Genomic DNA, 46,741 nt, shown 5'->3' with positions numbered 1-46,741 from the left:
GCCCGCCAGCGCCGGAAACCATCATCCCGATGGATCACAGGCCGATGATGCACTAACAATCAAATTGGACCAGTCAGATGAGGCTGCTCAGCGGGTGCTATCAGCCATCGACTTTTTTTGGCCAGTGGGATTTGGACAAGCCAAACGCCCCTGGCCGTCAGGGTGAGGGCGCCGCCCTCCCCCTCGGGCAACCCTATTAGACAGGGCCGTGTCCTCGGCTGCGCCTGCGGGCCGCACCACCCCTGTCGAATAGCATTGCCTCGCCCCCTCCCGCGTTCGCCACGTGGCAGATCAGCAGGAACAGGCGGCTTCGCCGTCTGATCTACAAATCAGCCCTGATTTCCTGAAGGAAAGTCAGATCAAACGAAGCAGTCTGCGGGAGTACGAAAAGGGGAAGTTGGGTCAGTTTATGACGCAAAAGTCAAATTCGTCTGACGTCCAACAGAAACCAAAGTGGCGGACCGAGGAGGATTCGAACCCCCGACCCCTTGATTCGTAGTCAAGTACTCTATCCAGCTGAGCTATCGGTCCGCGTTGGTGAGGCGCTATTTAGACCTGAGGCAGAGGGGGCGCAAGCCGATTCTTCAAAAAAACTTCAAAAATTCATTTCACCACGCGCGAGCCTTATTTCAAAGGTGGTTCCCTCAGGGCCGGTCTCTTTCAAGAAGAGGTCTCCTCCGTGACCGCGTACCAGTTCTTGTGAAATTGCAAGCCCGAGACCAGAACCTCCTTTGCGTACCCCGCCTTGAAACGGGGTAAACAGATTCTCTTGAGCTTTGGGTGGTAGGCCCGGGCCTGTGTCGCTTATTTCAATACACCAATCTGAAGCTTGCTCGGATGCCGTGACGCTGACGCGACCTGGCTTGCCCGAGGCCAAAAGCGCCTGTCTGGCGTTGCGCACGAGGTTCATGATGACCCTGAAGATCTGTTCGGGATCAGCACGGACGATCAGTTCCTCAGGAACGTCGTTCACGATTTCGACGCAAGCATCGGCGATAGCGAGGCGTTCGCTGGACACGACGTCAGCGGCGATGTCTCGCAACCGAACCATCGTGAGCGTCGGAGCGGGCTCCTCCGCCCGCCCGAAGGCCAATGTGCTTTCACATAATGAAACGGCCCGGGTGATCGAATTCACCAGTTTTGGTGCCATGCGTGCAACCAGTGGATCATCGCTCGATTCAATGCGATCGGTGAACAATTGCGCCGACGTCAGAATGTTGCGCAAGTCGTGGCTAACCTTGGCGACTGCTCCGCCCAATTGCGCCAGACGTTCGCGTTGTTTCAGGGCCTGCGTCAAATCGGTTTGCAACATCTGCAAGGCTTCTTCAGCTTCGCGTAATTCCGTGACCCGCGAGTTGGGGGAAATAATACCGCGCGCATCTTCGGGCGCACTGGCGTAGCGCTGCATGTATCCGACGACACCTTTGATCGGGCGCACCAATACAATGCGCACAGCAAGAAAGAGCAAAGACGCAGTGATGATTGAAATGAAGAAAGATAAGCCCAAAATGCGCAGACCGTAATCTGTCATCGCCATGCGTAACGGGTCACTGTCCATTGTGACTTCGATCAATAGGCCTGCATCCTTTACCGGGGCACCTATGACGCGGATGACCTCGTTCTCAGGCGTAAAGAAGCGCCGGGTGGCGTCGCGGATCAGAACCCAGGCGCTGGCATTGCGCAGGTCATAGGTCTTGGTAATCTGGTCAGGGATCGGCGAGGACAGCATCAACTGGCGTACCTCGTCACGGCGTAGCACGACGTTATAGACACCAGCATTCGCCAGCAGCTCAGCCTCAAGCTCGTCGGCCAGCATGTCATCTGCCAGCAATGCGAGTGAGGCGATCTGCGCGCGCTCTAACCGATTCAGCAAAAAGTCTTCGCGAAACCGCGCGATCGAAGGCACAAAGATCAATATCTCGGCCAACATTACGAAGACCGTCGTCAGGATCAGAAATCGGCCCGACAGCGAATTCACTTTGCGCTCCTTCTTGCGTCAGGGGATCCAGCGTTGGACGAACCTGACCACTCGTTTAACCGTTTGATTCTCAAACAGCCTTGGCGAGAAATAAGCGCCCGCCACGCGTTTGTTAAGCTCTCCGATCGTCGGATAGGGCGAAACCATCGCGGCGATCTGACCCATTTTAAGGTTATTGGCCAAGGCCAGCGACCACAAGTTGATCAATTCTCCGGCCTGATGCCCTACGATTGTCACGCCAACCGGTCGGCCTTTTACGACCATCACCTTAATGAAACCCTTCGTCTTCCGTTCGGAAATAGCGCGGTCATTGTGGTGGTAGTCGAACCGGGCGATTTCCATCGCGTCACCATGCTGATTACGCGCCTGCGCCTCGGTCAGTCCGACCTGCGCCAGTTCGGGATCGGTGTAAGTGGCCCAGGGAATATGCGCCGTTTTCGCTTTGGAAGGCAGTCCAAACAGAGCGGAACGGATAATGACTCCGGCGTGATACCCCGCCACGTGGGTGAATTGCAGCCCGCCTGCCGCATCCCCTATTGCGTAAACCCTGCGGTTAGATGTCCGAAGCGACTGATCGACATTGATGCCAGTAGGCGTACGCTTGATCCCTGCTGCCTCAAGGTTCAGACGCTCGACATTGGCCTTTCGCCCAACCGCTAACAAAAGATGTGATCCCGCGTAGATTTCCCCATTCTCGGTGACCACCTCAACAGCACCCCCGTTGTCACGGATCTGGGCCACCATCGCGTTTTCATGGATCGCTACGCCTTCAGCCTTCAAACTCTCCAGCACGAGCGAGGCAGCTTCGGGGTCGTCCTTGCCCAGCGCCTTCATCCCCTCGATTACAGTAACCTTACAGCCCAAACGGATGTGCGCCTGCGCCATCTCCATGCCAATCGGGCCACCGCCGATGATTAGAAGATGCGCAGGCTTGTCGCGCAGATCGAATATGGTCTCGTTGGTGTAATACGGCACCTGATCCAGACCCGACAATGGCGGTACCAGTGGGGATGAGCCGGTCGCAATCACCACACGCCGTGCGGTGATCAGATGATCGCCTGCCTGCACCTGCGTAGGCGAGGCAAAGCTGCCGTATTCGCGGATGACCCTGACGCCGAAACCTTCGAAGCGCTCCTGACTGTCCATCGGCTCGATCTGAGAGATCACATCGTGAACGTGATCCTTAGCGGCGGCGTAATCGATCTGAGGCGCGACATCCGTGACGCCAAAGGCAGAACTGTGGGCCTGTCCATAGGCTGCCTTGCCACTGGCGATCAGAGCCTTCGAAGGAACGCAACCGAAGTTCAGACAGTCGCCGCCCATCTTATGGCCTTCAAGCAAGACGACATCCGCCCCCATCTGGCTCGCTCCGGCCGCGACAGACAGCCCACCCGACCCGGCGCCGATCACCAGGATATCGGTTTTCAGTTCTTGCATGTATCAGGTGTCCTTTCGGCCACGAATGGAATTTATGACAATCGGCAATGCAGCCAGAACACACAAGCCAATGATGGGCCCGATGACAAATGGCTCCCACAGCAATGACACTTCCGGCGTTTCGCCCCGGTCAAATACACCACCCAGCCCGACGCCTATCCACGTGTAGACAATACCACCCGGAATGATTCCCAGCGCCGTGGTGATCAGGAAGTTTCGGAACTTTACGCCAACCAACGCAGGCACCAGATTTGCCACGAAGAATGGCACAACAGGGACAAGGCGCAAAAGGAACAGCACCGAGATTTCATTCTCGCGCAGCGCGTTCTTTAGCTTTTTGACCGTCCCTTCCGACGATTCCAGCCGCGCCGTCAGCGATTCTCCTAATCCCCAGCGTGCCGCCAGAAAGATGGCCGAGGCCCCTATTGTGGCTGCAAACACGTTAAAAACTGTTCCGGCGACGAGGCCGAACAAAAACCCTCCTGTCATCGAAGCCACAGCGGCACCCGGCAACGAAAAGGCAACGATCACGATGTATATGCCAATGAACGCAGCCGCCATCGCCCAGTAGTTTCCGTCCCGCCACGCCAAAAGCGCCTCGCGGTTGTCGCGCAGGGTCTCAAATGTCAGGTAGTCGCCCAAGGTAAAGAAACCCAATGCGGCAACGGCGAGGATCACCAGCAGAGGTATGTGGCGCGCAAGGCCGTTGCGCGAGGTCTGAGTCGTATCACTCATCAAACTGTCCGGTTTGGTGCGTTTCATTCTGCCTACAACATGCGACGCCAAAGGCCCGCACAACAGGTACCTCACGGGGCGTTGATGTCTGCAACCGGGAATGTGAGAAATTGGGGGCCAAAACCTTTAATTTGAAACCTTTTGCTGGTGGCGGTTACAGAATTGTTGCAAAAGGCGTCGAAACCCCCACCTAGGGGTTTGACTTAGCACCCGTGACCCAGTAGAGGACGGGCTTCGAACACTCGGGCCAGGCGAATCCGCGCCGCACCCACCGCTATAGATTGGAGACGGAGCGATGAAACGCACCTATCAGCCTTCGAACCTGGTTCGCAAACGCCGCCACGGTTTCCGCGCGCGCATGGCTACTAAAGCCGGCCGCAAAATCCTGAACGCGCGCCGCGCACGTGGCCGTAAGTCGCTGAGCGCATAAACCGCCTCACTGATCAGGTTATGAACATGATGCCGCCGGAGGCCCCTGAGGATGGTAACAACCAGCCGAGGGTCAAGCCCCCGGCGGTGTCCGTTTGCGCGCGTGAAACATTGATTGTTCTGCGGAAACGCTCAGACTTTCTGAAAGCTGCGCGGGCAAAGCGACAGGGCACTGCCTCGATGATGGTGCAGGCTCGGAAGCGCGCGCCCGACGAAGCGGCGGGTGTTCGCGTAGGCTTCACCTGCTCAAAAAAAGTTGGCAATGCCGTGGCCCGCAATCGCGCCAAGCGTCGCTTGCGTGAGGCTGCGCGTGCCGTTTTGCCCAGTCAGGGTCAAGTCGGTTGGGATTACGTGCTGATTGGTCGCGCCGAAGTGACGGCTGCGCGGCCCTTTGATGTCTTGAAAGACGACCTGCGCTACGCCCTGCGCAAGTTGCATGGTAGCAAATGACCCTATTCGCAAATCTCATCGCTCTGCCGATCAGAGCTTATCGGCTGATATTCAGCCCTTGGGTCGGGTTCAATTGCCGTTACCAACCCACCTGTTCGGCTTACGCGCTGGAGGCGCTGGAAAAGCATGGCCCGATCAAGGGCACGTGGCTGGCCGCCAGACGCATCGGACGCTGCCATCCATGGGGTGGCGACGGATATGATCCCGTACCGGACGATAAATCCTGACCCTTGCCCGGTTAACCCATCTGCGATAGGCCCCGCCCATGTTTGATGAAGCCGACGATATCCATCCTCTCTTTGCCGGTGCACCTTCGACCACCGAGTTCAAGAAGCTGCGCAAACGCATTGTGCGCCATACGCGCGAGGCAATTGAGCAATATGGGATGGTCGACCGCTCTGGCGACACACCACGATGGCTGGTCTGCCTGTCGGGCGGAAAAGACAGCTATACTCTGCTGGCCGTGCTGTACGAATTGAAATGGCGTGGTTTGCTGCCTGTCGATCTTTTGGCCTGCAATCTGGATCAGGGGCAACCTGGGTTTCCCGCGACGGTCCTGCCTGAATTTCTAGAGCGTATGGGTGTTCCCCACCGTATCGAATATCAGGACACCTATTCCGTTGTGATGGACAAAGTCCCGCAAGGCCGCACCTATTGCGCGCTGTGTTCACGCCTGCGCCGGGGCAACCTCTATCGCATCGCGCGCGAGGAAGGGTGCTCAGCGGTAGTGCTGGGTCATCACCGGGATGATATTCTTGAGACCTTTTTCATGAACCTATTCCATGGCGGACGTCTGGCGACGATGCCACCGAAGCTGGTGAATGAAGAAGGCGATTTGTTCGTTTTCCGCCCCCTCGCCCACGTCGCCGAAGTGGATTGTGAGAAATTCGCCAACGCGATGAACTATCCCATCATTCCTTGTGACCTTTGCGGCAGTCAGGACGGCCTGCAACGCCAGCAGGTGAAGCAGATCCTTGATCAATGGGAAAGAAATGCGCCGGGGCGACGGCAGGTGATGTTCCGGGCGCTGACCAACGCACGGCCTTCGCATCTTTTGGACCCGAAACTCTTTGATTTTGCAAATCTCTCCATTGATCCGATTCAAAAAGACGAAAATTCAGAAGAAATTCCCAAGTTACGTTAACGCCTGACTCAGATTGGTTTCTTACGGTTGGCTTGCGCGATCCTAGCTCAAGTCAAAGGCCGTAAATCCGATGCGGAAAATTCTCTCTGTTAACCGAAGCCTCGATGCCCTGCGTGTTCTTATTTCAGGACCGCAAATTCTGGCTTTTGTACCAGCTGCCTGTTTGGCCGCCTTCTGGTTGGGCGGTGAACGCGCCTTGGTCGCCACCGCCTTTGGCTTGCCGCTCGCGTTCGCTGCGACCGGCCTCTGGGGCGGTCGGTCATATACAGCGCGCAGCTCAGGAATGCGCCCCAGCGGCGCGGTTCCTTATGACGTGTTCCAAACCGAAATGCAGATGTTGAATGACGTGGTTCAAAAATCCAATGAAAACGCCGCCTGCGTCGCCGTTGCGCTGGATGATTATCTCGACCTTCTGGATCTGCACGGCCAGGCCGCCGCAAATCATGTGAATCGACAGGTCAGCGATCGCATCCTTTCGGTCATTCGCAGCCAGGATATTTTTGCGCAGATCGACCAGAACCGGTTTCTCATCGGCCTTCACCCATCCCCGCATCTTGACCTCGAAGCATGCATCCAGATGTCAGGTCGCATTCAAAGCGCCATCGAAGAACCCCTTATGGTGAATGGTACAAGTGTCTATCAATCCTGCTCCATTGGTTTCTGTCTGCATTCTGACCTGCGCGAACCCGAAGCGATTGGGTGGGTCGGCGCTGCCACCGCAGCTCTTTCCGAGGCGCAAAGAAGTGGGCCGTCAACTATACGCGCCTATTCAGCAGCGACCCAAAGGCGATCATTGGTCCGTGCCAACCTCAGGAAAGAGTTCGAGGCTGCGTTGGACAATGGGGATCTCCGGCCGTGGTTTCAGCCCCAGATATCGACCGACAATGGCAACATAACCGGATTTGAGGCGCTGGCGCGTTGGGAGCATCCGGTCAAAGGCGTTCTTGGTCCACAGGTATTCCTGCCTTTTGCCGAGCAGGCCGACCTGTTGGAACGATTGGGGCAGGTCATGCGCCATCATGCATTCGACGCGATGCGGGCCTGGGATCGCGCGGCATTGATTGTTCCAAGGATCGGGATCAATTTCTCATCCGATGAACTGCGCAACCCGAGCCTGATAGACAGCTTGAAATGGGAATTGGATCAATTCGATCTGACCCCTGACAGGCTGGCGGTCGAAATCCTGGAAACGGTGTTCTCGCGGCGGCCCGACGATGTGATCACGCGGAACGTAACCGGTATGGCAGCCCTTGGGTGCTGTATTGATCTGGACGACTTTGGCACTGGGCATGCGTCGATTGCATCGATCAAGCGATTTGATGTTTCGCGCATCAAGATCGACCGGACTTTCGTCGCAAAATCCGATCAAGACCCCAGTCAGCAACAATTGGTCAGTGCCATTCTGACTATGGCAGAGCGGCTGAACCTCGAAACGCTTGCAGAAGGTGTTGAGACGCCGGGCGAACATGCGTTGATGGCGCAATTGGGCAGCAATCACGTCCAAGGCTTCGGTGTTGCCCGGCCGATGCCGTTCGACCAAACATTGGATTGGATCACAGCGCATCGTGCCAAGCTTGCGGGCGCGCCCAAGATCGGTCGCAAAATGGGATGAAATCGGCAGTTTCGGTGCGCCAAATCCAGCGCTGCGGTGATTTGACGGGCGATTCCGCTTGACCTTTGGGGCTGCACTCTGTTGAACCCACCGGGTGTGTTTCACTGCTCAAGGTGGCTGTCCCCGATGGACGATCAGAATAAGAATCTTATCCTCGCAACCGCGCTCAGCTTTCTGGTGATCCTGGTCTGGTTTGTGCTGTTCCCTCCGCCGGAACCAACCACGACACAGGAACAGGCAGAAATTGCAGCCCTGGAAGGTGACGAGGTGCAAACACCCAGCGCCACCAGCACCGTGGGTGAGGCAACAGCAACCACCGAAGAAACACTGCCTGAAGAGCAAGCACCCCGGGTGAACATCGATACCCCCCGCCTTGAGGGAAGCTTGTCCCTGTCAGGTGGTCGGATCGATGAGCTGTTTTTGAAAGACTATAAAGTTTCGATCGAAGAAGGCGCACCGATTGTCGAGCTGCTGTCTCCGGTTGGGTCTGAATCTGCCTACTATGCGCTTTATGGTTGGGCTCCGGGTACCGGGCTAGCAGGAGCCGATGTTCCTGGTCCCAACACACTCTGGACACTGGAAGAGGGCGAAACGCTTGGCGTAGACAACCCGATCACTCTGGCCTGGGACAATGGCAACGGTCTTACCTTCCGTCGCATCATCTCGGTTGATCAGGACTATATGTTCACCGTGACCCAATCTGTTGAGAACGGGACCCAAGCCGAGGTGGGTATGGCCCCCTATGGCATCCTCGCCCGTCACGGCATCGGAGAGGACGGAGATCTGCCTGGCCTGAAAAACTTCTTCATCCTGCATGAAGGTGTGATCGGAATGGCCGACGGGACACTGTCCGAAGTCGATTATGGCGATGTCCGCGATTTCGATATCGATCCGAATGAGCGTGCACAGGCCGAGGTGTATCAGGTTAAGGAAGATGGCTGGATCGGCTTCACCGACCACTACTGGATGACCACGCTTATTCCTGAGCCCGGCTCGACGTTCAAAGCGGCCGCAAAATATGACTCGCGTCGCAAGATCTACCAAACCGAGACGGTGCTGCCGACGGTTACGGTTGCTCCGGGCGAGACCGCTGAAGTGACCACACGCCTGTTCGCTGGTGCCAAAGAATGGGAAGCCATTCGTGAATATCAGGCGGAAGGCGTCCAGAAATTCATCGACAGCATCGACTGGGGCTGGTTCTTCTTCCTCACCAAGCCGATCTTCTGGTTGCTGCACAACATCAACCTGCTGATTGGGAACATGGGCTGGTCCATCATTGGCCTGACCCTGATCATTAAGGCAATCCTGTTCCCGCTGGCCTTCAAATCTTATGTCTCAATGGCGAAGATGAAGGAGCTGCAACCGCAGATGGAAGCCCTGAAAGAGGCCGCAGGTGATGACCGCCAGAAGATGCAGCAAGGCATGATGGAGCTGTACAAGAAGGAAAAAGTAAACCCAGCCGCCGGCTGTTTGCCAATCTTGATGCAGATCCCGATCTTCTTCTCGTTGTACAAAGTGATCTTTGTCACCATCGAACTGCGTCAGGCCCCTTGGTTTGGCCCGTTCCAGGACCTCAGTGCTCCGGACCCAACCTCGATCTTCAACTTCTTTGGCTTGTTGCCCTGGGCCGCACCTGCACCCGAGAGCTTTATGGCACTGATCTTCATCGGTATCCTGCCGCTGCTATTGGGTATCTCGATGTGGCTGCAGCAAAAACTGAACCCGGCACCAACCGATGCGACTCAGGCGATGATCTTTGCCTGGATGCCGTGGGTGTTCATGTTCATGCTGGGCGGGTTTGCCAGCGGTCTGGTTGTATACTGGATTGCGAACAACACGATCACATTCACCCAGCAATACCTGATCATGCGTAGCCAGGGCTACACGCCTGACGTATTCGGCAACATTAAGTCCGGCTTCAAGAAAACGCCAAAGACGGATGACAAATGACCGGCACAGTGAGCGCCCTGTGGCGGCACCCGATCAAAAGCCACGGGCGTGAAAGCCTTGATCAGATTACCATGACCCCCGGGCAGACTATGCCCGGGGATCGTGTTTGGGCAGTTGCGCATGAGGCATCCAAGGCCGATGGCTCGGAGTGGATGCCATGTAACAATTTCAGCCGCGGGGCAAAGGCCCCTCAGTTGATGGCAATCTCGGCGCAATTGCATGGTGACGCGGTCACGCTACGCCATCCTGACCGCCCTGACCTGAGCTTTGAGCCCGACACGCAGCAGAACGCCTTTCTGGACTGGGTCAAGCCGTTGATGCCGGCTGATCGCGCCGAGTCCGCTCGCATAATCCGCGTGCCCGGGCGTGGTATGACAGATAGCGATTTTCCATCGATCAGCCTGTGCAACATGGCCTCGCACCGTGCAGTTGAGCAAGAGCTAAACCGTGATCTGTCGACCATCCGCTGGCGCGGCAATATCTGGTTCGACGGTCTGCCGCTGTGGGAAGAGTTCGACTGGATCGGCCGCGATATCCGCATTGGTGAGGCAACCCTGCGCGTCCGCGAGCGTATCACGCGCTGCCTGGCGACGACCGCCAACCCTGAGACGGGCGAACGCGACGCGGACACTCTGGGCGCTCTGAACAGCTGGGACCACCAGGATTTTGGGGTTTACGCCGAAGTGCTGGACGGGGGCACCATTCGCACTGGCGACAAGGTTCAGATACTATGACCACGCTTCCCTTTCCTTTGGCTGAGACACCAGACGCGTTCGCTGCAGAGACCGGGCGCAAACTGTTTGCCGGACCATCAGAGTTTGTCAAAGGCGTCGTCGCCATGGACGGCCTGCCCGCCCCGGACCGGTTGGAGGTCTGTTTCGCGGGTCGCTCAAACGTGGGCAAATCCAGCCTGATCAACGCGCTGACCGGCACCAAGGGTCTGGCGCGCGCATCCAATACGCCGGGCCGCACGCAAGAGATCAACTTTTTCACGCAAGGGCCAGAGCTCTATCTGGTCGACCTGCCAGGCTATGGCTATGCCAACGCGCCGGTAAAGATCGTGGAGAAATGGCAGCGTCTGCTCAAAAAATACCTGAGCGGTCGCCAGACGCTGCGCCGCGCCTTCGTGTTGATCGACTCGCGACATGGGGTGAAATCCGTGGACGCCGAGATCATGAAACTGCTGGACACCAGCGCCGTGACCTTTCAATGCGTTCTGACAAAGGCCGACAAGGTCAAGGCCAAAGACCGCGAGAAAGTGCTAGATCAAGTGCGCAACGCCCTGTCCAAACACCCTGCTGCTTTCCCCGAAATCGTGCTGACTTCGTCCGAGAAAGGCGATGGCATTCCAACGTTGCGCTCGATCATCGCACATCTGGAATAGCTTCGCCCTTGGCAGCACCGCACAAAGGCCCTAACACGGTGTGCCAGAGGGACCTAAGCCATGAAGACACGAGATATGAACCGGGACTGGATCGCCACCGCAGCCACACTCAACAGCGCCCTGCCCTATCTGCAGCGATATGACGGTGCAATCGTCGTCATCAAGCTGGGCGGGCACGCCATGGGCAGCGACGAAGCCATGGAGAGCTTTGCGCGCGACGTCGTTCTGATGCGTCAGGTTGGCGTCAATCCTGTGATCGTGCATGGCGGCGGACCAATGATCAACGCAATGCTGGACAAGCTAGATATTCAGTCCGAATTTGTCGGCGGTAAGCGTGTCACCGACAAGGCCACTGTCGAAGTGGTTGAAATGGTCCTTTCGGGGCTTGTGAACAAGCGCATCGTACAGGCCATAAACGGACAAGGCGGCTCAGCCGTGGGCCTGTCGGGCAAAGATGCCAACCTCATGATCTGCGACCAGACGGACCCGTCACTTGGATTTGTCGGCTCTCCGTCCGAGATGAACCCCAAGGTTCTGCATGATCTGTTTTCGCATGACGTGATCCCGGTGATTGCACCCTTGGGCGCTGGCCGTGCAGGTGAGACGTTCAACGTCAACGGTGACACCGCAGCAGGCGCGATTGCTTCCGCTCTAAAAGCTGATCGCCTATTGCTTCTGACTGATGTCTCAGGCGTCAAAAATGCTGCTGGTGATGTGGTGACCGAGCTGAAAGCCGGGCAAATCCGCGAGATGACGTTGGAAGGCACTATTGCAGGTGGCATGATCCCAAAGACTGAGACGGCTCTGGATGCGCTTCACAGTGGCGTTCGGGCTGTCGTAATCCTTGACGGTCGTGCGCCCAACGCGGTTTTGTTAGAGCTGTTCACCGAACATGGCGCGGGCTCGCTGATCAGGCCTGACTGATTGATGCGGTGGGGGGCTTCGATGACGAACCAATCAGACGACACCTCAAACGCCTTCCCAGAATTCACACGTGTTGAGCAAGTCGCCGAGGCTGCGGGCCTCATCATCATGGGCGCACTGCACCCCCGAATAGCTGAGGCCAAACAGCTTGAGACCGGCACCTTGATCTTACTTGGAACAGCTGGTGCGTTCTGGCCAGCACTCAAAGCTGCCCCAGAGTGGAATGAGGCAAATCCGGTAGACCGTTGGTCGACGCGCGTTATCAGCCATATGGCGCAGACGCTCGGTGCCGAGGCGCATTTTCCCTTCGGTGGCCCGCCATATACGCCCTTTATCGATTGGGCTCTCAAGTCCGGCCGGACATTCAGCAGCCCGGTCGGAGCTCTGGTGCATGACACTGTTGGGATGATGATCTCATACCGGGGGGCACTTCATTTTGAAGAAGAGTTCGCGATCCGGAATATCGACAATGCGTCGCCTTGCACAAATTGCCCCGCCCCTTGCACCACGACCTGCCCGGTTGGAGCGCTCAACGCTCAAACTTTCTATGATGTGGCGGCCTGCCATGATCATCTAAACACGGAAGAAGGGCAAAGCTGCATGACGGGCGGGTGCCTCGCACGGCTGGCCTGCCCTCTCAGCGCAGGGGCCGAGCGTGACCCCGAACAATCAGCGCACCATATGCGCGCGTTTCATCCGTCATGAGCCGTCTGCTGATCCTGACGCGCCACGCAAAATCCAGTTGGGATGACCCAACGGCCAGCGATCATAACCGCCCTTTGAACAAACGCGGGCGCCAATCGGCCCCGGCGATGGCCAATTGGTTGAAACAGCACGGGTGGCTGCCTGACGAAGTGATCAGTTCAACCGCATTCCGGACCCGCGAAACATGGGAGAGAATGGGACTTACCGCCGAGACGGTTAAATTCTACCACCCGCTTTATCTGGGCAGTGCTGACACTTTGCTACGGCATTTGTCTAAGGCTTCGGGCAAGGCCGTACTGATGCTGGGACATAACCCCGGCATCGCCAATTTTGCCAACCGTATTGTCGCGCAAGCCCCTGATCATCCCCGGTTTCTGGATTATCCAACCTGCGCCACAACGGTCATCCGCTTCGATTTCGACAACTGGTCTGAATTTCAATGGCACAGCGGAGAAGTTCTGGGCTTCGCCATCCCACGCGAACTGCTGGAATAGAAAAAGGCGGGGTCAGAACCCCGCCTTTTCGTTGATTTGCGAAGGATCAGTGCCCCAAGATTTGGCTCAGGAACAGCTTGGTGCGTTCGCTCTGCGGGTTGTTAAAGAACTCTTCTGGTTCATTCTGCTCCACGATCTGACCCGCGTCCATAAAGATCACGCGGTTGGCGACCTGACGGGCAAAGCCCATCTCGTGGGTCACACACAGCATGGTCATGCCTTCCTCGGCCAGTTCGATCATGGTGTCGAGCACCTCTTTGATCATCTCGGGGTCCAGCGCCGATGTCGGTTCATCGAACAACATGATCCGCGGCATCATGCACAGCGAGCGGGCAATCGCCACACGCTGCTGCTGACCACCCGACAACTGACCGGGATATTTCAGCGCTTGGTCCGGGATTTTCACCTTTTCCAGGAAATGCATCGCGCGCTCTTCGGCCTCTTTCTTGGGCGTCTTGCGCACCCAGATCGGGGCCAGCGTGCAGTTCTCCAGAATGGTCAGATGCGGGAACAGGTTGAAGTGCTGGAACACCATGCCAACCTCGGACCGGATCTTGTCGATGTTTTTTAGGTCATTCGACAGCTCGGTTCCGTCCACAACGATCGTGCCTTGCTGGTGTTCCTCCAGCGCGTTCAGGCAACGGATCAGGGTGGATTTACCCGAGCCCGACGGACCCGCAATAACAATCCGCTCGCCCTGATTGACGGTCAGATTGATGTCGCGCAGCACGTGGAAAGACCCGTACCACTTGTTCATGCCGTTGATTTCGATGGCGACCTCGTCGCTCACCTGCATCTTCGAGCGATCGATTTCGCGTTCTACTGCAAGTTCAGACATGTGTTGAACTCCTTAACGATGGTCCGTGGCAAGGCGACGCTCGAGCCACTGGGAATATTGAGAAATGCCGTAGCAGACGACAAAGAACAGGAGCGCGGCAAAGCCAAAAAGCTCCCAGTAAATGCCTTGCCATTCGGTCGACGCCAGGATCGGCCCCCGGATCATACCCACCAGATCGAACATCGAAATGACCGAAACCAGTGTAGTATCCTTGAACAGGCCAACGGCCACGTTCACGATACCAGGGATCGAGATCTTCAGGGCCTGCGGCAGGATGATCAGACGCATCGCCTGAGGGTAATCCAAGCCAAGACTATCTGCAGCCTCGTACTGTCCACGGGGCAGAGCAGCCAGACCACCACGGATAACCTCGGCAATGTAAGCGGCCGAGAACATGGTGATCATGATCACAACGCGCAGGAACAGATCGACCGTGCTGTCAGGCGGGAAGAAGTAGGACAGCATCACCGAAGCCACAAACAGTAGCGTGATCAGAGGCACGCCACGGATGAATTCGATGAAGATGACACAGACCCATTTGATCAGCGGCATGTCCGACTGACGGCCTAGTGCCAGTGCAATCCCAAGCGGAACCGACAGCGACACACAGGTCACACCCAGCATCATGTTTAGCATGAAGCCACCCAAGTCTCGGCTGGGAACATAAGTCAACAATGCGTTTTCTGACGCCCCTTCAGGGATCAGAAGCGCGCCGACGTTCCAGACGATCAGTGCAACGATGATGGCACCAAAGAATCCGGCGGCAAAGCTGTTCTTACCCAATTTCTGGAACACTGCACCGGCAGCGATACAACCTACCAGCGCCACCAATGGCGCAAGTATCGTGCCACCCCAGATCAGCCAGAAGGCAACAAAAGGGTAAAGTCCCGTAAAGATCAGCATCTTGCGCGGCAGATCGAAGAACAGAACCGGAGCAAATGCGACCAGCATCAGTACGAAGGCCAGATTGGGTCGCCAATAGGCGTCGGTTGGATATTTGAACCCATAGATAAGCTGCGGCCAACGCTCGGTCAGAACCGCGAAACAGGCCCCGGTTTTCCCCGCCAGTATCTCGCGGCATTCTGCCAGCGAGTTCGCATTCCAAACCCCATTCAGAATCCACGGCAGCGTGTTCTTCAAAATGAGGTAGATCAGGATCAGCGAGATCACCGTCAAGATCGTGTTGGCAACGCCCGAGAACAAGTTCTCGCGCATCCACTTGACCACGCCAACCTCATTTGCAGGGGGCGGTGAAGGAGGGATTGTGCCTTCTGCCACGAAGGCGATCGAATTCGTCGTTTGATCACTCATGGCTCAGCGCTCCTTCAACTTGACGGATGCGTTGTAGATGTTCATCACCATCGAAATCAGCAGCGAAGCCGTGAGGTAGAACAGCATCAGCAGCAGAACACACTCGATCGCGCGACCAGTCTGGTTCAGCGTAATACCACCTAGCGTTGCAGTGATATCCGCGTAGCCTACTGCAATCGCCAGCGACGAGTTCTTGGTGATGTTCAGATATTGCGAGATCAACGGCGGGATGATCACCCTAAGAGCCTGCGGCAAGACCACAAGGTTCATGACCCGACCCGGGCGCAAACCCAGCGCCGACGCAGCCTCGGTCTGACCTTTTGAGATCGCCTGAATACCCGCCCGGACGTTCTCCGCGATAAAGGCACCTGTGTAGATCGACAGTGCGAACCACAATGCGATTAGTGGTGCACCGATTTGAAGACCTCCACGCAAATTGAAACGGTTCGCCAAAGGATCAGGCAGATCCCATGACAGTCCTAGCAAAAATAGAACAACGATCAGCGGCACGAACCAAATCGCCGCGTTCAAAAGCAGCGTATTTGGTCTGATGCCCGTCTTCTCTTGTTTGATCTGTGCGTTCTTATTCACAAACCGCGTAGAGAAATAGGACGCGACCAACACTGCAACTACAAGCAACCAGTTCGCAACACCGCCAAAACCACCGGTAAAGTATGGAAGCGGTACGTAAATTCCCCGGTTGGTAAACGCAAAAAGCCCGAGCACCATTCCACGCTCGGCATCCTCACCCAGATAGGCTCTTGGTGCGGGCATCGCAGCGGTAATGATGAAGAAGATGATAAGGATCCAGATCAGAACCGGAATGTTCCGGAAGATCTCGACATAAAACGCCATCAGCTTTGAGATAAGCCAGTTGTTCGACAGGCGCAGAACACCGGCGATTACACCGAACACTGTTGCCGTGATACAGGCCAGAAAGGCCACCAGCAGAGTGTTCAGAATGCCGACAACAGCCGCACGCCCATGTGAAGACTGGCTGTCATATTCAATGAGGCGTTGGTTAATATCGTACCCAGACGGATCGCCAAGGAATGAATAGGAAATGTTAAGGCCAGCGGCCCTAAGGTTCTGGATCAGGTTGTTACCTAGATACCAGATGCTAAGCGCAATAACGATCGCCGCGATCACCTGAAACGTCAGTGAGCGATAGCGGGTATCGTTTATGAGCATAGACAACCGAAAGTCAGCTTTCGGCGGGTCAGTCATAGTCGACATATTTTGGAATCCCCGTGCATTTCGGACGCTTCATACACCGGCAGGGTTTTCCCCGCTCTTGAGCCGCCCGTAGCATTTTGATGGAAAAGAGGGCGCAGGTTGCCCTGCGCCCTCTTCTCTGTGGGTTTTAGCGGAACGGCGGCGAGTACAGCAGACCACCTTCGGTCCACTGTGCGTTCAGGCCGCGTGCCAGACCAATCGGGGTTTCTTCACCGATGTTCTTGGCAAACACTTCGCCATAGTTACCACCAGCTTTGATAGCTTTGGCGGCCCAGTCAGCGTCCAGACCCAGCATCTCACCCAGAGTACCTTCGGTACCCAGCAGGCGGTTGACTTCTGGGTTGTCCGTGCCAGCTGCCATCTCATCGATGTTCGCCGAGGTCACGCCCAGCTCTTCAGCCGAGACCAATGCGTTCAAGGTCCAGCGGACCACATCGCCCCACTCGTGATCGCCGTGACGGACCAGCGGGCCCAGCGGCTCTTTCGAGATGATTTCAGGCAGCAGAACGTGATCACCTGGATTTTCGAACGTGGCGCGAGTTGCAGCCAGGCCCGATGCGTCGGTGGTGTAAACGTCACATGCACCAGCAAGGTACTGCTGTTGTGCTTCGGCGTTGGTTTCGATCGGAACCGGCTCGTAGCTGATGTTGTTCGAACGGAAGAAATCCGCCAGGTTCAGCTCGGTGGTGGTGCCGGTTTGGATGCAAACGGTCGCGCCGTCCAGTTCTTTGGCCGAGCTTACGCCCAGTGCCTTGGGAACCATGAAGCCTTGGCCGTCATAGTAGTTAACGCCGACGAATTCGAACTTCAGGTCGACATCGCGGCTGAAGGTCCAAGTGGTGTTACGTGCCAGCATGTCGATCTCGCCGGACGCCAGCGCGGTAAAGCGTGTCTTACCGGTGGTCGGAACGAATTCTACTGCGTTCGCGTCACCCAAAACAGCTGCAGCAACAGCACGGCATAGGGAAACATCAAAGCCCTGCCATTCGCCATTCGCGTCGGGCGCCGCAAAACCAACCAGACCGGTGGTCACACCGCAGTTTAGCTTGCCGCGTGCTTTGACGTCGTCAACGGTCGCAGCCGCAGCCGCACCAGCAGCCAGGCCGGCAATTGTTGCCATGCCCAAGATTACGGATTTTTTCATTTTTACCTCTTCCTGATTTTCCGCCCCTAGTTGAGACGGTTCGACCCAGCGCTGCCGCGCCGGAAAGGTTACCCAAAAGGTCTCTCCCCTTTAGTGGCACGAGTTTGGGCGTATTCATCAACAAACGTCAAGGGCCGGATCAGCGAAAACGATAGGTGAATTTACGTATTATTTGGGCTGAAATCACAATTTGACGCCAAAAAGTCTCAAGTAGAGAGGTCATAGAAGCGCTTTGCATGCAGGAAGGCGGCTTCTTTCACTTCGGCGGCGGCGTACGCCTCGTCGTCATGGCCCCATTGCTCAATCTGCCAAAGCTCATCCAGCCGCGAAATGCGCCATATCTCGTCCGGTTTGCGCCAATTCTGTGCAGCCGCAAAACCAAGAATCAATGACCCGGACAGGCTGACGAGGTCGTGAAACGCGGCCAGTTGGAACGCGCTTAGCTCGTGCACCCGACCACGCAATCGCTGTAACGCGTCAGCGGCCTGCGGTTGGTGCACCACACCCACGATCGGAAAGAGCCGTACGTTCAGTGTGTCAGCCGCCCAATCCAAGGCCGGGTCCCACGCGTCAGATTGTCGTTTTTGCAGGGTCCCGGGATGGGTCGCCCGATAACACAGCAGATCCGAGTCGCCGTAATCCGCAAGCATATCGGCGACTTCGCCATGCTGTTGCTGAACCTTGTCGATTGCGGCATTGGCAGAACGGGTAAACGGCATCGTGGCCGGGTCAACTTCTTTTTCCTGTGCGTCCCATTCTTGGGCAACCGCCTCGGCCATAGCACGCTTCGGCAGGATCAACGCAGCTTTTGCTGGCGTTTTGACCCGGCGACCGTCCAGTTCAACGGTATACCCCCCGTCCGCCTCGACAACAGCGCTTGTGGTCCAGAACCGCTTTGGCTTCCAGTCGCTCATTTCATTAGCCCCAGATATTAGCCAGTGCTGCTGGCAGTTGCTCAAATGTCTCGATTACGTGCCGCGCTGCGCACAGGGCTGCGCGATCATGATATCCCCAGCTGACACCGACCCCGGCAATTTGTGCAGCGGTGGCCATGTCCATGTCAAAGCTGGTATCGCCGACCATGACAGCATGCTCGGCAGGTACTCCTGTTTCAGCCAAAGCCGTTTCGATCATCGAGGGATGAGGCTTGGATGGGTGATGGTCCGCGACTTGCCTGGTCACGAAATACCGCTCCAACCCATGCGCCTCAAGCAATGCATCAAGCCCGCGCTTAGATTTGCCTGTGGCAACGCCCAAAAGCACCTCGGGCTGTGCGTGGAGCTGTTCAATCACCTCGCGCGCGCCCGGAAAAAGCGGTGAGCTTGCAGCCCCCTGCTCTAACCGTTGCGCATGATAGGCCTGTTTGTAACCTTCGACCAACAAGCCCTGCACCTGTTCTGACCGTTCAGGTGCCAGCCGCGCCATTGCGTGCGGCAGAGACAGGCCAACGATGGACAAGACCGCCTCGCGATCCGGAATTGGCAGCGATTGTGCCTGAAAGCACGCGGTCATCGCAGAGACAATAGCACCCTGACTGTCAACCAGCGTGCCATCTACATCAAACAGGACAAGCCGCAAAGGGGCGTTCATCGCAGTTCCTCAAATGGATCATCCGAGGCCAAATCCTCAGTCCAGCCCAATGTCTCCCAACTATGCTTCATATGCTCGGGCAAGGGCGCCGTGATCGAGATAGGTTTTCGGCTCGAAGGGTGTTCGAACGAAAGGCTGCGCGCATGCAGATGAAGCTTCTTGCTGATAATCCCGCCCAATTGCGCGCCCCAACCGTCACCAAGGTTCTCTTGCCCCGACCCGCCATATTTTCCATCGCCGATGATTGGATGGCCAATCGCCGCCATGTGTGCACGCAACTGATGGGTTCGCCCGGTCACAGGCTCCATTGCGACCCAAGCCGCCCTACCCGCGACCCGATAGAGCGTCGCATAGAGCGTATGCGCGCGCTTTGCCCCAGGCGTATCGTTCACTTCGCTGGGGTGCACGGCGATCATCTTCTCGCCCTCGCCCTGTTTGCCATGCCCTGACGCTTTGACCAGACCCGTCTTGATCTCGCCCAGATAAGGCGTTGGCACACCAGCCACGAGGGCCCAGTAGATCTTGCGCGTATTGCGATGCCGGAACGCTGCGGTCAGCCCTTTGGCGGCCTCGCGCGTGCGGGCCATCAAAAGAACGCCGGATGTGTCTTTGTCCAACCGATGCACAAGGCGCGGGTTCTCGTCATGGCCAAAGCGCAAGGCCTCGGACAGACTATCCACATGGCGGGTCTGACCGCTGCCACCCTGAACCGGCAGGCCATGCGGTTTGTTCAACGCCAGAACATCGTCATCCTTGTAGATCACACAGGACTGGATCATCTTCGCGTCCGCATCCGAGACACGATGCTTCACGACTGCGGGCTTGTGATCCGCATCTGGCAGCGGCGGCACACGTACAGACTGCCCGACCTCAAGCCGTGTCGAAGCTTTGACCCGACTGCCATCTACGCGCAGTTCACCCTTGCGGCACATCTTCTCGATCCGGCCCTGGCTGACATGCGGAAACAGGCGGCGCAGCCAGCGATCCAGCCGCTGGTCGCCATCGCCCTCTGCTACGGTGATCACCTGTACGCCGCTCATGTCATTGCCCCTTGTTCCGCACGGCTGATCCGCCCGGATTGTGCTTGTTTCAGTGCCTTAGAGAATCATGCGCGTCTGTCGCGCGCATCGGGTGCAGAGTCAAGCCTAGCTCGAATTGCGCTGGGATCTCAGCTTGGCGAAATACTCCAGCCGTTTTTTCAGCTCCCGTTCGAACCCAAGTTCAACCGGCTGATAGAGTGCCGGGCGTTTCATATCATCCGGGAAATAGTTCTGACCCGAAAACCCATCTTCGGCATCGTGGTCATAGGCATAGCCTGCCCCATACCCCTGATCTTTCATCAGCGAGGTCGGCGCGTTCAGGATATGTTTGGGCGGCGGTTTGCTGCCCGATTGCTTGGCCAGCCGCATCGCCGCTTTATACCCCACATAGGCCCCGTTCGATTTCGGAGCGAGCGCCAGATAGACCAAAGCCTGCGCCAGCGCCAGCTCACCCTCGGGCGAGCCCAACCGCTCATAGGTTTCCCAACTGTGCAGGCAAATCGATTGCGCCTGCGGATCGGCCAAGCCGATATCCTCGACCGCCATCCGCGTGATCCGGCGCGCCAGATAGCGCGGGTCTTCACCACCGGTCAGCATCCGCGCAAACCAATAGAGCGCTGCGTCCGGGTCCGATCCGCGCACCGATTTGTGCAGGGCCGAGATCAGATTGTAATGCTCGTCCCCCGACTTGTCGTATTTTGCAGCACGCCGCATCAGGCGCGTTGACAAAGCCTCGGGATCCAGATCGGCGTCCACTTTCCAGGCGGTAACCTGTTCAATCAGGTTCAATAGCGCGCGCCCGTCACCATCCGCCATCTCTTGTAGCGCTTCGCGGGCGGCAGACGTCAGCGGCAATGCACGATCCAGCTCTTTCTCGGCGCGTTGGGTCAGGCGCTCAAGATCAGCGAGACTGAGCCGCTCCAGTACCAGCACCTGAGACCGACTGAGAACCGCCGCGTTCAGCTCAAACGACGGGTTTTCGGTCGTCGCGCCCACCAGAAGGATCGTGCCATCCTCCATATGCGGAAGAAACCCATCCTGTTGCGCTTTGTTGAAACGATGGATTTCGTCGACAAACAGCAAAGTGCCCTGCCCGTTCTGACGGCGGATCTTGGCGGCTTCGAACACCTTTTTCAGATCCGGAACACCCGTGAAAATCGCACTGATCTGCACGAAATGCAGATCGGTTTCCTGGGCCAGCAACCGGGCAATAGTCGTCTTACCGACACCCGGAGGTCCCCAAAAGATCAGGCTGGACAAGCTACCCGAGGCCAACATCACCCCAAGCGGCGCCTCTGCGCCCAGAACCTGCTCTTGCCCGATCACCTCAGATAATGACTGCGGCCGCAAGCGATCCGCCAGTGGACGGTGAGGCGAGGCTGCGGGCTCGGCGGAACCAGTATCGAAGAGATCACTCACGGGTTACAGCCTGAACCGCAACGAAATCGCGCGACCACCCCGCTCAAGCGCAATCTGAACTCTGCGACCCGGATCGGTTAACGCCTGAACAACATCCTCGGGTGCATCGATACCCGAGCCGTTGATATCCACCACGACATCGCCGGCGCGCAATCCTGCCCGCGCGCCATAAGGACCGGGATCAACAACAACGACGCCGGTCTGCGACAGTGTCAAACCCAGCCGCACGATCACGGCCGGATTAATGCCAGACACCGTCATCCCTGGAAGCGCGGTATCCTCATCCAATGTGGTCTCATTTGCGGCGGGGTTTTCGGGTGCCCTGATCAATGCCACTTCGATCTCGGCCTGATCCTCTCCGCGCAGCCGGGTCAACACCGATTTCCCGCCAACCCCCGCGACGGCCATCCGAAACTTCATTTCAGCCGGAGAGTTCACTTCATCCCCATCGACATGAGTGACCACATCCCCGACCCGTAGGCCCGCATCGGCCAGCGGGCTGAGCGCATGCAGGTCGGAAATCACGACACCAAGTGGAATAACCATGCCCAGTGACTCGGCGATATCCGCACTCATGTGCTGGCCAGCCATACCCGCCCAAGGGCTAACAAAGCTCTCGTTGCCAGCTTGCGCCTGCCGCAGAAACTCAGCCACCAGATTGGCAGGGATGGCAAAACCAATCCCGTTCGATCCGCCCGAACGGGTCAGGATCGAGGTGTTGATCCCAATAAGGTCGCCATTCACATCGATTAACGCACCGCCAGAATTGCCGGGATTGATCGCCGCATCAGTCTGAATGAAATACCCGCGCGCATTGCCCGTTGCCGTCCCGGTGCGCGCCAGCCCAGAGATGATGCCCGATGACACAGTCTGCCCAACGCCGAACGGATTGCCGATGGCCAAAGCAAGCTCGCCCACCTCTACATGATCTGAATCGCGCATCTGCAGGAATGGCAGATCGTTTGCCTCTTCCAAACGCAATATCGCAATATCGCTTTCCTTGTCGCCCAACACGACGGTGGCTGAGTACTCGCGCCGATCTGTTGTCACGACCTGAATTTCGGTTGCTGTCCCAACAACATGGTAGTTGGAAACCACATAGCCATCCGCTGAAAGTATCACGCCGGAGCCCAGTGAATTCTGCACCCTTGGCCGGGGTTCCCCAAACCCCCGACCAAAGAAATCCTGAAAGAACGGATCCGAGAAAAACGGATTGGCCCGCCCCTGCCGAACGATCTTGGCATAGATATTTACAACTGCGGGCGCGGCCTGCTTGACGACAGGTGCGAAGCCCAGCGAGATCTCTGCCTGCGACTGAGGCACCCGTGTTTGGGCCGGGCTTTGAGTTGCAATCACAAGGAAAGTCAGTGCCAAGAAAGCGCGGATCATGCAGTCCCCCATAGAGTCGAGGGAAGATATGCGGGCGCGGAAGTCTGATTGCAAGCGACTTGGCCCGAACACTTCGCCATATGCAAACCGGGGTCATCTGTTCATAGTGTCCGAAGCGCAGCTGTCAGAAAGGAACCGATATGGCAAATGATCATGAGGTTAGTTTTGTGACCGCGCTTCTAAGCCATCATGAAAACGGTCATTTCAACACCGATGCGCACGCCCACGAATATTACCAGGCGTCGTTGCTGAGCGCCGTGATGCAGGGCGTCTATGACGGGACCGTCACGATACAGCAAATCCTTGAGCATGGTGACTTTGGCATCGGGACATTCAATGCGCTGGATGGAGAAATGATCATCGTGGATGGGGTATGCTATCGCCTCGACACCGAGGGTAAAGCAACTGTTGTCAGCGGAGATACGCTGACCCCCTATGCCGCCGCGATCCAGTTTGATCCCAGTGTAACATTCGAACTGAAGGATGAGGTTGGAAAGGCCGAATTTGAAAGCGGTCTAGATGCGATGGCCGAGGCCAAGAACCTGTTTTATGCAGTTCGCTTCGTCGGCAAGGTCAAATATATCAAGTACCGAAGTGTTCAGCGCCAGACGCGCCCGTATATACCATTGACCGAGGTCGTAAAATCTCAGGCGGAATTCGAGTTACACGAAGCTGAAGGCACATTGTTCGGTTTCAGATGCCCTGATTATGCGGCAGGGATTGGGGTGCCCGGATATCACCTGCATTTCTTATCGGCCGATCTGTCAACCGGCGGTCATGTGCTTGATTATACGCTGTCCAACGGCCAGGTTGATATCGACCATACCTCATCCTTGCATCTAGAACTGCCCGACTCCGAAGACTTTTCCGAAGCCGATCTTACTGCCGGATCGTCGACGCAGGACATCGAGAAAGCTGAGGGCAAATAGAGCCGTGATCATATCACGCTAATGGCTGGAACGACCCGCGATCAGGGCCCATTTCGAAATAACCAAAAACAAAACCCCGCACCAAAGGTACGGAGTTCCAAAATTCAAACTCGTCGTTTGACTTATTCGTCTGCGGCCTCTTCGGCAGCAACGCGGGCTTTGTCTGCCGCGCCTTTGGCGTCAACGTCACGATCAACGAATTCGATGATCGCCATCGGAGCCATGTCGCCATAGCGGAAGCCAGCTTTCAGGATGCGGACGTAACCACCCTGACGCTCGGCGTAGCGGGGGCCCAGAACTTCGAACAGCTTGGCGACGTCTTTGTCTTCTTTCAGCTGTGCTGCGGCCTGACGGCGGGCGTGCAGGTCGCCGCGCTTGCCCAGAGTGATCAGTTTTTCAACGATCGGGCGCAGTTCTTTTGCTTTGGGCAGAGTTGTTTTGATTTGCTCATGCTCGATGAGCGAGCCAGCCATGTTCGCAAACAGAGCTTTGCGGTGCTCATGAGTACGGTTCAGGCGGCGGTAACCACGTGCGTGACGCATTTTCTAGTTCCTTCTTTCGCGTTTTGCTTTGTCTGGCCAGCGATGCGTGTCACCAGCTCTCCTTGGGGCATCATTGCCCGTACAGTCCCCGGCAGTCCGGGCATTAAGAGGTGGGGTAGAACCCCACCCTACTTTTGAAGCGCTCTTGTAGGATGGGGTTTCACCCCATCTTTCTTAAAAGGCGTCTTCGAACTTCTTCGCCAGATCTTCGATGTTGTCGGGCGGCCAATCCTCGACATCCATGCCGAGGTGCAGGCCCATGCCGGACAGCACTTCTTTGATCTCGTTCAGCGACTTGCGGCCGAAGTTCGGGGTGCGCAGCATCTCGGCTTCGGTCTTCTGGATCAGATCACCGATGTAAACGATGTTATCGTTCTTCAGGCAGTTTGCCGAACGGACCGACAGCTCCAGCTCGTCGACTTTCTTCAGCAGCAGCGGGTTGAACTCCAGACCATCGTCTTCGTCCTGGCGGCCAGCCGATTCCGGCTCGTCGAAGTTGACGAAGATCGAAAGCTGATCCTGCAGGATACGAGCGGCAAAGGCCAGCGCGTCTTCCGGTGTGATCGAACCATCGGTGTCGATTTTCAGGGTCAGCTTGTCATAGTCCAGAACCTGACCTTCACGGGTCGGCTGAACGTCATAGGCAACCTTTTTGACCGGCGAATAGATCGCGTCGATCGGGATCAGACCGATGGGCGCGTCTTCGGGCTTGTTCTTCTCAGCCGAGACGTAACCCTTGCCGGTGTTGACGGTCAGTTCCATGAACAGGTCGGCGCCATCGTCCAGATGGCAGATGACGTGATCGCGGTTCAGAACCTCGATGCCGGCGCTTTCGCTGATGTCGCCTGCGGTGACAACGGCGGGGCCTTTGGCATTGATCGACAGGCGCTTGGGCCCTTCGACTTCCATGCGCAGCGACACGCCTTTGAGGTTCAGGATGATGTCGGTGACGTCTTCACGCACGCCTGCAACCGAGGAGAACTCGTGCAAGACGTTGTCGATCTGAACGCTGGTGATGGCCGCGCCTTGCAAGCTGCTCATCAGAACGCGGCGCAGCGCGTTGCCCAGGGTCAGACCAAAGCCACGCTCCAGCGGCTCGGCAACCAGGGTTGCCTGACGTGCGGGATCGTTGCCCGGCTTTCCGTCAAGCTGGGTTGGCTTGATCAATTCTGCCCAATTCTTGTGGATCATGTAATCCCTCCATTCCTGTCCGCGCCCCATGACCAACAAGGTGCAGACGCCCGAGGTTCAAAATGACGTGCTGGGGCCGTGCAAAAACACGGGCCCCAGCTTAATTCAAAATCGCTTAGACGCGACGGCGCTTCGGCGGACGGCAGCCGTTGTGAGCGATCGGTGTCACGTCGCGGATCGACGTAATGTTGAAGCCCACTGCAGCCAGCGCACGCAGAGCCGATTCACGACCCGAACCGGGGCCCTGAACTTCGACTTCCAGCGTCTTGACGCCATGTTCCTGCGCCTTTTTGCCTGCATCTTCTGCAGCCATCTGAGCGGCGTAGGGGGTCGATTTCCGCGATCCCTTGAAGCCCATGGTACCGGCAGACGACCACGAGATGGCGTTGCCCTGTACGTCCGAGATCAGGATCTTGGTGTTGTTAAAGGTCGAGTTCACATGGGCAACGCCCGATGCGATGTTCTTACGCTCTTTGCGCTTAACGCGAGTCTTGTCACGTGCCATCGGTCAGACCCTCCCTTATTTCTTCTTACCGGCAATGGCCTTTGCGGGGCCTTTGCGGGTACGAGCATTGGTGTGGGTACGCTGACCGCGAACCGGCAGGTTGCGACGGTGACGCAGACCGCGATAGCAGCCCAGGTCCATCAGGCGCTTGACGTTCATCTGAACTTCACGACGCAGGTCACCTTCAACGGTGAAGTTTGCATCGATGTGCTCGCGGATGGCCAGAACTTCGGCGTCGGACAGTTCGTTGACGCGACGGTGCGCTTCAATGCCTACGGCTTCGCAGATCGCTTTGGCCGAGGTGTTTCCGATACCGGTGATATATGTGAGGGCGATTGGTACCCGCTTTGCAGTCGGGATGTTTACGCCGGCAATACGTGCCACGTGTCACTTTCCTTTTTGTTGCGGTTCCGTAACTCCGGAACCTTTTTTCACAACACTTGACCGTGGCAGTGACGCCAGAGGGTCCAGTATTATTCGAGGTGGTCGGGGCATTTGGGACGAATCCCGCATGCGGTCTTGATTCCCTTTAGGGATGGGGGTCGATATGGGCTTTTGGCGGTGCCGTCAAGCCCATTCCATCAATGCCCGATTCTCAGCCGTTACCGGTGGCATCACCACCTTTATCCAGGACGGTGGCAATAGCCCCCTGAACCTCATCGATCTCGCCCAAACCATCGACCCAGGACAGGTTGCCTTTGGCGTGGTAGTACCCGATCAGCATCGAGGTTTTCTTGTAATATTCCATCAGGCGGGTTTTGAGGCTTTCCTCATTATCGTCCGCACGGCGTTTGAAATCGTTTTCCTTGCCGCAGTTGGAGCATTTGCCATCCGCTGGGATCGGCTTGGTGATATCGTTGTAGACCTCACCACATCCGCCGCAAGTCGATCGCGCCGTGATCCGTGCAACCAAGGCATCGTCATTGACTTCCATCGCAACAACAGCGTCCAGCGTCTCGCCAGTGCTGTCCAGCAATTCACCTAAAGCATCGGCCTGCGCCAACGTGCGTGGGAAACCATCAAAGATGAAACCTCCCTTGGCACCCTGTTCCAGCTTTTCGCGGATCAAGCCGATTACGATCTCATCGGTGACCAGTTCACCCTTAGCCATCACCTCGGCCACGCGGTTACCCATTTCAGTACCGCTGTCTTTGGCTTCGCGTAGCATGTCGCCGGTGCTCAGCTGAACCATCCCGCGGGTTTCAACCAGGTGACGCGCCTGCGTGCCCTTGCCTGCCCCCGGGGGACCGAGAAGTATGATGTTCATCGACGAGCAGCTCCCTTTCTGCCGCGTTTCTTGCTTTTGCCGCGCAGCTGGGACTTTTCAATCAGCCCTTCGTATTGATGCGCCAGCAAATGGCTCTGGACCTGTTGGATCGTGTCCATGGTCACCGAGACGATAATCAGCACGGACGTGCCGCCAAAATAGAACGGAATGGCGAACTGGCCCCGCAGGATTTCAGGCAGCAGACATACCGCAGCCAGATAGGCCGAACCCAGCACCAGAACGCGGTTGACCACGTACTCCAGATACTCGGCGGTTTTCTTGCCTGGACGGATACCCGGTACAAACCCGTTCTGCTTTTTCAGGTTGTCCGCCACATCGTCCGGTTTGAACGATACGTTAAACGTGTAGAAATAGGCAAAGAACACGATCATCGAGGCGAAGAACAGCAGGTACAGCGGCTGTCCGGGACCAAAGTTGGCCAGCAGCCACGACATGACCGGGCCATTTGTGGCGCCCGACGAGAAGGTCGAGATCGTCACCGGCAGCAGCAGCAGCGAGCTTGCAAAGATCGCCGGGATCACACCTGCGGGGTTCACTTTGACCGGCAAATGGCTGGAGCCGCCCTCATAGACTTTCATACCCGCCTGACGGCGCGGGTACTGGATATGGATCTTGCGTAGTGCACGCTCCATGAACACCACAAAGGTGATCACGGCAATGACCATGACGATCACACCCACGATCACAGCGGGGCTGATTGCACCGGAACGACCAGAGGCAAAGAACTGTGCCAGCGCGGCCGGAACCTCGGCGATGATACCGACAAAGATGATCAGAGAAATACCGTTGCCGATACCGCGTGCGGTGATCTGCTCACCCAGCCACATCAGGAACATGGTACCGCCGACCAGAGTAATCATCGTCGACATACGGAAGAACATGCCCGGATCGGTCGCCAGATCGCCCGATTCCAACGAAACGGCCAGACCATAAGCCTGAACAGTGGCCAGCGCCACTGTGCCGAAACGAGTGTATTGGTTGATCTTCTTGCGCCCTTGCTCGCCCTCTTTCTTGAGCTGTTCGAGCGCGGGAACCATCGATGTCAGCAGCTGCACGATGATCGAGGCCGAGATATAGGGCATGATGCCGAGGGCAAAGATACCCATCCGCCCCAGCGCTCCGCCGGTGAACATCGAAACCATGCCGCCGATGCCCTGCCCCGCTTGCTCCATGAACTCACGCAGCGCTTGTCCGTCGATCCCCGGCACCGGGATAAAGGTGCCCAGGCGATAGACGATCAGCAAACCCAGCGTGAACAGGATGCGGTTGCGCAGATCGGTGGCTTTGCCAAGGGCAGCCCAGCTTGTGTTGGCTGCCATTTGTTCTGCTGCTGATACCATAAATCGGTCTCTCTTATGTAAACGCCGCCCGGAACCGTTTTCCGGCTCGGGCGGCGTCTGGGAAAACTTAGTGCTCTATGTAAGCGGGTCTTTGCCCGCTCACAAGCGCTTACTCTGCCGCAGCAGCTTTTGTGACCTGAAGTGAACCGCCCGCTTTTTCCACCGCTTCAATAGCAGCTTTCGAAGCACCGGTGACTTCCAGGTTCACCTTTGCGCTGATTTCGCCTTTGGCCAGAACGCGAACACCGTCCAGCTTGCGGCGAACCAGGCCGGATGCAACCAGCGCATCCTCGGTAATCGCAGCTTTGGCGTCCAGCTTGCCGGCGTCGACGAATTTCTGGATCAGGCCCAGATTGATAACGGCGAATTCCTTGCGGTTCGGCTTGTTGAAGCCACGCTTGGGCAGGCGCTGGTACAGCGGCATCTGGCCGCCTTCGTAGCCATTGATGGCCACACCCGAACGGGATTTCTGGCCTTTGATACCACGGCCACCCATTTTACCTTTGCCGGAACCGGGACCACGGCCAACGCGGGTGCGTTTCGGTGCGGCGCCAGGATTGTCGCGCAATTCATGCAGTTTCATATCGCTTCTCCTAAGCCGGATGTGACCCCCGAAGCGTGATGGGCCAACCACGGCGTTTCTTGGTTTTGATTCTCGTGGATGGAAATCCACCGGAGCGCTCTACAGCGTTGCGGCCTCGGTTGCAAGGTTTCTTGTATCCTGGTTACAAAAACCAAAAGAGGCGCCGAAATAGCGCCTCTTCAACGGTGAGTGGTCGGGGTGTTACGCGCAATATGCGTGGTCGCGTGCAATATCTGCGATATCACAACGGCGAACGCCGATATCGTCCAGCTCGCGGTTGCTCAGGCTTTGCAGTTCGCGATAGGTGCGGCTGTATTCTGCAGCCCGTGCGCGGTTTTCTTTCACGCGCTCAACAAAGCTCGCAATACGAGTGCTCAGGTTGAAGCCGCCATGTGTCAGTGTAGCTGTATGTGCCATGTCTAATTTCCTTTCTGTTCCGGGGCGTATTCCCCGGGCGTTTCCATGTGTTCCTTTGTGGACAAGGCTCAGATAGGAGTGTTCGATATCGCTAACAACGCGCGTTTTGGTCTAGCCGGTATGCGTTTGGTGAATGGCAAATGACCCATGAAAATAGTGCCCTGACAAAGCCCGAAACCTGAGCCAGACTAGCCTCATTTCTCGATGAGGTTACACATGTCGATATTGCACTTGTCCATCACCGCCGCAGACCCCGAGGACGTCGCGAAGTTTCTAGCAGATATTATGGGCGGCGAAGCGTTGCCATTTCCCCCATTCCCGGACTCATGGATTGCGTTTGCCGAGAAAGACAACGGGACAGCAATTGAAGTATATCCATTGACCCATACTCTGATCGCTGGCCCAGATCAGGTAACCTGCGAGGTCGGCGATATGGACGCCTCGTCAACATTCGCTCATATCGCGCTTGGTTCAGTCCTGTCGCAACAAGACCTGCTCAACAAGGCTCACCAAAAAGGCTGGACTACCCGAGTGTGTAATCGCGGTCCGTTTGAGTGTGTTGAAATCTGGTTGGAAAACCGGGTCTTGATCGAAGCCCTCGACAAAGACATGCAGAGCGGCTACCACGCGGGGATGACAATGGAGAACTGGGCAGCGATGTTTGGCTTCACGCGCTAATCCGGCAGCTGTACCTCACAACAAAAAACGCCCCCGGGTCTGCCGGAGGCGCTTCAATTCATTGAATGTGCGCTTAGCCGCGCTCTTCGATGATCTCAACCAGATGCGGGATCTTGTTGACCATGCCGCGGACCGAAGGGGTATCCTCCAGTTCGCGGGTTTTGTTCATCTTGTTCAGGCCCAGACCGATCAGGGTTGCGCGCTGTTCGGCGGGGCGGCGGATCGGGGAGCCGATCTGCTTGACGACGATGGTTTTTGCCATGGGTCGCTCTCCTTATGCTTCTGCTTCAGCAGCAGCTGGTGCTTCGTCCCGCTTGGGCAGGATGTCGGCAACCTTTTTGCCACGACGTGCGGCAACCGAACGCGGGCTCTGCTCTTTCTGCAGGCCGTTGATGGTGGCGCGGATCATGTTGTACGGGTTCTGCGAGCCCAGCGACTTGGACACAACGTCCTTGACGCCCAGCATTTCGAACACGGCACGCATCGGACCACCGGCGATGATACCAGTACCTTCAGGTGCGGTGCGCATGACCACTTTACCAGCGCCGTGACGGCCTTCGATGTCGTGGTGCAGGGTCCGACCTTCGCGCAGTTGCACGCGGATCATCTGACGCTTGGCTTGTTCGGTTGCCTTACGGATGGCTTCAGGTACTTCTTTCGCTTTACCTTTGCCAAAGCCGACGCGGCCTTTCTGATCGCCGACAACCACCAGAGCGGCGAAGCCAAAGCGCTTACCACCTTTTACGGTTTTCGACACGCGGTTGATTGCGACTAGGCGATCTGCAAATTCCGGTGCTTCTTCACGGTCGCGGCCACGGCCCCGACGGTTTTCACGTTCTGCCATTTGGCATCCCTTTTCTCATGTGGCGCTTACGGCGCCATTTTCTCAATCGAAGTGAGCCGGAAAGCCCCCCGATCATCGAGGCGGGTGAACCCGCCTTCAGGTTTGCCGAAGCCGGGCTGAAGCCCGGCCTACGGCGTCGTATCAGGTAGGCCGGGCTTCAGCCCGGCACACCATTAGATCTTCAGACCGCCTTCACGCGCGGCGTCGGCAACTGCTTTCACCTTGCCGTGGAACAGGAAGCCACCACGATCGAAATAGGCCTCTTCGACGCCTGCCTTCTTGGCACGCTCGGCGATGGCCGCACCCACTTTGGTGGCCGCTTCGACGTTGTTCTTGCCAACAACACCCAGATCTTTTTCCAGGGTCGAGGCCGCGGCCAGGGTCACACCACGAACGTCGTCGATCAGCTGGACGCTGATGTTCTTGTTCGAACGGTGAACCGACAGGCGTACACGGCCCGCGTTGACTTTGCGAAGTTTGTTCCGAACGCGCAGGCGGCGCTTCAGAAACAGGGTTCTTTTGCTGTTTGCCATTGTTTGCGTCCTTACTTCTTCTTGCCTTCCTTGCGGAAGATGAACTCGCCCTTATAGCGGATGCCCTTGCCTTTGTACGGCTCGGGACGGCGCCATTCGCGGATTTTCGCCGCGACTTCGCCCACCTGCTGCTGGTCGATACCTTCCACAACGATCTCGGTCTGCTTCGGCGCGGTGATGGTGACACCTTCCGGAGCAGTGAAATCAACATCGTGGCTGTAACCCAGGTTCAGCTTCAGGGTGTTGCCCTGCATCTGAGCCCGGTAACCAACACCCTGGATCTCCAGCTCTTTTTTGAAGCCGTTTGTCACGCCTTCAACCAGATTGGCAACCATAGTGCGGCTCATGCCCCACTGTTGGCGCGCGCGCTTGGACATCCCACGAGGGTTGATCTGCACAACGTTGTCTTCGACCGACAGCGTTACGTCATCAGTTGCGGTGAAGCTACGGGTGCCTTTCGGACCTTTCACTTCGATGGTCTGGCCGGACACAGAGGCGGAAACGCCGCTGGGCAGCTCGACCGGTTTTTTACCAATACGAGACATTGCAGACCTCCTTAGAAGACGGTGCAGAGCACTTCGCCGCCAACATTGTTGGAGCGAGCGTTTGCATCCGACATCACACCTTTCGGAGTGCTGACAATCGACACGCCCAGTCCCTGACGGACCTGCGGGATGTCATTGACGCCCATGTACACGCGACGACCGGGTTTCGAGACCCGCTTCAATTCGCGAATAACAGGGGTGCCTTCGTAGTATTTCAGGCTGATTTCGATGGCCGGATGACCGTTTTCACCGGTCGTCGCTTCGTAGCCACGGATGTAACCTTCGTCCGCCAGCACGTCCAGAACCCAACCGCGCAGCTTGGAAGCCGGGGTGGAAACGGTGGACTTGCCGCGCATTTGCGCGTTGCGGATACGGGTGAGCATATCGCCGATAGGATCATTCATATCTATGTCTCCCTTACCAGCTCGATTTCACCATGCCGGGGATCTGACCAGCAGAACCCAGCTCGCGCAGCGCGATACGGCTGACCTTCAGCTTACGGTAGTAAGCGTGAGGACGACCGGTCAGCTGACAGCGGTTGTGCAGACGGGTAGCCGAGCTGTTGCGCGGCAGTTTCGCCAGTTTCAGACGCGCTTTGAAACGCTCTTCCATCGGCTTGCTCTCGTCATTCGCGATTTCTTTCAGCTCGGCACGCTTTGCGGCATATTTGGCCACCAGGCGCTCGCGCTTCTTCTCGCGTTCGATCATTGCTTTTTTAGCCATGTCTCAATCCTCCCGGCGCTTACGCGTTGAACGGCATGTTGAATGCTTTCAACAATGCCTTTGCTTCAGCGTCGGTTTTCGCTGTGGTGGCAATTACGATATCCAGGCCCCAGACCTCGTCGACCTTGTCGAAGTCGATTTCCGGGAACACGATGTGCTCTTTCATGCCCATGGCAAAGTTGCCACGACCATCGAAAGACGGCTTAACACCGCGGAAGTCACGAACGCGAGGCATCGCGATGGTGATCAGACGATCCAGGAATTCGTACATCCGGTCACCGCGCAGGGTCACTTTCGCACCCAGCGGCATGTCTTCACGGACGCGGAAACCCGCGATCGACTTCTTCGCCTTAGTTGCAACGGCCTTCTGGCCAGCAATCGCAGTCAGATCCTCGACAGCAGCTTTCGCTTTCTTCGAGTCTTTGACGGCCTCAGCACCACAACCGATGTTCAGAACGATTTTTTCCAGCTTGGGCAGCTGCATGTCGTTCTTGTAGCCGAACTCTTCTTTCAGAGCGGCACGGATGGTTTCGGCGTACTGAGCTTTCAGACGCGGGGTGTAGGTTGCGGTATCAAGCATCGATCACGTCCCCTGTGGTCTTGGCGAAGCGCACCTTCTTGTCGCCTTCCATGCGGAAGCCGACGCGGGTCGCTTTGCCGTTTTTGTCCAGCAGTGCCAGGTTCGACAGCTCGATCGGGTTTGCCTGAGGCAGGCGACCACCTTGCGAGGTTTGCGACTGACGGGTGTGGCGGATGGCGATGTTGATGCCATCGACAACAGCTTTACCGGCTTTCGGGTCAACCGAGGTGATAGTCCCCTCTTTGCCTTTGTCCTTGCCGGCCAGCACGACGACCTTGTCGCCTTTGCGGAGTTTAGCAGCCATGATTACAGCACCTCCGGAGCCAGCGAGATGATTTTCATGAAGTTCTTGCCGCGCAGCTCGCGAACAACGGGGCCAAAGATACGGGTACCTACGGGCTCGTTGTTGTTGTTCAGGATGACGGCGGCGTTGCGATCGAAACGGATCGCGGTGCCGTCTTCGCGACGGACTTCCTTGGCGGTGCGTACGACGACGGCCTTACGGACGTCACCTTTCTTTACGCGGCCGCGCGGGATGGCTTCCTTCACCGAGACGACAATGATGTCGCCAACGGAGGCGTATTTACGCTTGGAACCACCCAGGACCTTGATGCACTGAACTCGGCGTGCGCCGGAGTTGTCAGCGACATCCAGATTGGTCTGCATCTGGATCATGTGGTTTCTCCCGACCTGTGGGGGCTGGTCTCGTTAAATCCCCCAGGGTTTCGACAAATGAAAAGTCCTGGGGGCTTACGCCTCCAGAACCTCCCAACGTTTCGTCTTCGATTTCGGCGCGCATTCGATGATGCGTACGGTGTCACCGACCTTGAAGGCGTTCTTTTCATCGTGAGCCCGGTATTTCTTGGACTTACGGATGGTTTTCTTCAGAACCGGATGCGTAAAGCGGCGCTCGACGGATACGGTTACGGTCTGTTCGTTGGCGTCGCTGGTTACGGTGCCGGACAGGATACGCTTGGGCATCTGATTACTCCTCGGATGCCGCAGCAGCGGCCTTTTGGTTCAGAATGGTTTTGACGCGGGCAGCATTGCGGCGGGCCGCTTTGATACCGGCTGTGTTTTCCAGCTGACCTGTTGCCTGTTGAAAGCGCAGGTTAAAGCTTTCTTTCTTCAGGTTGGCCAGTTCCTCGCGGAGCTGGTCCGGGGTCTTGTCACGCAGTTCTTGGGCGTTCATCGCCTTTTTCCTTTGCTCAAAACACCAGAAGGCCCCGTACACGGGTCACCTTTGACCTGGTGGATGAATGATAGACATACGAATCGCCCGACAACGCCGGGAGACCGCAGGATGCCGCCGTATAAGGGTTTGAGAGGTGGGTGGCAAGAGAAAGATATCACCCCGCTACACTGTTTATCTTAGGCAGAATTCGAGGGGCAAATAAGCGAAAAATTCCCACGCATCCGAAACGGCATCGCGTTCGATCTCATAGATGTTGCCCCAAGAACGATCGCTGACGTACAATTCACACCTATTTTGGAGAAATAATGTTTGTGAGGAGCACCATGCAGCGCACCAAAGTAACGTTTTTTTCATTTGCAGCTTTGATCTCAGCAACCATTGCAACCGCGGCCCCGGATGGCAAATGGACCCTGACTATCAATTCCAATCGACCATGGCAGATGGATATCGCAATAGACAACAATTCGCCGCAGGTTCTTGCGGCTCATGGGATTACACCTGAAGGCGTTAAAGTCCGTAAGGTCACAGATGATCGAATTCAATTCGACGCGACAATTTCCAAACAAGGCAGTTGCTCATCGGGAAGCGTTATGAAGTTTGACCTTAAATTCAAAAATGGCGCCTATAGATCTGGCTCGGTGAACGGCAACTGCATCGGATTTCCCAAGTTCCGAGCGCGCGTCAGCGCGAAATAAATGGGCTGAGGATCAATCCCAGCGATAGTTGAAACTTACTGAAATCCGCTCATCCTCGGCCATGTTCATTGGAACTTCGTGGCGCAGCCAGCTTTCCCACAGCAGGACGTCACCCACCTGCGGCTTCATATAGATGAAAGGCTGCAATTCCCGGCGCCCGCCCTTCAGCCGCGTCGGTGCCGCCATCATGCGGCCCGACCGCGGGTCTTCCAGTTTCAGCGCGCTGGTCCCTTCGGGCATCGCAACGTAAGTCGTACCAGAGATTACGCTGTGCGGGTGTAAGTGGCTGGAGTGCATTCCGCCCTCGGGCAGGATGTTGATCCAAAGGTCCTCAAGCTTGAGCGCGCGGTCGTCCAGATCGAACTCGAGATCCTTGGCGAAAGCAGCGACATGCTGATCCAGCACTTTGACAAGATCGGCAAAGATCGGAAACCGCCAAGGCAGATCGGTCAGGGAGGCATAGCTGGTGTAACCAGGATAACCATTCTCTTCGCACCATTCCTGCCCGGCCTCATCATCCTCAGCTATGACGAGGCAAGAGCTTTCCAGATCTCCCGCATCGATCATGGGATCGAACTCGGACAAAGCTGCGCGATAAAGGCGGGTAACGAAGAGTGATTCAATCTGTGCCATGGCGTCCTCTTAGCGCAGCCCTTGCGCGAATGCGATGGGTGTTTTGCGAGGCTCTGCCTCGCGCTCCGGGATATTTTTGGCCAGATGAAGTGCCGGATCCCCTGCTTCATCTGGCTATAAATATCCCGGGGGAGTCGAGGCTTGCCGCGGCGGGGGCAGCGCCCCCAAAGAAAAACCCCCGCCGGTTTCCCGACGAGGGTCAATCTTGTGACGAGCGAGGCCATAGCCCCAGTCGCTTACCAGTCTTCGCGGACCACAACGCGGGTCTTGATCGGCAGCTTCATCGCGGCCAGGCGCAGAGCCTCGCGGGCGATGTCGTCATTGACGCCATCGATCTCGAACATCACACGACCGGGCTTTACTTTGGCTGCCCAGAAGTCAACAGAGCCTTTACCTTTACCCATACGGACTTCGGTCGGCTTCGAGGTCACGGGAGTATCCGGGAAAATCCGGATCCAGACGCGGCCCTGACGTTTCATGTGACGGGTCATGGCACGACGTGCAGCTTCGATCTGACGCGCGGTGACGCGCTCGGGCTGCAGTGCTTTCAGACCGTAGGTGCCAAAGTTCAGATCGGAACCGCCTTTAGCGAGCCCCTTGATCCGGCCTTTGTGCATCTTGCGGAATTTAGTACGCTTTGGTTGAAGCATATCTTTCCCTCCTTAGCGACGACCGCCACCAGCACCACGAGGTGCAGGGCCGTCCTGGAGTTCCTGTGCTTTACGGTCACGTGCCTGCGGATCGTGCTCCATGATCTCACCTTTGAAGATCCAGACCTTGATCCCGATGATCCCGTAAGGAGTCATCGCTTCGGCATGTGCGTAATCGATGTCGGCACGCAGTGTGTGCAGAGGCACGCGGCCTTCGCGGTACCACTCGGTCCGTGCGATTTCGGCACCGCCCAGACGACCAGCCACGTTCACCCGGATACCCAGGGCGCCCATACGCATGGCGTTCTGGACCGAGCGCTTCATTGCGCGACGGAACGAAACACGACGTTCCAGCTGCTGAGCAATGGACTCGGCAACCAGCTGCGCGTCAAGCTCGGGCTTGCGCACTTCGACGATGTTCAGGTGCAGTTCGCTGTCGGTCATACGAGCAAGCTTTTTGCGCAGAACTTCGATGTCTGCACCTTTCTTGCCGATGATGACACCGGGACGAGCCGTGTGGATCGTAACGCGGCACTTCTTGTGCGGACGTTCGATGATCACACGGGCAACACCGGCCTGTTTGCACTCTTTGTTGATGAACTCACGGATTTTGAGGTCTTCCAGCAGAAGATCACCGTAGTCCTTGGTGTCGGCGTACCAGCGGCTGTCCCAGGTGCGGTTGACCTGCAGGCGCATGCCGATCGGATTTACTTTATGACCCATTAGGCTTGCTCCTCAACTTGACGCACCTTGATGGTGATCTCCGAGAACGGCTTCATGATCTTGCCGAAACGGCCACGGGCACGCGGGCGACCACGCTTCATGACCAGGTTCTTGCCAACCCATGCTTCGGCGACGATCAGCTCGTCAACGTCCAGGTTGTGGTTGTTTTCGGCATTCGCGATTGCGGACTGCAGGCACTTCTTGACGTCCTGCGCGACACGCTTGTTCGAGAAAGTCAGGTCGGTCAGAGCCTTTTCGACTTTCTTGCCGCGGATCATTTGCGCAACCAGGTTCAGTTTCTGCGGGCTGGTACGAAGCATGCGGGTTTTCGCCATTGCTTCGTTTTCAGCCACGCGGCGGGGGTTCTTTTCCTTGCCCATGACTTACTTCCGCTTCGCTTTTTTGTCTGCGGCGTGGCCATAATAGGTGCGGGTCGGCGAGTACTCACCGAACTTCTGACCGATCATGTCTTCCGAGACGTTGACGGGGATGTGTTTCTGGCCGTTGTACACACCAAAGGTCAGACCCACGAACTGGGGCAGAATGGTGGAACGACGCGACCAGATTTTGATGACTTCGTTGCGGCCCGACTCGCGCGCTGCTTCGGCTTTTTTCAGCACGTAAGCATCGACGAAAGGACCCTTCCAAACAGAGCGAGACATAGATTAACGTCCCTTCTTCTTGGCGTGCCGCGAGCGGATGATCAGCTTCTGGGACGCTTTGTTCTTGTTGCGGGTACGCTTACCCTTGGTGTCCTTGCCCCACGGAGTAACCGGTGTACGGCCACCCGAGGTACGACCTTCACCACCACCATGCGGGTGATCGATCGGGTTCATTGCAACACCACGAACCGACGGACGTACGCCTTTGTGGCGCATACGACCGGCTTTACCGAGGTTTTGGTTGCTGTTGTCGGGGTTGGACACGGCACCGATGGTGGCCATGCATTCCTGACGGACCATGCGCAGCTCGCCCGAGCTCAGACGGATCTGAGCGTAGCCGCCATCGCGACCAACGAACTGAGCGTATGTACCGGCCGCACGTGCGATCTGACCGCCTTTGCCAGGCTTCATCTCGATGTTGTGGACAATGGTACCAATGGGCATGCCCGAGAACGGCATTGCGTTGCCCGGCTTGATGTCGGCCTTTGCCGACGCGATCACCTGATCACCAACAGCCAGACGCTGCGGAGCCAGGATATAGGCCTGCTCGCCGTCTTCGTATTTTACCAGTGCGATGAATGCGGTCCGGTTCGGGTCATATTCGATCCGCTCGACGGTTGCCGCGACATCAAATTTGTTCCGTTTGAAGTCAACGATCCGGTAGAGACGCTTTGCGCCACCGCCGCGGCGGCGTGAAGTGATCCGTCCGGTGTTGTTCCGGCCGCCCGATTTGGTCAAACCCTCTGTGAGAGACTTGACCGGACGTCCTTTCCAAAGCTCCGAACGGTCGATCAGCACCAGCCCGCGCTGGCCCGGCGTCGTCGGCTTGTACGACTTGAGTGCCATGCTTTCTGTCTTCCGTTTAGCAAGTGCAGGGGGTTTCCCTGCTATGTGATAGGCCCCCGTAGGTGCCAAGGGTATAGGGCCCCGAAGGTCCCCGGTTACAAATATCAGAGGCCCCGGAACGAATCCGAGGCCGCAAGATTGGGAGCGTGTAGCAGGGTTGGGGGTGGGTGTCTACACCCTCATCCAAGATTGCATAATCTTTCTTTTTCGTCTCTGCGATACGGCTGGCATTGGTGTTAGCCGTCAGCTTTCATCTCTGTATCGATCATGATGGTGATCGGTCCGGTTGAGAATGGCCCCACATCAAATTCGGTGTGGTCAATCTCACCTGTTGCCGAGAAAGCGACCCAATCGCCCGCGTAATATTCGATAGCATTGCCCAGCGGGTGTTCGCCCTGATGGGTTAGCGTGGCCTGCAAGGTCACGGGCTTGGTTACACCGTGGATGGTCAGGTCTCCGGTCACATCTGCTGTGGTGTCGCTGGTGCGTTTGATCTCGGTGCTTACGAAGGTGATCTCGGGATAGGTTTCGACCTCGAAGAAATCAGCAGATTTAAGGTGGTCATCCAGAGGGCCAAAGCCCGAAGCCAAACTGTTGGTGTCAATCGTCACGTTCAACGTCGAGGCTTCCACATCGTCAGCATTCAGGTCCAGCACGCCGTCTACTTTGGTGAACTCGCCATGCTGGTTCGAGACGCCGGCGTGGCTCCAGCCGAACCGGACTTCGGTATGCCCTTGATCGGTCTTGTAGGTCTGCGCAAGGGCCGGCGTGACGGCAACGGTCAAGGCAGCTGCGGCAATCATAGACTTAAACGTCATGGTCGTGTTCCTTTCATCCGATAGGCACTGGATTTTAGATGAATTTTCATCTACTTGAATAAAACCAAAACCGCAATCAGAATGAGAGTGAACACAAAGTTGTGAAGAACGATCTGCCTACAGCTTTTGAAACAGAGATTTGGGTTGCTATGAACCGAGCCACCCGGCGTATCCAGTCGGATATCAGCGCAGCCTTGAAGAATGCGGGCCTTCCACCGCTGAAATGGTACGATCTGCTCTGGTCGCTCGAACGCCACGGCGGACAATTGCGACCATATGAACTTGCGCAGGATACAATATTCGAACAGTCAAACCTGTCCCATTTGAGCAAGCGGCTCGCGGCAGAGGGTCTGGTGGAGTTTGTCGAATTTGATAGTGACCGGAGAGGCAAAGTTCTGAAAATCACGACAAAGGGACGGGATTTACGAAAACGCATGTGGACCATATATGGCCCTATGCTGCACGAAAGAATGCGCGCCTTTGGCAATGTGGATGGCTGGCAAGCATTCATCGAAGCAGAACAGGATCAAACCGGGCCAGCCTGAATGGTTCTAAATAGCGTGCTTGGGCTAGCACCGCTCATTGGTGCAAAAAACCCACTTTCGCGAGGGTCTTAATCTCTCTCCCAAGACGGGTCCGATCAGAGATCGGTGGACACGTCGAAGATGTTTCCCTCTTCCAGAGTCACATATGCTTTTTGACGATTTCCCGTATGCCCAACTGGCTGCGTAACCTACCTCTCATCCATAAAGCGCGCGCGCCTCGGCGAAGGACAGCAGGCGACGGCTTTGCTCATCCCACAGATGTAGCCGCGCGTTGGCGAGGCTCTCCCGGATGGTCATCCGGTTGCTGTTTGCCAGCTCATCATGATCACGCAGCACCTCGGTCAGGCGATAGAACGGAATGCGGCTGTACAGGTGATGCACATGGTGGATGCCGATATTGGCGCTGAACCACTGCAAGACGGATGGCAAGATATAATGCGAGCTTCCGTGCAGGGCCGCCTCGTGCAGTTGCCAGTCTTCATCGGGATTCCAGTGCGTCTCCTCGAACTGGTGCTGTACGTAGAACAGCCAGACACCAGCCGTTGCGGCAATCAGGGTTGAGGGCAGGAAAATAAGAAGCATGGGCATCAGCCCGCCGAAATAGTAGATCGCCAGAAGTGCGGCCAAAATGGCGACATTGGTACCCATTGCACTGACCCAGAACCTGATACCCCCCGTCAAACCAAGCGGAAGTCGGTTCTGAAACAGAAACAGATAACCGGGGCCAAGGACGAAAAGGGTGATGGGGTTGCGGTACACGCGATACCAGAACCGGTTCATGGTGGTTTTCGCCTTATACTCGGCCACCGTCAGCGTATGGACATCGCCCATGCCGCGTTTGTCCAGATTGCCCGAACTGTTGTGATGCGTGGAATGCGTTCGGCGCCAGACGTCGTAGGGCGTAAGCGTCAGCACTCCGATCGCGCGTCCTACCCAGTCGCTGACCGCCCTGTTTTTGAAGAACGCTCCGTGCCCGCAATCATGCTGGATCGCAAACAGTCGCAGCAGGAAGGCGGCGTTCAGGACGGAAATCGTAAAGGCCAGCCAATAGCTGAGCGAAAGCGACATCCAGGACAGCGCCCAAAGCGTAAAGAACGGGACTATGCTGACACCCAGTTCAAAAGAGCTGCGCCACTGGTTGGGTTCGCGATACTTTGCAAGAGCTGTGACCCAATCCCGCGCAGGGGTCATGTTCGGGTTTCCCCGGGTCGAGAGAGTGGGTTCGGTCATGCGCCTGCCATGTTTTTTTGCCTGGAGGAAACCGGATAGACGCCCCACCCGAGATAGCAAGTGAATTCCGGGAAAGACGTCTGAATTGCGCTCAATTCTTGGTGTTGTTGCCCAAAGAAAAACCCCCGCTTTCGCGGGGGCCTTTATCTCTTTCCAAAGACGGTTCGATCAGAGACCGGTGGACACGTCGATGGTGTTACCCTCTTCCAGGGTCACATATGCTTTTTTGACGTCTTTCCGACGGCCCAGCTGGCCGCGGAACCGCTTGACTTTGCCTTTGGTCACGGTGGTGTTCACCGCCTTGACCTTCACACCAAACAGCGCCTCAACGGCCTCTTTGATCTGCGGCTTGTTGCTGTCGATCGCCACTTCCAAAAGAACTGCGCCGTTCTCGAGCCCAGCTTTCAAGAGCCAGTCCGAGATAGAAAGCCGCTAGACATAAACCTACTAAGGTTACCAAGGTCAAATTATCCGTCGATGTAAGCCCCAGCCCCATCACCAAACTTGGTCGCCATAAAATCAACAATGGAAGCGCCAAGAACGCCTGCATTGTCCAAGGCTTCTTGCTAGCGAGTGCAAATAGGATTGCGAGCACTCCCAGATCATAATCTTTAATTGGAAAGAAAAACATTCCGCCCAATAATAAAGAGCAAAACAGCATCTCTGAACTTGTGAAGCTCTGACTATTGCGGGCAAACCACACTCCGATCAGCAAAGAGACGAAGGCACAACAAAACACAGTTGCGATAGCTGGGTAACCCAGGCGATCCATCAATCCCGGGACCCCAAACAAATTCTTAGGCTCTGAGATCAATGCCGCTGCGCTTGAGCTATGTATCTCAAGCGACTCTCTGTAATTCGAAAGAAGAAACGGGTCCAACCACAGAAGGTAAGCAATGAGCGCCGCGATAACAACGAAAGCTATCAGTCTTTCGCGGAGTGAAACTCGATTGCTAAGCCAACACAGAACAAGCGGAAGAATGGTTAGGTGCGGTTTTATCAGACACAGGAAGGACCCAGCGACAAAGCTCATCTTTGTTGGAACCTCAGACGCAAGGTAGATTAGCGCGACGCCCAATGCCACGAGTATTACGGGTTGGCCCACATAGGCTGAACCAGCAATACCACCGATTGAAATACCAAAAGCCACCCAAACACTTCGAACTATGGCACTAATACCCGAAGCGGTTCGCAGTTTTGAAATCCGCAAAAGAACAACTGCTAACAAAACCAGCGCGATGGAACTAATGATGTCAAAAATCGTAAAGGCCAGCGATTTGTCGAACAGATCCAACGGCCAGATAAATAATAAAACGGGTGGGCCAAAAACGAAGGGTGCAAGATAGCCCTCTTCAACTGAATTCTGCCAGCAGAGCTCGAATAAGCGAGGCGCATACGGCGATGATCCTTCCAAAAGACAAGAAGAAGCCGCAAGTAGCCAACGCGTATCGATGTGCCTTGAAGCACCCTCAAGAGGCCAAAACCTGGAAAGACTAAAAATCAGAGCAATCAAAACTATTGAATAGGCGAACACTCGTAACAAACTGAATTGCTTCTTCATAACGGTTCCTATGATTTTGCGCTTTGCAGTCCCCTAGCACACGCAGCGCTTCTAATCTGAGCTTGTTTCAATCATTTCACATCTGCCTAGCAGGAATCTTAAACTGTTAATATGGTTTTCAATCTAGGCTAGAAATCAGGACCAAAAAATGACGAGTCCCGCGCGCGCAATAGACGAAAGATGAACGTTCGGGCGACTGCCGCGTCGGGTTGCGACACGCCGCCAGCCCCTTATCTTGGCGAACAGTAACCCTACAACGTAAAAAACCCCCGCTTTCGCGGGGGCCTTTATATCTCTCCAAAGACGGGTTCGATCAGAGACCGGTGGACACGTCGATGGTGTTACCCTCTTCCAGGGTCACATATGCTTTTTTGACGTCTTTGCGACGGCCCAGCTGGCCGCGGAACCGCTTGACCTTGCCTTTGGTCACGGTGGTGTTCACCGCTTTGACCTTCACACCAAACAGCGCCTCAACGGCCTCTTTGATCTGCGGCTTGTTGCTGTCGATCGCCACTTCAAAGACAACCGCGCCGTTTTCGGACGCCATGGTCGACTTTTCGGTGATGACCGGCTTGCGGATCACGTCGTAGTGTTCTGCCTTCGCGCTCATTTCAGACGAGCCTCCAGTGCTTCGACAGCCGCTTTGGTGAGCACTAGGGTGTCACGCTTGAGGATGTCATAGACGTTTGCGCCCATCGACGGCAGGATATCCAGACCTTCGATGTTCTTGGACGCTTTCAGGAACCCTTCGTTCACGGTCGCGCCGTCGATGACCAGAGCACGTTTCCAGCCCAGGTTTGCAACCTGTTTGGCCAGAGCGGCAGTCTTGCCTTCGGCTTCGGCGTTCTCGATTACGACCAGTTCACCTGCCTTGGCTTTTGCCGACAGAGCGTGGCGCAGGCCAAGCTTGCGGAACTTCTTAGGCAGGTCGTGGCCGTGCGAACGCACGACGGGGCCTTTGTAGATACCACCACCCCGGAAGATCGGCGCGTTACGGTCACCATGGCGTGCGCCACCGGTGCCCTTCTGGCGATAGATCTTCTTGGTCGAGTAGCTGGTTTCCGAACGAGTCTTCACCTTGTGGGTGCCGGCTTGCGCGTTGTTGCGCTGCCAACGGACCACACGGTGCAGGATGTCCGCGCGCGGCTCGAGGCCGAACAGGTCCGCATCCAGCTCGATGTTGCCGGCTTTGCCGCCGTCCAGTTTGATTACATCAAGTTTCATGCTTCACCACCTTCCGCGGGCGCTTCTTCCGCCGGTGCTTCGGTTGCAGCCGATTTCACAGCAGCCGGGAAAGGCAGGCCTTCCGGTGCTTTCTTCTTCACGGCGTCTTTGACGGTGACCCAGCCCGATTTCGGTCCGGGAACGGCGCCTTTGATGAAGACCAGGTTCCGGTCGGCGTCGGTTTTGACAACTTCCAGGTTCTGGGTGGTTACACGGGCAGCGCCCATGTGACCGGCCATCTTCTTGCCTTTGAAAACCTTGCCCGGGTCCTGACACTGACCGGTCGAACCGTGCGAACGGTGGCTGATCGACACACCGTGCGAGGCGCGTAGACCACCAAAGTTCCAGCGCTTCATTGCACCGGCAAAGCCTTTACCGATCGACGTACCCGAAACGTCAACTTTCTGACCTTCCAGGAAGTGTTCTGCCGAAATCTCGGCGCCCACATCAATCAGGCCATCTTCGGAGACGCGGAACTCGGCCAGCTTACGCTTGGGCTCAACCTTGGCAGCGGCGTAGTGACCGCGCATGGCTTTCGAGGTGCGTTTTGCCTTGGCAGCACCGGCGCCCAGCTGAACGGCGGTGTAGCCGTCTTTGTCAGCGGTGCGCTGTGCAACGACCTGCAGGTTGTCCAGGTGAAGAACGGTCACAGGGATCTGCTTGCCGTCTTCCATGAACAGGCGGGTCATGCCAACTTTTTTTGCGATAATACCAGAGCGCATAATCTATACCCTCCGATCTTACGACTGCAGCTTGATCTCGACGTCCACACCAGCAGCGAGGTCGAGCTTCATCAGCGCGTCAACGGTCTGGGGGGTCGGATCAACAATGTCCAAGAGACGCTTGTGCGTGCGGATCTCGAACTGGTCGCGGGATTTCTTGTCAACGTGAGGGCCACGGAGAACCGTGAACTTCTCAATCTTGTTCGGCAGCGGGATCGGGCCGCGCACGTTCGCGCCGGTCCGCTTGGCAGTGTTGACGATCTCTTGCGTGCTGGCATCCAGAACGCGATAGTCAAATGCCTTCAGCCGAATACGGATGTTTTGGCTTTGCATAGATACAGCCTTTTATCAGGCGTTGAGGTTGAGAGGAGGACAGACGCGCATCGCCAACCCTCATCGAACCCAAAAGGCGGGATTCACCCCGCCTTGATGTTCTTATAGAGAACTCGCGCGTACTAGTGGGTTTGGTGGGGTTTGGCAAGGGGGAATCCTGGCTCTGCAAAGGAAAACACCGCACGTTAAAATTGCTTTTGATGTTGGAAATTCTCCATATGAATTATACCACCCGGCGACTGACATCATTCGAGGGAAAATCGTATGAAACACCTGTTAGGTGCCTCCATTCTAATCATCGCCGCATGTCGCGCGGTTTTAGCTGGCGAAACCGACTATGAAAACCTGACGCTCAAGATTGCCAAGATGTCTTTGACATCACAGCAGCAGTCAGCCGGGCGAACAAAAACCCAACAGATATCTTTTCCAGAGAAATGTGTGTTTTTGATCAGCACGGAAACCTCAGATCAAAACGGTAACTTGCATCTGGGAACTTATTTGAAAACTCCGATTGCAGACCTTCGAACCCTGAGAGCGGATGACCATTACGTTGTTTTTAGTGGTGGAGGAGACCACGCTGAAAACTACTCAATTACGTTCATGGAAGCCTACGACAGCGATGAAACCCTTGAACCTGTCGGCAAGCTCATCCGGGATACTGCCATCGAATGCAGCGAAACTCACTGTACGAGTAGCTTGGACAGTTCTCACAAAGAACACTACAACTCAGCGGAAACCAATGCGGCGTTGTTAGAGGCGCTGGAAGAATTGGTTACTGTGTGTAAGTAAACCAAAATCCTGACGCAAAACAGAAAAGGCCGCCCCTTGTGGAGCGGCCTTCTTTCGTTCAACGGTTGGGTCCGAGATTATTCGCCGAATAATCTCAGCACCGCCGCCAATTATTCAACAATCTTCGACACAACGCCGGCGCCGACGGTGCGGCCGCCTTCGCGGATGGCGAAGCGCAGGCCGTTTTCCATCGCGATCGGCGCGATCA

Annotated in this window: 62 protein-coding genes and 1 tRNA gene; 16 read left to right on the top strand and 47 right to left on the bottom strand. The window is 56.5% G+C overall.

Annotation, left to right across the window (positions count from 1 at the left end; all coding sequences use genetic code 11):
- Window positions 1-454 precede the first annotated feature (454 nt).
- The 4 genes from ACR0B3_RS22875 to ACR0B3_RS22860 all read right to left on the bottom strand — a co-directional run bounded on the left by ACR0B3_RS22875 (window position 455) and on the right by ACR0B3_RS22860 (window position 4,150).
- A tRNA-Arg gene (locus tag ACR0B3_RS22875) sits at window positions 455-531 on the bottom strand.
- A 64-nt stretch (window positions 532-595) separates the two neighbouring features.
- Entirely contained in the window at window positions 596-1,978 is a 1,383-nt protein-coding gene (locus ACR0B3_RS22870; protein WP_480811075.1) for a sensor histidine kinase, read from the bottom strand.
- Between the two features lie 18 nt (window positions 1,979-1,996).
- A complete protein-coding gene (locus ACR0B3_RS22865) occupies window positions 1,997-3,415 on the bottom strand; it encodes a dihydrolipoyl dehydrogenase family protein (RefSeq protein WP_480811074.1) in 1,419 nt (472 codons plus the stop codon).
- A 3-nt stretch (window positions 3,416-3,418) separates the two neighbouring features.
- Window positions 3,419-4,150, bottom strand: a complete 732-nt coding sequence (locus ACR0B3_RS22860; RefSeq protein ID WP_480811073.1) for a TVP38/TMEM64 family protein — start codon at window positions 4,148-4,150, stop codon at window positions 3,419-3,421.
- 295 nt (window positions 4,151-4,445) lie between these two features.
- On the opposite strand from ACR0B3_RS22860, the gene rpmH reads away from it, so the two are divergent.
- The 11 genes from rpmH (at window position 4,446) to ACR0B3_RS22805 (ending at window position 13,242) form a co-directional block, all read left to right on the top strand.
- Entirely contained in the window at window positions 4,446-4,580 is a 135-nt protein-coding gene (gene rpmH / locus ACR0B3_RS22855; protein WP_005980833.1) for a 50S ribosomal protein L34, read from the top strand.
- Between the two features lie 26 nt (window positions 4,581-4,606).
- Window positions 4,607-5,029 carry a ribonuclease P protein component gene (rnpA, locus tag ACR0B3_RS22850; protein ID WP_480811072.1) on the top strand — a complete coding sequence of 141 codons (423 nt, stop codon included), beginning with the start codon at window positions 4,607-4,609 and terminating at the stop codon, window positions 5,027-5,029.
- Window positions 5,026-5,256 (top strand): membrane protein insertion efficiency factor YidD, encoded by a 231-nt coding sequence (gene yidD, locus ACR0B3_RS22845; protein ID WP_480811071.1) that lies wholly within the window; start codon window positions 5,026-5,028, stop codon window positions 5,254-5,256. The genes rnpA and yidD overlap by 4 nt, the downstream gene beginning before the upstream one ends.
- A 38-nt stretch (window positions 5,257-5,294) precedes the next feature.
- A complete protein-coding gene (ttcA, locus tag ACR0B3_RS22840; RefSeq protein ID WP_480811070.1) occupies window positions 5,295-6,173 on the top strand; it encodes a tRNA 2-thiocytidine(32) synthetase TtcA in 879 nt (292 codons plus the stop codon).
- A 70-nt stretch (window positions 6,174-6,243) separates the two neighbouring features.
- Window positions 6,244-7,785: an EAL domain-containing protein gene (locus tag ACR0B3_RS22835; protein ID WP_480811069.1), complete on the top strand. Its 1,542-nt coding sequence runs from the start codon at window positions 6,244-6,246 to the stop codon at window positions 7,783-7,785.
- 126 nt (window positions 7,786-7,911) lie between these two features.
- Window positions 7,912-9,735, top strand: a complete 1,824-nt coding sequence (gene yidC, locus ACR0B3_RS22830; RefSeq protein WP_480811068.1) for a membrane protein insertase YidC — start codon at window positions 7,912-7,914, stop codon at window positions 9,733-9,735.
- Window positions 9,732-10,469: an MOSC domain-containing protein gene (locus tag ACR0B3_RS22825; protein ID WP_480811067.1), complete on the top strand. Its 738-nt coding sequence runs from the start codon at window positions 9,732-9,734 to the stop codon at window positions 10,467-10,469. The genes yidC and ACR0B3_RS22825 overlap by 4 nt, the downstream gene beginning before the upstream one ends.
- Window positions 10,466-11,119, top strand: a complete 654-nt coding sequence (gene yihA, locus ACR0B3_RS22820) for a ribosome biogenesis GTP-binding protein YihA/YsxC (protein ID WP_480811066.1) — start codon at window positions 10,466-10,468, stop codon at window positions 11,117-11,119. Before ACR0B3_RS22825 ends, yihA begins: the two co-directional genes overlap by 4 nt.
- 60 nt (window positions 11,120-11,179) lie before the next feature.
- Window positions 11,180-12,043 (top strand): acetylglutamate kinase, encoded by an 864-nt coding sequence (argB, locus tag ACR0B3_RS22815; RefSeq protein ID WP_170687281.1) that lies wholly within the window; start codon window positions 11,180-11,182, stop codon window positions 12,041-12,043.
- Window positions 12,044-12,064: 21 nt separating this feature from the next.
- Entirely contained in the window at window positions 12,065-12,748 is a 684-nt protein-coding gene (locus tag ACR0B3_RS22810) for a ferredoxin (RefSeq protein WP_480811065.1), read from the top strand.
- A complete protein-coding gene (locus tag ACR0B3_RS22805) occupies window positions 12,745-13,242 on the top strand; it encodes a SixA phosphatase family protein (RefSeq protein WP_480811064.1) in 498 nt (165 codons plus the stop codon). The genes ACR0B3_RS22810 and ACR0B3_RS22805 overlap by 4 nt, the downstream gene beginning before the upstream one ends.
- Window positions 13,243-13,288: 46 nt before the next feature.
- Here ACR0B3_RS22805 and ACR0B3_RS22800 read toward each other — a convergent pair whose 3' ends face one another.
- The 9 genes from ACR0B3_RS22800 to ACR0B3_RS22760 form a co-directional block, all read right to left on the bottom strand.
- Window positions 13,289-14,080, bottom strand: a complete 792-nt coding sequence (locus ACR0B3_RS22800) for an amino acid ABC transporter ATP-binding protein (protein WP_269149813.1) — start codon at window positions 14,078-14,080, stop codon at window positions 13,289-13,291.
- 12 nt (window positions 14,081-14,092) lie between these two features.
- On the bottom strand, window positions 14,093-15,391 hold the full coding sequence (locus tag ACR0B3_RS22795; protein ID WP_480811063.1) for an amino acid ABC transporter permease: 1,299 nt from the start codon (window positions 15,389-15,391) through the stop codon (window positions 14,093-14,095).
- 3 nt (window positions 15,392-15,394) lie between these two features.
- Window positions 15,395-16,627 (bottom strand): amino acid ABC transporter permease, encoded by a 1,233-nt coding sequence (locus ACR0B3_RS22790; RefSeq protein ID WP_480811062.1) that lies wholly within the window; start codon window positions 16,625-16,627, stop codon window positions 15,395-15,397.
- A 127-nt stretch (window positions 16,628-16,754) separates the two neighbouring features.
- Complete coding sequence (locus ACR0B3_RS22785) at window positions 16,755-17,771, bottom strand: amino acid ABC transporter substrate-binding protein (RefSeq protein WP_170687286.1); 1,017 nt, start codon at window positions 17,769-17,771, stop codon at window positions 16,755-16,757.
- Window positions 17,772-17,977: 206 nt separating this feature from the next.
- Window positions 17,978-18,685 carry an ATP12 family chaperone protein gene (locus ACR0B3_RS22780; protein WP_480811061.1) on the bottom strand — a complete coding sequence of 236 codons (708 nt, stop codon included), beginning with the start codon at window positions 18,683-18,685 and terminating at the stop codon, window positions 17,978-17,980.
- 4 nt (window positions 18,686-18,689) lie between these two features.
- Window positions 18,690-19,361, bottom strand: a complete 672-nt coding sequence (locus ACR0B3_RS22775) for an HAD-IA family hydrolase (RefSeq protein WP_480811060.1) — start codon at window positions 19,359-19,361, stop codon at window positions 18,690-18,692.
- Window positions 19,358-20,401 (bottom strand): RluA family pseudouridine synthase, encoded by a 1,044-nt coding sequence (locus ACR0B3_RS22770; protein ID WP_480811059.1) that lies wholly within the window; start codon window positions 20,399-20,401, stop codon window positions 19,358-19,360. Before ACR0B3_RS22770 ends, ACR0B3_RS22775 begins: the two co-directional genes overlap by 4 nt.
- Before the next feature lie 105 nt (window positions 20,402-20,506).
- Window positions 20,507-21,820, bottom strand: coding sequence for a replication-associated recombination protein A (locus ACR0B3_RS22765; protein WP_480811058.1), 1,314 nt, complete (start codon window positions 21,818-21,820; stop codon window positions 20,507-20,509).
- Between the two features lie 3 nt (window positions 21,821-21,823).
- A complete protein-coding gene (locus ACR0B3_RS22760) occupies window positions 21,824-23,209 on the bottom strand; it encodes a trypsin-like peptidase domain-containing protein (RefSeq protein ID WP_480811057.1) in 1,386 nt (461 codons plus the stop codon).
- A gap of 140 nt (window positions 23,210-23,349) precedes the next feature.
- Here ACR0B3_RS22760 and budA point away from each other — a divergent pair, with 140 nt between their 5' ends.
- Window positions 23,350-24,138 (top strand): acetolactate decarboxylase, encoded by a 789-nt coding sequence (gene budA / locus ACR0B3_RS22755; protein WP_480811056.1) that lies wholly within the window; start codon window positions 23,350-23,352, stop codon window positions 24,136-24,138.
- A 122-nt stretch (window positions 24,139-24,260) separates the two neighbouring features.
- Here budA and rplQ read toward each other — a convergent pair whose 3' ends face one another.
- From rplQ to ACR0B3_RS22715, 8 genes are all read right to left on the bottom strand, one after another.
- The gene (gene rplQ, locus ACR0B3_RS22750) at window positions 24,261-24,680 is read right to left on the bottom strand and encodes a 50S ribosomal protein L17 (RefSeq protein WP_480811055.1); all 420 of its coding nucleotides are present in this window, start codon (window positions 24,678-24,680) and stop codon (window positions 24,261-24,263) included.
- Between the two features lie 174 nt (window positions 24,681-24,854).
- Complete coding sequence (locus ACR0B3_RS22745) at window positions 24,855-25,871, bottom strand: DNA-directed RNA polymerase subunit alpha (protein WP_010437127.1); 1,017 nt, start codon at window positions 25,869-25,871, stop codon at window positions 24,855-24,857.
- Window positions 25,872-25,986: 115 nt separating this feature from the next.
- Complete coding sequence (rpsK, locus tag ACR0B3_RS22740) at window positions 25,987-26,376, bottom strand: 30S ribosomal protein S11 (RefSeq protein ID WP_008757289.1); 390 nt, start codon at window positions 26,374-26,376, stop codon at window positions 25,987-25,989.
- A 15-nt stretch (window positions 26,377-26,391) separates the two neighbouring features.
- Complete coding sequence (gene rpsM, locus ACR0B3_RS22735) at window positions 26,392-26,760, bottom strand: 30S ribosomal protein S13 (protein ID WP_008757392.1); 369 nt, start codon at window positions 26,758-26,760, stop codon at window positions 26,392-26,394.
- A 211-nt stretch (window positions 26,761-26,971) separates the two neighbouring features.
- The gene (locus ACR0B3_RS22730; RefSeq protein WP_170687294.1) at window positions 26,972-27,643 is read right to left on the bottom strand and encodes an adenylate kinase; all 672 of its coding nucleotides are present in this window, start codon (window positions 27,641-27,643) and stop codon (window positions 26,972-26,974) included.
- The gene (gene secY / locus ACR0B3_RS22725; protein ID WP_170687295.1) at window positions 27,640-29,004 is read right to left on the bottom strand and encodes a preprotein translocase subunit SecY; all 1,365 of its coding nucleotides are present in this window, start codon (window positions 29,002-29,004) and stop codon (window positions 27,640-27,642) included. Before secY ends, ACR0B3_RS22730 begins: the two co-directional genes overlap by 4 nt.
- Window positions 29,005-29,113: 109 nt before the next feature.
- Window positions 29,114-29,587, bottom strand: a complete 474-nt coding sequence (gene rplO / locus ACR0B3_RS22720) for a 50S ribosomal protein L15 (RefSeq protein WP_170687296.1) — start codon at window positions 29,585-29,587, stop codon at window positions 29,114-29,116.
- A 201-nt stretch (window positions 29,588-29,788) separates the two neighbouring features.
- Window positions 29,789-30,004, bottom strand: coding sequence for a DUF1127 domain-containing protein (locus tag ACR0B3_RS22715; protein ID WP_480811054.1), 216 nt, complete (start codon window positions 30,002-30,004; stop codon window positions 29,789-29,791).
- 216 nt (window positions 30,005-30,220) lie between these two features.
- Here ACR0B3_RS22715 and ACR0B3_RS22710 point away from each other — a divergent pair, with 216 nt between their 5' ends.
- Window positions 30,221-30,682, top strand: coding sequence for a VOC family protein (locus ACR0B3_RS22710; RefSeq protein ID WP_480811053.1), 462 nt, complete (start codon window positions 30,221-30,223; stop codon window positions 30,680-30,682).
- 73 nt (window positions 30,683-30,755) lie between these two features.
- Here the strand turns inward: ACR0B3_RS22710 and rpmD are convergent, their stop codons facing one another.
- The 11 genes from rpmD to rpmC form a co-directional block, all read right to left on the bottom strand.
- Window positions 30,756-30,944, bottom strand: a complete 189-nt coding sequence (rpmD, locus tag ACR0B3_RS22705; RefSeq protein WP_170402795.1) for a 50S ribosomal protein L30 — start codon at window positions 30,942-30,944, stop codon at window positions 30,756-30,758.
- A 12-nt stretch (window positions 30,945-30,956) separates the two neighbouring features.
- On the bottom strand, window positions 30,957-31,526 hold the full coding sequence (gene rpsE / locus ACR0B3_RS22700; RefSeq protein ID WP_155148691.1) for a 30S ribosomal protein S5: 570 nt from the start codon (window positions 31,524-31,526) through the stop codon (window positions 30,957-30,959).
- A gap of 173 nt (window positions 31,527-31,699) precedes the next feature.
- Window positions 31,700-32,059 (bottom strand): 50S ribosomal protein L18, encoded by a 360-nt coding sequence (rplR, locus tag ACR0B3_RS22695; RefSeq protein WP_170356678.1) that lies wholly within the window; start codon window positions 32,057-32,059, stop codon window positions 31,700-31,702.
- Between the two features lie 11 nt (window positions 32,060-32,070).
- The gene (gene rplF, locus ACR0B3_RS22690) at window positions 32,071-32,604 is read right to left on the bottom strand and encodes a 50S ribosomal protein L6 (protein ID WP_010437101.1); all 534 of its coding nucleotides are present in this window, start codon (window positions 32,602-32,604) and stop codon (window positions 32,071-32,073) included.
- A gap of 11 nt (window positions 32,605-32,615) precedes the next feature.
- The gene (gene rpsH / locus ACR0B3_RS22685) at window positions 32,616-33,008 is read right to left on the bottom strand and encodes a 30S ribosomal protein S8 (RefSeq protein ID WP_010437099.1); all 393 of its coding nucleotides are present in this window, start codon (window positions 33,006-33,008) and stop codon (window positions 32,616-32,618) included.
- A gap of 13 nt (window positions 33,009-33,021) precedes the next feature.
- On the bottom strand, window positions 33,022-33,327 hold the full coding sequence (rpsN, locus tag ACR0B3_RS22680; protein WP_010437098.1) for a 30S ribosomal protein S14: 306 nt from the start codon (window positions 33,325-33,327) through the stop codon (window positions 33,022-33,024).
- Window positions 33,328-33,346: 19 nt separating this feature from the next.
- Window positions 33,347-33,907, bottom strand: a complete 561-nt coding sequence (gene rplE, locus ACR0B3_RS22675) for a 50S ribosomal protein L5 (protein WP_170544316.1) — start codon at window positions 33,905-33,907, stop codon at window positions 33,347-33,349.
- Window positions 33,900-34,211 carry a 50S ribosomal protein L24 gene (gene rplX, locus ACR0B3_RS22670; protein ID WP_010437096.1) on the bottom strand — a complete coding sequence of 104 codons (312 nt, stop codon included), beginning with the start codon at window positions 34,209-34,211 and terminating at the stop codon, window positions 33,900-33,902. Before rplX ends, rplE begins: the two co-directional genes overlap by 8 nt.
- Window positions 34,212-34,213: 2 nt before the next feature.
- A complete protein-coding gene (gene rplN, locus ACR0B3_RS22665; RefSeq protein WP_008757934.1) occupies window positions 34,214-34,582 on the bottom strand; it encodes a 50S ribosomal protein L14 in 369 nt (122 codons plus the stop codon).
- Between the two features lie 75 nt (window positions 34,583-34,657).
- Entirely contained in the window at window positions 34,658-34,888 is a 231-nt protein-coding gene (rpsQ, locus tag ACR0B3_RS22660) for a 30S ribosomal protein S17 (RefSeq protein ID WP_008757253.1), read from the bottom strand.
- Window positions 34,889-34,892: 4 nt separating this feature from the next.
- Window positions 34,893-35,099 carry a 50S ribosomal protein L29 gene (gene rpmC / locus ACR0B3_RS22655; protein ID WP_039538276.1) on the bottom strand — a complete coding sequence of 69 codons (207 nt, stop codon included), beginning with the start codon at window positions 35,097-35,099 and terminating at the stop codon, window positions 34,893-34,895.
- A gap of 326 nt (window positions 35,100-35,425) precedes the next feature.
- On the opposite strand from rpmC, the gene ACR0B3_RS22650 reads away from it, so the two are divergent.
- Complete coding sequence (locus ACR0B3_RS22650; RefSeq protein ID WP_480811052.1) at window positions 35,426-35,797, top strand: hypothetical protein; 372 nt, start codon at window positions 35,426-35,428, stop codon at window positions 35,795-35,797.
- 12 nt (window positions 35,798-35,809) lie between these two features.
- On the opposite strand, the gene ACR0B3_RS22645 is transcribed toward ACR0B3_RS22650, so the two are convergent.
- The 7 genes from ACR0B3_RS22645 to ACR0B3_RS22615 form a co-directional block, all read right to left on the bottom strand.
- The gene (locus ACR0B3_RS22645) at window positions 35,810-36,430 is read right to left on the bottom strand and encodes a 2OG-Fe(II) oxygenase family protein (protein ID WP_480811051.1); all 621 of its coding nucleotides are present in this window, start codon (window positions 36,428-36,430) and stop codon (window positions 35,810-35,812) included.
- Between the two features lie 236 nt (window positions 36,431-36,666).
- Window positions 36,667-37,080: a 50S ribosomal protein L16 gene (rplP, locus tag ACR0B3_RS22640; protein WP_039538270.1), complete on the bottom strand. Its 414-nt coding sequence runs from the start codon at window positions 37,078-37,080 to the stop codon at window positions 36,667-36,669.
- Window positions 37,081-37,092: 12 nt separating this feature from the next.
- Window positions 37,093-37,803 (bottom strand): 30S ribosomal protein S3, encoded by a 711-nt coding sequence (gene rpsC, locus ACR0B3_RS22635; RefSeq protein ID WP_008758042.1) that lies wholly within the window; start codon window positions 37,801-37,803, stop codon window positions 37,093-37,095.
- Entirely contained in the window at window positions 37,803-38,183 is a 381-nt protein-coding gene (gene rplV, locus ACR0B3_RS22630) for a 50S ribosomal protein L22 (RefSeq protein WP_039538267.1), read from the bottom strand. Before rplV ends, rpsC begins: the two co-directional genes overlap by 1 nt.
- Window positions 38,184-38,186: 3 nt before the next feature.
- Entirely contained in the window at window positions 38,187-38,465 is a 279-nt protein-coding gene (gene rpsS, locus ACR0B3_RS22625) for a 30S ribosomal protein S19 (protein WP_005980699.1), read from the bottom strand.
- Between the two features lie 3 nt (window positions 38,466-38,468).
- Window positions 38,469-39,311, bottom strand: coding sequence for a 50S ribosomal protein L2 (rplB, locus tag ACR0B3_RS22620; RefSeq protein WP_480578290.1), 843 nt, complete (start codon window positions 39,309-39,311; stop codon window positions 38,469-38,471).
- Window positions 39,312-39,547: 236 nt separating this feature from the next.
- Window positions 39,548-40,129 carry a YceI family protein gene (locus ACR0B3_RS22615; protein WP_480811050.1) on the bottom strand — a complete coding sequence of 194 codons (582 nt, stop codon included), beginning with the start codon at window positions 40,127-40,129 and terminating at the stop codon, window positions 39,548-39,550.
- A 149-nt stretch (window positions 40,130-40,278) separates the two neighbouring features.
- On the opposite strand from ACR0B3_RS22615, the gene ACR0B3_RS22610 reads away from it, so the two are divergent.
- Window positions 40,279-40,674 (top strand): MarR family winged helix-turn-helix transcriptional regulator, encoded by a 396-nt coding sequence (locus tag ACR0B3_RS22610; RefSeq protein WP_480811049.1) that lies wholly within the window; start codon window positions 40,279-40,281, stop codon window positions 40,672-40,674.
- Between the two features lie 195 nt (window positions 40,675-40,869).
- Here ACR0B3_RS22610 and ACR0B3_RS22605 read toward each other — a convergent pair whose 3' ends face one another.
- From ACR0B3_RS22605 to rpsJ, 7 genes are all read right to left on the bottom strand, one after another.
- A complete protein-coding gene (locus ACR0B3_RS22605) occupies window positions 40,870-41,904 on the bottom strand; it encodes a fatty acid desaturase (RefSeq protein WP_480811048.1) in 1,035 nt (344 codons plus the stop codon).
- Between the two features lie 168 nt (window positions 41,905-42,072).
- Window positions 42,073-42,327: an uL23 family ribosomal protein gene (locus ACR0B3_RS22600; RefSeq protein WP_480811076.1), complete on the bottom strand. Its 255-nt coding sequence runs from the start codon at window positions 42,325-42,327 to the stop codon at window positions 42,073-42,075.
- The gene (locus ACR0B3_RS22595; RefSeq protein ID WP_480811047.1) at window positions 42,230-43,465 is read right to left on the bottom strand and encodes a glycosyltransferase 87 family protein; all 1,236 of its coding nucleotides are present in this window, start codon (window positions 43,463-43,465) and stop codon (window positions 42,230-42,232) included. The genes ACR0B3_RS22600 and ACR0B3_RS22595 overlap by 98 nt, the downstream gene beginning before the upstream one ends.
- 313 nt (window positions 43,466-43,778) lie before the next feature.
- Window positions 43,779-44,075, bottom strand: coding sequence for a 50S ribosomal protein L23 (locus ACR0B3_RS22590; RefSeq protein WP_010437040.1), 297 nt, complete (start codon window positions 44,073-44,075; stop codon window positions 43,779-43,781).
- Window positions 44,072-44,689, bottom strand: a complete 618-nt coding sequence (rplD, locus tag ACR0B3_RS22585) for a 50S ribosomal protein L4 (protein WP_010437039.1) — start codon at window positions 44,687-44,689, stop codon at window positions 44,072-44,074. Before rplD ends, ACR0B3_RS22590 begins: the two co-directional genes overlap by 4 nt.
- Window positions 44,686-45,411 carry a 50S ribosomal protein L3 gene (gene rplC / locus ACR0B3_RS22580; protein ID WP_008758167.1) on the bottom strand — a complete coding sequence of 242 codons (726 nt, stop codon included), beginning with the start codon at window positions 45,409-45,411 and terminating at the stop codon, window positions 44,686-44,688. The genes rplD and rplC overlap by 4 nt, the downstream gene beginning before the upstream one ends.
- Window positions 45,412-45,429: 18 nt before the next feature.
- Complete coding sequence (rpsJ, locus tag ACR0B3_RS22575) at window positions 45,430-45,744, bottom strand: 30S ribosomal protein S10 (RefSeq protein WP_008756422.1); 315 nt, start codon at window positions 45,742-45,744, stop codon at window positions 45,430-45,432.
- A 264-nt stretch (window positions 45,745-46,008) separates the two neighbouring features.
- Between rpsJ and ACR0B3_RS22570 the strand changes: the two genes are divergently transcribed.
- Complete coding sequence (locus ACR0B3_RS22570) at window positions 46,009-46,533, top strand: hypothetical protein (protein WP_480811046.1); 525 nt, start codon at window positions 46,009-46,011, stop codon at window positions 46,531-46,533.
- Between the two features lie 110 nt (window positions 46,534-46,643).
- Here ACR0B3_RS22570 and ACR0B3_RS22565 read toward each other — a convergent pair.
- The coding region (locus tag ACR0B3_RS22565; protein WP_480808821.1) for an EF-Tu C-terminal domain-related protein at window positions 46,644-46,741 on the bottom strand (98 nt) is incomplete at its 5' end.

This window comes from Ruegeria sp. CE9, assembly GCF_056537425.1.
The sequence above is the reverse complement of the archived record's forward strand: the minus strand, read 5'-3'. Positions and strand labels throughout refer to the sequence as shown.

Coding starts and splice junctions, on each gene's coding strand:
- rpmD (WP_170402795.1), bottom strand. CDS start 30,944: ATGGCAAAAACCATCGTCGTCAAGCAGATCGGCTCCCCGATCCGCCGC.
- secY (WP_170687295.1), bottom strand. CDS start 29,004: ATGGTATCAGCAGCAGAACAAATGGCAGCCAACACAAGCTGGGCTGCC.
- rplV (WP_039538267.1), bottom strand. CDS start 38,183: ATGGGCAAGGAAAAGAACCCCCGCCGCGTGGCTGAAAACGAAGCAATG.
- ACR0B3_RS22775 (WP_480811060.1), bottom strand. CDS start 19,361: ATGAACGCCCCTTTGCGGCTTGTCCTGTTTGATGTAGATGGCACGCTG.
- rnpA (WP_480811072.1), top strand. CDS start 4,607: ATGATGCCGCCGGAGGCCCCTGAGGATGGTAACAACCAGCCGAGGGTC.
- rplX (WP_010437096.1), bottom strand. CDS start 34,211: ATGGCTGCTAAACTCCGCAAAGGCGACAAGGTCGTCGTGCTGGCCGGC.
- ttcA (WP_480811070.1), top strand. CDS start 5,295: ATGTTTGATGAAGCCGACGATATCCATCCTCTCTTTGCCGGTGCACCT.
- rpsS (WP_005980699.1), bottom strand. CDS start 38,465: ATGTCTCGCTCTGTTTGGAAGGGTCCTTTCGTCGATGCTTACGTGCTG.
- ACR0B3_RS22810 (WP_480811065.1), top strand. CDS start 12,065: ATGACGAACCAATCAGACGACACCTCAAACGCCTTCCCAGAATTCACA.
- ACR0B3_RS22860 (WP_480811073.1), bottom strand. CDS start 4,150: ATGAGTGATACGACTCAGACCTCGCGCAACGGCCTTGCGCGCCACATA.
- rpsH (WP_010437099.1), bottom strand. CDS start 33,008: ATGAATGATCCTATCGGCGATATGCTCACCCGTATCCGCAACGCGCAA.
- rpsQ (WP_008757253.1), bottom strand. CDS start 34,888: ATGCCCAAGCGTATCCTGTCCGGCACCGTAACCAGCGACGCCAACGAA.
- rpmH (WP_005980833.1), top strand. CDS start 4,446: ATGAAACGCACCTATCAGCCTTCGAACCTGGTTCGCAAACGCCGCCAC.
- rplE (WP_170544316.1), bottom strand. CDS start 33,907: ATGCTTGATACCGCAACCTACACCCCGCGTCTGAAAGCTCAGTACGCC.
- yihA (WP_480811066.1), top strand. CDS start 10,466: ATGACCACGCTTCCCTTTCCTTTGGCTGAGACACCAGACGCGTTCGCT.
- ACR0B3_RS22770 (WP_480811059.1), bottom strand. CDS start 20,401: ATGAGCGGCGTACAGGTGATCACCGTAGCAGAGGGCGATGGCGACCAG.
- ACR0B3_RS22745 (WP_010437127.1), bottom strand. CDS start 25,871: ATGATCCACAAGAATTGGGCAGAATTGATCAAGCCAACCCAGCTTGAC.
- ACR0B3_RS22645 (WP_480811051.1), bottom strand. CDS start 36,430: ATGGCACAGATTGAATCACTCTTCGTTACCCGCCTTTATCGCGCAGCT.
- ACR0B3_RS22570 (WP_480811046.1), top strand. CDS start 46,009: ATGAAACACCTGTTAGGTGCCTCCATTCTAATCATCGCCGCATGTCGC.
- ACR0B3_RS22865 (WP_480811074.1), bottom strand. CDS start 3,415: ATGCAAGAACTGAAAACCGATATCCTGGTGATCGGCGCCGGGTCGGGT.
- rplB (WP_480578290.1), bottom strand. CDS start 39,311: ATGGCACTCAAGTCGTACAAGCCGACGACGCCGGGCCAGCGCGGGCTG.
- ACR0B3_RS22800 (WP_269149813.1), bottom strand. CDS start 14,080: ATGTCTGAACTTGCAGTAGAACGCGAAATCGATCGCTCGAAGATGCAG.
- ACR0B3_RS22605 (WP_480811048.1), bottom strand. CDS start 41,904: ATGACCGAACCCACTCTCTCGACCCGGGGAAACCCGAACATGACCCCT.
- rplP (WP_039538270.1), bottom strand. CDS start 37,080: ATGCTTCAACCAAAGCGTACTAAATTCCGCAAGATGCACAAAGGCCGG.
- rplQ (WP_480811055.1), bottom strand. CDS start 24,680: ATGCGTCACGCACGTGGTTACCGCCGCCTGAACCGTACTCATGAGCAC.
- rpsJ (WP_008756422.1), bottom strand. CDS start 45,744: ATGCAAAGCCAAAACATCCGTATTCGGCTGAAGGCATTTGACTATCGC.
- ACR0B3_RS22825 (WP_480811067.1), top strand. CDS start 9,732: ATGACCGGCACAGTGAGCGCCCTGTGGCGGCACCCGATCAAAAGCCAC.
- ACR0B3_RS22780 (WP_480811061.1), bottom strand. CDS start 18,685: ATGAGCGACTGGAAGCCAAAGCGGTTCTGGACCACAAGCGCTGTTGTC.
- rpsK (WP_008757289.1), bottom strand. CDS start 26,376: ATGGCACGTGACAAGACTCGCGTTAAGCGCAAAGAGCGTAAGAACATC.
- yidC (WP_480811068.1), top strand. CDS start 7,912: ATGGACGATCAGAATAAGAATCTTATCCTCGCAACCGCGCTCAGCTTT.
- rpsE (WP_155148691.1), bottom strand. CDS start 31,526: ATGGCAGAACGTGAAAACCGTCGGGGCCGTGGCCGCGACCGTGAAGAA.
- rpsC (WP_008758042.1), bottom strand. CDS start 37,803: ATGGGTCATAAAGTAAATCCGATCGGCATGCGCCTGCAGGTCAACCGC.
- ACR0B3_RS22795 (WP_480811063.1), bottom strand. CDS start 15,391: ATGAGTGATCAAACGACGAATTCGATCGCCTTCGTGGCAGAAGGCACA.
- ACR0B3_RS22590 (WP_010437040.1), bottom strand. CDS start 44,075: ATGAGCGCGAAGGCAGAACACTACGACGTGATCCGCAAGCCGGTCATC.
- rplF (WP_010437101.1), bottom strand. CDS start 32,604: ATGTCTCGTATTGGTAAAAAACCGGTCGAGCTGCCCAGCGGCGTTTCC.
- ACR0B3_RS22715 (WP_480811054.1), bottom strand. CDS start 30,004: ATGGCACATACAGCTACACTGACACATGGCGGCTTCAACCTGAGCACT.
- rpmC (WP_039538276.1), bottom strand. CDS start 35,099: ATGAACGCCCAAGAACTGCGTGACAAGACCCCGGACCAGCTCCGCGAG.
- ACR0B3_RS22615 (WP_480811050.1), bottom strand. CDS start 40,129: ATGACGTTTAAGTCTATGATTGCCGCAGCTGCCTTGACCGTTGCCGTC.
- budA (WP_480811056.1), top strand. CDS start 23,350: ATGGCAAATGATCATGAGGTTAGTTTTGTGACCGCGCTTCTAAGCCAT.
- ACR0B3_RS22595 (WP_480811047.1), bottom strand. CDS start 43,465: ATGAAGAAGCAATTCAGTTTGTTACGAGTGTTCGCCTATTCAATAGTT.
- ACR0B3_RS22650 (WP_480811052.1), top strand. CDS start 35,426: ATGCAGCGCACCAAAGTAACGTTTTTTTCATTTGCAGCTTTGATCTCA.
- ACR0B3_RS22730 (WP_170687294.1), bottom strand. CDS start 27,643: ATGAACATCATACTTCTCGGTCCCCCGGGGGCAGGCAAGGGCACGCAG.
- argB (WP_170687281.1), top strand. CDS start 11,180: ATGAAGACACGAGATATGAACCGGGACTGGATCGCCACCGCAGCCACA.
- rplC (WP_008758167.1), bottom strand. CDS start 45,411: ATGCGCTCTGGTATTATCGCAAAAAAAGTTGGCATGACCCGCCTGTTC.
- rplD (WP_010437039.1), bottom strand. CDS start 44,689: ATGAAACTTGATGTAATCAAACTGGACGGCGGCAAAGCCGGCAACATC.
- ACR0B3_RS22835 (WP_480811069.1), top strand. CDS start 6,244: ATGCGGAAAATTCTCTCTGTTAACCGAAGCCTCGATGCCCTGCGTGTT.
- ACR0B3_RS22710 (WP_480811053.1), top strand. CDS start 30,221: ATGTCGATATTGCACTTGTCCATCACCGCCGCAGACCCCGAGGACGTC.
- rplR (WP_170356678.1), bottom strand. CDS start 32,059: ATGGCAAACAGCAAAAGAACCCTGTTTCTGAAGCGCCGCCTGCGCGTT.
- rplO (WP_170687296.1), bottom strand. CDS start 29,587: ATGAAACTGCATGAATTGCGCGACAATCCTGGCGCCGCACCGAAACGC.
- ACR0B3_RS22805 (WP_480811064.1), top strand. CDS start 12,745: ATGAGCCGTCTGCTGATCCTGACGCGCCACGCAAAATCCAGTTGGGAT.
- rplN (WP_008757934.1), bottom strand. CDS start 34,582: ATGATCCAGATGCAGACCAATCTGGATGTCGCTGACAACTCCGGCGCA.
- rpsN (WP_010437098.1), bottom strand. CDS start 33,327: ATGGCTAAAAAAGCAATGATCGAACGCGAGAAGAAGCGCGAGCGCCTG.
- ACR0B3_RS22760 (WP_480811057.1), bottom strand. CDS start 23,209: ATGATCCGCGCTTTCTTGGCACTGACTTTCCTTGTGATTGCAACTCAA.
- ACR0B3_RS22610 (WP_480811049.1), top strand. CDS start 40,279: ATGAACCGAGCCACCCGGCGTATCCAGTCGGATATCAGCGCAGCCTTG.
- yidD (WP_480811071.1), top strand. CDS start 5,026: ATGACCCTATTCGCAAATCTCATCGCTCTGCCGATCAGAGCTTATCGG.
- ACR0B3_RS22790 (WP_480811062.1), bottom strand. CDS start 16,627: ATGTCGACTATGACTGACCCGCCGAAAGCTGACTTTCGGTTGTCTATG.
- ACR0B3_RS22785 (WP_170687286.1), bottom strand. CDS start 17,771: ATGAAAAAATCCGTAATCTTGGGCATGGCAACAATTGCCGGCCTGGCT.